Here is a 56,482-nt window from a genome sequence, read left to right as displayed (position 1 = left end):
CAACCGGGGGTGCAGCGCCACCGGCACGGACGACGCCGGCACCCAGCCGGCGTCGGGGCCTGTCAACGTCGACGGAGGAGCTCCATGAAGTCGTCACCGCCGATGACCGCGCCCTCGACGATCGAGGGCGCGCTGCTGACCTCGCTCCGCGGCCGCATGGTCGCCGACCCCGTCGTCGCGACTCCGGACGCCACCGCGGACGCCTCCGTTCGCCTCGACGCCGAGGTCGAGGCCTTCGGTGCGACGTCACCGGCCGTCACGGCTGCGCACTGGCGGCGCGTCCGGACCCGGTGCGCGGCGTTCGGCCCGGAAGTCGTCCGGCTGCTCGACGAGGCGGCGGCGTCCGACGGCGGCAAGCACCTCCGGCCACGTCTCGTGGCCGCCGCCTACTTCGGATTCGGCGGCGCTGACCACCGCGTGCTCGGCGAGGTCGCCGGCGCCCAGCAGCTGCTCCACCTCGGCCTCTGCATGCACGACGACCTGATCGACGGCGACCGGCTGCGCCATGGCCGGCCGAACCTGCTCGCCGCGTACGAGGCCGGTGACCGAGCAGCGGGGCTGACGGATGCCGCGGCCGACCGGCACGCGATGGCGGCCGCCCTGCTCGCCGGCGACCTCGCCCTGAACGCCGCGCTCCTCGCACTGCTCGACGCGCCCGCCCCCGCGCCGGTGCAGCAGCGGCTCGCCGCGGAGGCCGCGGGGGCGCTGGAGCGCACGATCGCGGGCGAGCTGCTCGACGTGCGCTCGGAGCTGGTCCGCCCCGACCTGGCCGACCCGCTGAGGGTCGCCGAGCTGAAGACCGCCGTCTACAGCGTGTCGCTGCCCCTTCGGCTCGGCGCGATCGCCGCCGGCGTGGCATCCGTCGACGTCCTCGACAGCCTCGACCGGGCCGGCCTCGCCTTCGGCATCGCCTATCAGCTCGCCGATGACGACCTCGGCCTCTTCGGCACCGAGGCCGTCACCGGCAAGTCGGTGCGGTCCGACCTGCAGCAGGGCACGCGCACGGAGCTCATCCGACTGGCCTACGGGCGGCTCGACGCCCCTGGCCGCGCGATGCTCGACGCCGTGCTCGGCGCACCGTCGGTGACCGACCAGGACGCCGACCTCGTGCGCGACCTCGTGCTCCGCAGCGGCGCCCGCGATGCCGCGGCGGTCGCCATCGACGAGCACGTCGCCCGCGGCATCCGCATCGCCGAGACCGACCTGCCCGGCCCCCTCGCGACCCACCTGGCCCGACTCGCCCGATCGATGCGAAGCCGCACCCGATGATCCGAACACCCTGGAGGAATGACGTGACCATGCTCGACACCGCACCCCCGCTCGACACCGACGCGAACGCACCCACCCCCTCGCCCGGTTGGACGCACGGTCGCGTGGGCGTGTGGCTGGTCGGCGCCCGCGGCTCGGTGGCCACCGCCGTCGCGGTCGGACTGCACGCCCTCGCCACCGGCCTCGCGGCTCCCACGGGCTGCGCCACGGCCGGCGCCGAGTTCGCGGGCGTGCCGCTGCCGGGCTTCGACGACCTCGTGCTCGGCGGGCACGACGTCAGCACCACGCCGCTCGCGCATCGCGCGCAGGCGCTCGCCGACTCGGGCATGATCCCGCAGCGCTACGTCACCGCCGCGCTCGCAGGGCTCGAGCAGGCCGACGCCGAGATCCGGCCGGGCTACCAGCCGGCGACCCATGCCGGCACCCAGGCCGCCGCCGTGGCGAGGCTCGCCGGCGACATCATCTCGTTCCGCGACCGGCACGGGCTCGACCACGTCGTCGTCGTCGACATCTCGTCGACCGAGCCCATCGCCGTCGACCGGCCCCAGTTCCATGACGCGGCGCTCCTCACGGACGCCCTCGGCGACCCGGCCGAGGCCGTGCTGCCCGCGAGCTCGATCGCCGCGCTCGCCGCGATCGAGTCCGGCAGTGCCTACGCGGGCTTCACGCCCTCTGCCGGACTCTCGCTGCCTGCGCTGCAGGAGCTCGCCGCGCAGCGAGGCATCCCGTTCGCCGGGCAGGACGGCAAGACCGGTGAGACCCTCATCCGCACGGCGCTCGCCCCCATGTTCGGCGCCCGCGGCCTGCACGTGCACTCCTGGGCCGGAGCGAACCTGCTCGGCGGCGGCGACGGCGCCACGCTCGCCGACCCCGACGCCGTGCAGAGCAAGCTCGCCTCGAAGACCCGTGGCCTCCGCACCCTCGTCGGCGAGCACGTCGTCGCGCCGCTCCATATCGACAACGTCCCCGACCTCGGCGACATCAAGACGGCGTGGGACCACATCCACGCCGAGGGGTTCCTCGGCTCGCGCATCACCATGCAGACGATCTGGAGCGCCTACGACTCGATGCTGGCCGCGCCGCTCGTGCTCGACCTCGCGCGGCTCCTCGCGCTGGCGGATGCCGCGGGCGCCGGTGGCATCGTGCCCGAGCTCGGCTTCTTCTTCAAGGACCCCTGGGGCAGCGACGTGCACGACTTCGGGCAGCAGACCGACGACCTGATCGCATGGGCGCAGGCGACGGGCGCACGCCTCGCCGCGGCACGGCGACCCGCACGGGTCGCACGTTGACCGCGGTCGGCGACGTCCTCGAGCTCGTGCGCGCACCGGCCGCGCTCACGGTGATCGGCGATGCGATCGCGGGCGGGTATGCCGGTGGGGGGCGTCTCGCCGGCCGCAGGTGGCTGCTGCCGCTCGCCTCCGTCTTCCTCTACAGCGGCGGCATGGCCCTGAACGACTACGCCGACCGCCGGCTCGACGCCGTCGAGCGGCCCGAGCGGCCCATCCCGTCGGGCCGCGTCCTCCCTCGGCGTGCCCTCGGCATTGCCGCCGCCTGCATGGCCGTCGGCGTCGGGCTCGCCGCGAGCGGCGGCGGCCGCAGGGGGCTCGCCGTCGCCGCGCCCCTCGTCGGCGCGGTGGTGGCCTACAACACGGTGTTCAAGGAGACGGCGGCGGGACCGCTGAGCATGGCGGCGTGCCGCGGGCTCGACGTGATGATGGGTGCACGCGGCGCCGCGACGGCCCTGCCCGCCGCGACGGTGGTCGCCCTGCACACGGCCGGCGTGACCGCGCAGTCCCGCGGCGAGGTGCACGGCGGTTCCTCCGGTGTCGCACTCGCGGGGCTCGCGGTGACGGGCGCGACCACGATCGCGGCCGTGGGCGGCGGCCGCGGCAACGACGTCCGTGGCGGCGGCTCCCGGACCCGCGTGGCCGCGACCGCGGGCGCGGTGGCGGGCGGCATCGCCTACGCGGGCGCCCTGCTGCCGAGACAGCTCGCGGCGCTCGCCGATCCGTCGGCCGCCAACGTGCGCACGGCGACTCGCGCCGGCATCGGCGCGATGATCCCGTTGCAGGCGACGCTCGTCGCCCGCACCGGCGCGGTCGTTCCGGCGGCCGCCATCGGCGCGCTCGACCTCGTCCGCCGTGCGCTCGCCGCGCGGCGTCGGGCGGGTGACGTCACATGACGATCGCCCTCGGCGACACCGCGCACGCCACCGGACCGCTGCCCGACGCCGGCTTCGTGCTCGGCTACGGCACCAACGGCTTCACGGACCACCCGCTCGAGGCCGCACTGCGGGTGCTCGAGTCGAACGGATACGGCGCCCTGGCGCTCACCCTGGGGCATCCGCACCTCGACCCCTTCGCCGAGGACGCCGACCTCCGCGCGGCGCACCTCCGCGACCGCCTCGACGAGCTGGGCTGGCGGGTCGTGGTGGAGACCGGCACCAGGTACCTGCTCGATCCGTACGCCAAGCACCGCCCCACGCTCGTCGACGAGTACGCGGCCGCGCGCCTCCGGTTCCTCCGCCGTGCCGTCGACCTCGCGGCGATCCTGCGCGCCGACTGCGTCTCGTTGTGGTCGGGCGTGCTTCCGGAGGGCGTCGACGCCGACGAGGGCTGGCGTCGGCTCGTGCCGCGCATGCGCGAGGTCGTCGCGTACGCGGCGGCGTCCGGGGTCACCCTCGGCTTCGAGCCCGAACCCGGCATGCTCGTCGAGACCGTCGCCGATGCCCTGCGCCTGCGCGAGCAGCTCGGATCACCCGACGTGCTCGGCATCACCGTCGACCTCGGGCACTGCGTCGTCGTCGAGCCCGACGGAGTCGTCGGCGCGCTTCGCGCCGCGGGCGACCTGCTCGTGAACGTCCAGGTCGACGACATGCTGCCCGAGGCGCACGAGCACCTCGAGCTCGGTCGCGGCCGCCTCGACCTCGCCGCGTCGCTCGCGACGCTGGAGGAGATCGGCTACCGGGGCGTCGCTGCCGTCGAGTTGCCACGGCACGCGCACGACGCCCCGGGCGTCGCCGCGCGGAGCATGCAGGCCATCCACGACGCATGGAGGGAACGATGACGATCGACTGGACCACCACCGCCGTCCGCGAGGTGATCGCAGAGCCGCAGCGCATCGTCGTGCTGTTTCCCGCGGCCGGCCGCGCGGTCGGGCGCGCACCGATCGAGCCTGCGACCGATCCGCTCGGCCTCCGGCACGGCACGGTCGACGACCGGGCGCGCGCCGATCTCGTGGTCGCGATGCTGAGGGTGCTGCCGCCAGGCGAGGCCGCCGCGCAGCTCGCCGACCTCTACCGCTACGGCGACGATGCCGAGCGCCGGGGCGTGCTGTGCGGCCTGAACGTCGCGCCCCGTGTCGGGCCCGAGGCGGTGACGGTCGGCGTCGAGCTCGTCGCCGACGCACTCCGCACGAACGACCCCCGCCTCGTCGCCGCCGCGCTCGGCGCGTTCGCCGCGGCGCACCTCGACCAGCACGGCTGGCGTCACGGGGTGCTCAAGGCGCTGTTCATGGACATCCCGCTCGACGTCGTGGCCGACCTCGACCGCCGCGTCGACCCCGAGCTCGCCCGCATGGCCGCCGCGCTCATCGCCGAACGGCGGGCCGCCGGGCGCACGGTGAGCGACGACATGACGGCCCTCGCCACCACCACGACCACCGACCCAGGAGCCTGAGCATGCGAATCTTCGATCCCCACATCCACATGAGCGCGCGCACCACCGACGACTACGTCGCCATGTACGAGTCGGGCGTGCGCGCGGTCGTCGAGCCGTCGTTCTGGCTCGGCCAGCCGCGCACGAGCGTCGGCAGCTTCGTCGACTACTTCGACGCGCTGATCGGCTGGGAGCGGTTCCGCGCCGCGCAGTACGGCATCCGCCACCACTGCACCATCGGCCTCAACCCGAAGGAGGCGAACGATCCGCGCTGCCGCGAGGTGCTCGCGGTGCTTCCGCGCTACCTCGCGAAAGACGGCGTGGTCGCCGTCGGCGAACTCGGCTACGACTCGATGACGCCCGAGGAGGAGGAGGTCTTCGCGACCCAGCTCGCGCTCGCCCGCGACGTCGGCCTCCCGGCCGTCGTGCACACGCCGCACCGCGACAAGGCCGCCGGCACGACGCGCACGCTCGACGTGGTGCGCGAGTCGGGCATCGGCCCCGAGCGGGTCGTGGTCGACCACCTCAACGAGACCACGGTCGCCGAGGTCGCGGCATCCGGGTGCTGGATGGGCTTCTCCATCTATCCGCACACCAAGATGGACGAGCATCGCATGGTCGCGATCCTGCGCGAATACGGCACCGAGCGGATGCTGGTGAACTCCGCCGCGGACTGGGGCCAGTCCGATCCCCTGAAGACCCGGAAGACCGCCGGGGCCATGCTCGACGCCGGCTTCACCGAGCACGACGTCGACGTCGTGCTCTGGCAGAACCCCGTCGCCTTCTACGGGCAGAGCGGGCGACTGCACCTCGACCCGGTCCCGGGGTTCGTCGACCACGAGCCGCTCGTCCCGGCGACATTCGAGGGCAACTCCGTGCTGCGGGGGGCACGAGCCTGATGGAGCTCTCGTACTGCACCAACGTGCACCCCGCCGAGGACCTCGACGGGGTGCTCGCCCAGCTCGATGCCTTCGCCGGCCCGGTGCGCGCGGCCGCGGGACTGGACCGGCTCGGCGTGGGCCTCTGGCTTCCGGCCGAGCTCGCCGCCCGCCTCGCCGCGAGCCCCTCGGATCGTGACCGGCTCCGGGCGCGGCTCGCGTCGAACGGGCTCGAGCTCCGCACCGTCAACGCGTTCCCGTACCGGGCGTTCCACGCCGACGTCGTGAAGCTCGACGTGTATCGCCCCGACTGGACCGACGAACGCCGCGTGGCGCACACGCTCGACTGCGCCGCCGTGCTCGCCGACCTCCTGCCCGAGGGCGGCGCCGGCAGCATCTCGACGTTGCCGCTCGCGTGGCGTGCGCCGTGGACGGCCGACGATGACCGTCGCGCGAGCGCATCGCTCGCCCACGTCTCGCGCCGGCTCCGCGCGCTTCGCGAGGAGACCGGCCGCACCGTTCGGCTCGCGATCGAGCCCGAGCCCGGCTGCGTGCTCGACACGGTGCACGACGTGGTGGCCTGGCTCGGCCCGCGCACGCGCTCGGGCGAGATCGACCCCGAGTTCGTGGGCGTGTGCCTCGACACCTGCCACCTCGCGGTCTCCTTCGCCGATCCGGATGCCGCGGTGCGCGAGATCGCCGATGCCGGGCTTCGCGTGGTGAAGGTGCAGGCCTCGGCCGCACTGCACGTCGAGCGGCCGTCGGACGCCGCGAGCCGCGAGGCGATCGCCGCCTTCGTCGAGCCGCGCTACCTGCACCAGACGCGGGAGCTGCAGCCCGACGGCACCGTGCTCGCGACCGACGACCTCGGCGAGGCGCTCGAGGCGCTGCCCACCGAGGGACCGTGGCGCGTGCACTTCCACGTGCCGCTGCACCTCCAGCCGAGGGCGCCGCTCACCGCCACGACCGAGGTGCTCGCCACCGCGCTCGCCGCCGTGCGCTCCATCCCGCATGGCGATGAGGCCCACGTCGACGTCGAGACCTACACCTGGTCCGTCCTGCCCGATGCAGTCGACGACCTCGTGGCCGGCATCGCCGGCGAGGTGCGCTGGGCCGCCGACCTGCTCGAACCCTCGGAGGTGACCGCATGACCTCGGTCCTGCTGCTCGACGTCGTCGGACTGACCCCACGCGCGCTGGCGCACATGCCCCGGCTCAGCGCTCTCGCGGCATCCGGCGCCCGCACCCGGCTCGGCACGGTGCTGCCCGCCGTGACGTGCAGCGTGCAGTCCACCATGCTCACCGGCCTCGCGCCGGCGCAGCACGGCATCGTGGGCAACGGCTGGTACTTCCGCGACCAGGGCGAGGTGCACCTGTGGCGCCAGCACAACGCGCTCGTGCAGGGCGAGAAGGTGTGGGAGACCGCCAGGCGCCAGCAGCCCGGCTTCACGGCGGCGAACGTCGGCTGGTGGTACGCGATGGGGGCCAGCACCGACGTGACCGTGACGCCGCGTCCGGTCTACCACGCCGACGGGCGCAAGTCGCCCGACGCCTACGTGCGGCCGCCCGCCCTGCACGACGAGCTGACCGGCGCGCTCGGCGAGTTCCCGCTCTTCCAGTACTGGGGTCCGACCGCGTCGATCGCGTCGACCCGTTGGATGGTGGAGGCGACCCGCATGGTGATGCGCGATCGGCGGTCCGACCTCGTCATGGCGTACCTCCCGCACCTCGACTACGACCTGCAGCGCTTCGGTCCCGAGTCGCCGCAGGCAGACCGGGCGGCGGCCGAGCTCGACACCGCCATGGCGCCCCTGCTCGACGACGCGCAGGCGGCGGGTGCCACCGTGATCGCGGTCGCGGAGTACGGCATCGAGTCGGCGAACCGACCCGTCGACCTCAACCGGGTCCTCCGCCGCGAGGGACTCCTCGAGGTCTACGTGCAGCAGGGACGCGAGCAGCTCGACCCGTGGACGTCGCGGGCGTTCGCCGTCGCCGACCACCAGGTCGCGCACGTCTACGTGGCCGACCCCGCCGACGTCGAACGCGTGCGGGACCTGCTCCAGGGCCTGCCGGGCGTCGACGAGGTGCTCGACCGCGACGCGCAGCAGCGGTACGGCCTCGACCACGAACGGTCGGGCGAGCTCGTCGTCGTCGCGGAGCCCGGGGCCTGGTTCACCTACTACTACTGGCTCGACGACGACCGGGCGCCCGAGTTCGCGCGCGGCGTCGACATCCACCGCAAGCCCGGGTACGACCCGGCCGAGCTGTTCTTCGACCCGGCCGACCGCCTGGCGAAGGCGAAGGCGGCGCTCGGGCTGGTGCGCAAGAAGCTCGGCCTGCGGTACGCGATGAACGTCGTGCCGCTCGATCCCTCCTGGGTGCGCGGCACGCACGGCCGGCTGCCGTCGTCGGAGGCCGACTCGCCACTGCTGCTGTGCTCGGATGCCGCGCTGCCGTTCTGGGACGGCGTCGGCGACGCGGTACCCGCGGCCGCCGTGCGCGACCTGGTGCTGCAGGCGGCCGGCGTCGGCGCGCCGGTGGGCGCGGCATGAGCACCGTCCTCCCCGACTCCGAGGCGCGGACGGTCGAGGAGGTCGTGCTGCTCGACCCATCGGGTGCGCCGATCGGGTCGATGGAGAAGGCGAGGGTGCACGGCGTCGACACCCCGCTGCACCTCGCCTTCTCCTGCTACGGCTTCGACAGCGAGGGGCGGATGCTGCTGACGCGCCGTGCGCTCGCGAAGCGCACGTGGCCCGGGGTGTGGACGAACACGTGCTGCGGCCACCCCTCGCCCGGCGAGGACCTGGAGGCGGCCGCCGAGCGGCGGCTGCGGTTCGAGCTCGGGGTCGCGCCGATCTCGGTGCGAGTCGTGCTACCCGACTTCCGCTACCGCGCGGTCGCACCCGACGGCCTCGTCGAGCACGAGGTCTGCCCGGTGGTCTTCGCCGAGCTGCCGACCGACCTCGACCCGGCGCCGGAGGAGGTCATGGACTGGCGCTGGGTGGACCCCGGCGACTTCCTCCGGGTGGTGGACGCGATGCCGTCGGCGCTCAGTCCGTGGAGCGTGCTGCAGGGCCTCGAGCTGCGGGCGGCCGGGGCGTTCGGGGGTGTGCCGTGACGAGCGTGGGCCCGGCGACGTGACGACCGAAAGGGGGGCGCCCTTGCGACCACGATCGGGGAACTTCGAACGTCGATTGTGGAAGAATGGACAGATGACCGACATAAGTCGCACCGGCCAGGACGGGCACATCACCGCCCTCGGATCCTCCGTCGCCAGTGACCTGTTCCAGATCCTGCGCGACGGGCGTCCCCGCACCCGCACCGAGCTCTCGGCCATGACGGGCCTCGCCCGGTCGACGGTGGCACTCCGCATCGACGCCCTGATGAAGCTCGGGCTCGTCGGCCCGGTCGGTGACGCGGTGTCGACCGGTGGGCGACCGTCGTCCCAGTTCGCCATCGCGGCGAGCGGGCGCGTCGTGCTCGGCGTCGATGTCGGCGCCTCCCACGTGCGTATCGCCGTCAGCGATCTCACCGGCCGCATCCAGGCCGAGAGCAGCGAGCCCATCCGCGTCGCCGAGGGTCCCGAGGCGGTGCTCACGTGGGTCTCGGGGGCGGCGCAGGAGCTGCTCGACCGGCTCGGCCGTTCGCCCGCCGACCTGCTCGCCATCGGCATCGGGCTCCCGGGTCCCGTCGAGCACAGCTCCGGCCGGCCGATCAACCCGCCGATCATGCCCGGTTGGGACCGCTTCGACGTGCCGGGCTGGTTCCACGGCACCTTCGACGCCCCCGTGCTCGTCGACAACGACGTGAACATCATGGCGCTGGGCGAGCGCGAGCTCTCCTGGCCCGAGGTCGACCACCTCATCTTCGTCAAGGTCGCGACCGGCATCGGGTCGGGCGTCATCTCGGGCGGCATCCTCCAGCGTGGCGCACAGGGCACCGCCGGTGACATCGGGCACGTGCACGTGGCACGCGGCGCCGACGTGCCCTGCCAGTGCGGCAACCGCGGATGCCTCGAGGCCCTCGCCTCGGGTCCGGCCCTCGCGCGCGACCTGCGCGACACCGGCATGTCGCCCGAGTCCAGCCAAGACGTGGTCGAGCTCGTGAAGGGCGGCAACATCACCGCCATCCAGGCCGTGCGCCAGGCCGGTCGCGACATCGGCGAGGTGCTCACCACCTGCGTCAGCCTGATCAACCCGTCGGTCATCGTCATCGGCGGCTCGCTCGCCCAGGCGGGCGAGCACCTCATCGCGGGCGTCCGCGAGATCGTCTACACGCGGTCGATGCCGCTCGCCACCGAGCACCTGCAGATCACGCAGTCCAAGGCCGGGGCGGATGCCGCGGTGCTCGGCGCCTGCATGCTCGCGATCCACCACGCGCTGTCGCCCTCGAACATCGAGGAGATGGTGGTCGGCGCGCCGACCGCGGCGAAGGTCTGAAGCGCGGCTGGTACGACGCGAAGACATACGACGGATGCCCCCGGGGCGACCCCGGGGCATCCGTCGTATGTCGGGCCGTGCTCGGCGTTAGTCGGCCTTGGTGCTGAACGCGGCGTCGAAGGCTGCGTCGGGAGCGTCGAATGCCAGCCGTCGCACGAACTCGATGGCCTCGGGTGCGCCGAGCAGGCGGTCCATGCCGGCATCCTCCCACTCGATGGAGATCGGGCCCTGGTAGCCGATGGTGTTGAGCATGCGGAACGCGTCCTCCCAGGGCACGTCGCCGTGCCCCGTGGAGATGAAGTCCCAGCCGCGGCGCGGGTCGGCCCACGCGAGGTGCGAGCCGAGCCGGCCGTTGCGACCGTTCACCATGCGCTTGCGCGTGTCCTTGCAGTCGACGTGGTAGATCCGGTCGCGGAAGTCCCAGAGGAAGCCGACGGGGTCCAGATCCTGCCAGACCATGTGGCTCGGGTCCCAGTTCAGGCCGAACGCCGGTCGGTGGTCGATGGCCTCGAGGGTGCGGATCGTCGTCCAGTAGTCATAGGCGATCTCGGAGGGGTGCACCTCGTGGGCGAAGCGCACGCCCACCTCGTCGAACACGTCGAGGATCGGATTCCAGCGGTCGGCGAAGTCCTGGTAGCCGGCGTCGATCGCCTCCTGGGCGACGGGCGGGAACATCGCGATGTACTTCCAGATCGCCGAGCCGGTGAAGCCCACCACGGTGTCGACGCCGAGGCGCGCGGCGAGGCGCGCGGTGTTCTGCATCTCTTCGGCGGCGCGTCGACGCACGCCCTCGGGATCGCCGTCGCCCCACACGCGTTCCCGCAGGATGCCCTGGTGGCGAGCGTCGATGGGGTCGTCGCACACGGCCTGGCCGGTGAGATGGTTGGAGATCGCCCACACCTTGAGCCCGTGTCGTTCGAGCAGGGCGAGCCGGTCGGCGACGTAGTCGTCGTCGTCCCAGCGCCACGGGTCGAGGTGGTCGCCCCAGCATGCAAGCTCGAGCCCGTCGTAGCCCCATGAGGCGGCGAGGCGTGCGACCTCCTCGAGCGGCAGGTCGGCCCACTGGCCGGTGAACAGGGTGATCGGTCGAGTCACTGGATCCTCCTTGATGCGTTCGTGACGTGGTTGCTCGGGTCGGGTTCAGGCAGTCGGCGTCCAGACGCCGCTCGCCTCGGAGCTCCGCTCGACGGCGCCGAGGACGCGCTGCACCTGGAGCCCGTCGGCGAACGACGGGGTCGGCTGCACGCCCGCGGCGATCGCCTCGACGAAGTCTTTCGCCTGATGGGCGAACCCGTGCTCGTAGCCGAGCATATGACCGGCGGGCCACCAGGCGTCGAGATACGGATGCTCCGGCTCGGTGACCAGGATCTTCGTGAACCCTTGGCGGTCCGACGGTGCGGTGCGGTCGTAGTACTGCAGCGCGTTCATGTCCTCGAGGTCGAAGGCGACGGCGCCCAGCGATCCCGAGACCTCGATGCGGAGGGCGTTCTTGCGCCCCGTGCTCATGCGGGAGGCGACGAACGAGCCGAGTGCGCCGCCCTCGAAGCGTCCGGTGAACAGGGCGACGTCGTCGACGGTCACGGCACCGAAGCCGGCGCCCGCTGTGCCGGAGAGTCCGCTGCCCTCGGCGAGGAGCGGCCGCTCGGCGACCACGGTGTCGATGGTGCCGGCGACGCCGGTGAGGCGCTGGCCGGTGATGAACTGGGCGAGGTCGATGGCGTGGGCGCCGATGTCACCGAGGGCGCCCGAACCCGCGTGCTCCTTCTGCAGGCGCCACGCGAGGGGCGCGGACTCGTCGACGAGCCAGTCCTGCAGGTACTCGGCGCGCACGCTGCGCACGTCGCCGATGGCGCCGCGCGCGACCAGGTCCCGGGCGAACGTCGCAGCCGGAACCCGGCGGTAGGTGAACCCGACCATGGCGAAGACGCCTCGAGCGGCGGCGCGTTCGGCGGCGGCGGCCATCATCTCGGCCTCGGCCACGGAGTTGGCGAGCGGCTTCTCGCAGAGCACGTGCTTGCCGGCCTCGAGGGCGGCGATGGCGATCTCGGCGTGGGAGTCGCCCGGGGTCACGATGTCGATGACGTCGATGTCATCGCGCGCGATCGCCGCGCGCCAGTCGGTGGAGGTGTCGGCCCATCCCCACCTGTCGGCGGCGGATACGACCGCGCGCCCGTTGCGGCCCACGAGCAGCGCCATGTCGGGCGTCGCCGGCAGGTCGAAGAACCGTGGCGCCACGCGCCACCCCTGCGAATGCGCGGCTCCCATGAATCCGTAGCCGATCATGGCTACCCGCATCGAGGTCATCGTTCTCTCTCTCATCGGCCTCGACGGGCCGGTCCGGGGCGGACGCCCGCGTCGCWGTGGCGACGCGGGCGTCCGCGGGTGGTGCGATGGCTCCCGATCGGTCGACCGGGCACCGCCGCGCTAGGAGGTGAAGGCGGTCGGCAGGTACGTGTCGACGTTGTCGGCCGTGACGACGGGCGCGTAGAGCACGACGCGGTTGGGCACGTCCTGCTCGACGAGGTCGCCGAGCGCCTTGTTCTGGGCGATGAGTCGCGCGAGCGCGACGCCGTCGGCACCCTGGGTCGACGGGTAGATGACCGTCGCCTCGAGCACGCTGTTGCCGGCCTTGATGGCCTCCATGGCGTTCTTCGAGCCGGCGCCGCCGACCATGAAGAACTCGTCGCGACCCGCGGCGTCGATCGCCGCGAGGACGCCGACACCCTGGTCGTCGTCGTGGTTCCAGATGGCGTCGATCTTCGGCGCGGCGGCCAGCAGCTGCGAAGCGGCGGCCTCACCGCCCTGGACCGTGAAGTCCGCGGCGACGCGGTTGCTCACCTCGAGCCCGCAGTCCTCGAGCGCATCGGCGAAGCCCTTCGAGCGGTCCTGCGTGAGCGGGAGCGAGTCGATGCCGGCGATCTCCGCGACGACGGCGTCGGGGTTGTCGCCGAGCTTCTCGCAGATGTAGGTGCCGGCGCTGACGCCCATGCCGTAGTTGTCGCCGAGCACCGTGGTGCGGGCGGCGAACGGGCTGGAGAACTCGCGGTCGACGTTGATGACCGGGATCCCGGCCTCCATCGCCTTGATCGCGACCTCGGTCAGCGCGGCGCCGTCGGTCGGCAGCAGCACGATGGCGTCGACGCCGTCGTTGATGAAGGTCTCGACCTGGCTGATCTGCAGGTTGGCGTCGTTCGTGCCCTCGGCGACGACGAGCTCGACGTCGTCGTACTTCTCGGCCTCGGCGATGGCGCCCGAGTTGATGGCGCCGAGCCAGCCGTGGTCGGCTGCGGGGCCGGAGAAGCCGATGGTGACGGTGTCACCGGACTCGCTGTTGTTCGCATTGTTGGTGGGGCCGCTGTTGCCCTCCTCGGCGCCGGCCGTGCAGCCGGTCACGAGACCGGCGACCACGAGGGCGCCGGCTGCGGCGAACATGCGCCGTCGGGTGCGCGCTGTGCGCATGTGTCCTCCAAATGTGAGTGATTCGCAGACGTGCCGGCGAGGATTCTCGACCCTGGCACGGCTGCCCCGGAGGGTAGCTCAGCCGCGTCGTCCGCGCTGACAACGTCAACGTAGCATAAGTGGCCTCTTGCTTGGCAACTTAAGTTTGTTCGTCGTCATAAATCGCCGACGCCCGCCCCGGCAGTCCTCATTCCGGCGGACGCCCGATCGTCGCTGTTTTCCTCGTTGTGAGGCTGGCCGAGAGCCGGGCGCATCTGTTATGTTCATCACATGATCAAAGGTGATAATCCAGCGTCATTACTTTCGATGCGCGGGATCACGAAGGCGTTCGCCGGAGTTCCCGCCCTCCGTGGCGTCGATCTCGACGTGGTCGCCGGCGAGGTGCACTGCGTCCTCGGGCAGAACGGCGCCGGCAAGTCGACGCTGATCAAGGTCCTCGCGGGCGCGCACCAACCCGACGAGGGCGAGATCATCTGGCAGGGGGAGCGGCGCGACATCCCGAACCCGGTCGCCGCCATCGACATGGGCGTCGCCACGATGTACCAGGAGCTCGACGTCGTCGACGGCCTCACCATCGCGGAGAACATCTTCCTGGGCCACGAGCTCGCCACCGGCGGGGTGCTGCACCGTGCGCGCGCGGCGAAGACGACTCGCGACCTGCTCAAGCGGCTCGGCCACGGCGACCTCTCGCCGCATCGCGAGGTCGGCACGCTCTCCGCCGCCCACAAGCAGATCGTGAGCATGGCGCGTGCGCTGTCTCACGACGCGAAGCTCATCATCATGGACGAGCCGAGCGCGGTGCTCGACGCCGAGGAGGTCAAGAACCTCTTCCGGGTCGTGCACGAGCTGACGGCCCAGGGCATCGCGATCATCTACATCTCGCACCGCCTCGAGGAGATCCGGCAGATCGGCGATCGCATCACCGTCATCAAGGACGGCTCGAGCATGGCCACCGGCCTCCAGGTCGCCGACACGCCGACCCCCGAGCTCATCCGTCTCATGACCGGCCGCAACGTCGAGTTCGTCTTCCCGCCGCAGCGCGACCTCCCGGTCGACGCGCCCGTCGTCCTCGACGTCACCGGCCTCGAACTGCGCGGCACCTTCTCCGACGTCACCTTCCAGGTCCGTGCCGGCGAGGTGGTCGGCCTCGCCGGCCTCGTCGGTTCCGGCCGCTCGGAGATCCTCGAGACCATCTACGGTGCCCGCCGCCCGACGGACGGCACGGTCTCGGTGAGCGGCGTTCGGCTTCGTGCGGGCTCCGTGAACTCGGCGGTCGGCGCCGGAGTGGGTCTCTCGCCCGAGGAACGCAAGAGCCAGGGCCTCCTCCTCGAGGAGCCCATCTTCCAGAACGTGACGCTCTCCTCCTTCGCTCGCTTCGCGCGCGGCGGCGTGCTCAACGAGCGCCGCGAACGCGCGGTCACCCGTGAGCAGATCGACGCGCTCGAGCTCCGTCCCGCCGACCCCGACCGCATCACCGGCACCCTCTCGGGCGGCAACCAGCAGAAGATCATGCTCGCGCGCTGGCTCGTGCACGGCACGTCGGTGCTCCTGCTCGACGAGCCGACGCGTGGTGTCGACGTCGGCGCCCGCGCCGAGATCTACGCCCTCATCCGTCGGCTCGCCGACGCCGGCACCGCGATCGTCGTGGTGTCCAGCGAGATCGAGGAGGTCCTCGGGCTCTCCGATCGCGTGCTCGTCATCGGCGACGGCCGCGTCCTCCACATCACCCCAGCCACCGAGATCGACGAGCACGGCGTGCTCGACCTCGTCATGAAAGGAACTGCCGCGTGAGCGAGCAAGCCCCCGTAACCGCACCTCCCACGACCGTCGTCGAACCGAGCCAGAAGCCGTCGGGTGGCGTGGCGAGCCGCCTGCTGAGGGGCGCCGCCGGGCGCAACCTCGGCCTCATCATCGCGCTGCTCCTCCTCATCGCCGTGGGCTGGATCACCGCGGGCCAGACGTTCATGAACGTCGAGAACATGTTGACGATCCTCCGCCTCGCCTCGATCATCGGCGTCATCAGCATCGGCATGACCTTCGTCATCACCGCCGGCGGCATCGACCTCTCGGTCGGTTCCGTCATGGGGCTCGCCAGCGTGGTGGCGTCGTTGTCGTGGATCCAGACCGGGGCGACCCAGTCGAGCTGGCTCCTCATGGTCGTCGTCGCCGTTGCGGTGGGCGGTGTCGCCGGGCTCATCAACGGCATCGTGATCGCCTACGGCAAGGTCGTCCCCTTCATGGCGACACTGGCCATGCTCGTCGCCGCACGGGGCCTCGCCGAACTGTTGTCGAACAGGCAGACGCAGATCGTCACCGTCACCGGATTCCTCGAGTTCTTCCGTGGGGGTTTCCTCGGCGTCCCGTGGCTCATCTGGATCTTCGTCATCGCCGCCGTGGTCGGGTGGTTCCTCCTGGGCCGCACCACGTTCGGACGCCGCACGGTGGCCATCGGCGGCAACTTCGAGGCCACCCGTCTGGCGGGCATCCGCGTGAAGCGCCACCTCGTGTCGCTGTACGTGCTTGTCGGACTCAGCGCCGGCATCGCCGCGGTCATGATGCTGGGCCGCACCACGGCCGGCACCTCCACCCACGGCCAGCTCTACGAGCTCGACGCGATCGCCGCGGTCGTCGTCGGTGGCACGTTGCTCGCGGGTGGGCGAGGCACGATCGTCGGCACGGTGCTCGGCGTGCTGATCTTCACGACGCTCACGAACGTGTTCACGCAGAACAACCTCTCGACCTCGGTGCAGGCGGTCGTGAAGGGCGTCATCATCATCGTGGCCGTGCTCCTGCAGCAGCGCTTCGCGTCCCGTCCGGGTCGTTCGAGCTAGCCGCACCGACCCGCCCGCACGACGGCGCCCCGACGATCTCGCATCGTCGGGGCGCCGTCGCGTGCGCCGGACGGGCCCGGACCACGCCCCCAATCCACGGGCCATTCGCGCCTCGCGCACAGGAGCCGTCGGGGGCCCGGTGTTAGCCTGAGGCGTCTACCTTTCCGGAAGAGGGGTGGCGCTGCGTTCCGGGTCGCGCGTTACGGGTGCGACCCGGAACGCGCCGTTTTCAGCCGGGTCTCACCGGCCGGATGCCGCCCCGCGACGTGCTCCTCCTAGGGCTCGATTCCCGCCTCGCACCCTCAGGCATGATGGAGCTCGGCTGGGTCGGTCCCGGGGCCGCTGCGTGGGCTCGGCCGCGTCGGCTCGGCTGCGTCGGGTCCTCGAGACATGCGGAAAGCCCCGGTCCGCCGTGTCGGCGAACCGGGGCTTCCGGATCGTGGCGCCCTACGGGAGCCGCTGCTGGATGTCGGCGATCACCGCCTCGGCCCCACGGATCACGAGGGCCGCCGCGTCGGCGTCGGTGCGGATCCGCGTCGGAGCCTTGTCGACGATGAACTGCAGCTTGCTGATCGCCGTCGTCGTGTCCCCGGCGGCCAGCGCCGCGTCGGCCTCCGCCAGCGTGTCGCCGAAGGACGCCTTCACGCCCTGCGTGATGCGCTTGTCGGCCTTGAGTGCCGCGAGCAGGTCACGGATGTCTTCCGTCGACGTCGTGAACGCCAGCTGGTCGAGCTCCACTCCACCGGTGCTGGTCACGTAGACCCGATCCGTGCCCTCGGGCACGCTCACGAGCGGCGACGAGACCTCCTGCCAGGCGCCGCTCGTGTTCGCGACGTCGATGGTCAGGAACGGCTCGGCGTCGGCCGCACCCCAGCGCAGCGACAGCGTGCCCGTGCCGATGGCGCGAGCCTCGACGCCGGTGATGCCGATGAGGTTCACCGGGTCGTAGGCCAGCCAGTCGCCCGCGTCGAACGAGATGACCTTGCGCACGCCGTGCGCCGTCGTGTCGTCGACGATCTGCGTGCCGCCGCTGGTGGCGTCGGCGTGCTCCGCCTGCAGCTCGCGCGGGTTGAGCAGCGTCACCGCGTCGCCCAGCAGGGCCGGGGCGGTCGCAGTGCCGGCGTCGGTGTACGACGCGCCGATCACACCGTAGATGTTCTCGGTCTCGCCGTGCCCCGCCTCGGACTGCGTCTCGATGGTGGCGGTGCATCCGGTGCCCGTGAACAGCGGGTGGGCGTGGGTGTTGTCGTGGCCGAGGCCGTAGCTCCACAGCACCCGGCTGCAGTCGATCGTCTCCTCGGGGTCGGTGACCTTCACCTCGAAGGCGACCTGGTCCCCCCAGTCGGTGAACGAGCCGTTCTCGGGGGTGACGATCTCCACGATCGGAGCCGTGTTGCCGACGGTGATCACGACCGAGGTCAGGCTCACGCGTCCGCCGCTGTCGGTCACCCGCACGCGAGCCGTGTACTGACCGTCTTCGGTGTAGGTGTGGCTGATCTCGGCGGGTCCCTCGGTGAACGTGCCCGTGCCCTCGAGGTCCCACGCGAAGCTGAGCGCGAGGTCGTCGGGGTGGGTGCTGCCGGCCGCTGAGAAGTCGACCTCGAGCGGGCCGTGGCCCGACGTGACCGACGCGGTGAGGTCGGCGCGGGGACCCTTCGTGCCCACGGTGTAGTCGACGCGGTAGAGGCCGGCATCGGGGTTCGGCCGGAAGAAGCCGTCGCCGTAGTCGAGGACGTAGAGCGAGCCGTCGGGGCCGAACTCGAGGTCCATCACGTTGTCCCACACGGGCATGCCCGCCGCGGTGAGGGCGGAGTTCGGCAGGAACTCCTGGATCTTCGTCACCTCGCCGTCGGGGTCCTCCTGGTCGAACACGAAGATCCGGTCGCGCGAGAACTCGGCCATGATCGGCTTGCCGCTCCAGTAGGAGGGGAACTTCGTCGCCGAGGTGTTCTCCTCGTCGTAGCGGTAGGTCGGGCCGCCCATGGGCGCCTGACCGCCGCTGCCGAACTCGGTCCATGGCTGGTGGGTGGGCTGGTCGCCGTACCAGATCTGCGGTGCGGTGGCCGACGGCAGCTGCTGGAGGCCCGTGTTGTAGGGCGAGGGGTTCACGAGCGTGCCGGCGCAGTCGTACCAGCCGCGCACCGTGAGCGTCTCGTAGTCCCAGTTGCTGTAGTTCGCGTTCGGACCGTGGCAGTACGGCCAGCCGCCGTTCAGCGGCACCGTCGTGGACTGCCACTCGACATAGCCCATCGGGCCGCGCTGGTCGTTGGCGGTTCCCGCGTCGGGGCCGTAGTCGCCCCACGTCAGCGCCGACGTCACCGGGTCGTAGTCGATCCGGAACGGGTTGCGAACGCCCATCACGAAGATCTCGGGACGTGCGCCGGCCGTGCCCGGTGCGAACAGGTTGCCCGCCGGGATGGCGTACGAGCCGTCGTCCTGCACGTCGATGCGGAGGATCTTGCCGCGCAGGTCGTTCGAGTTGCCGGCGCCGCGACGGGAGTCGAAGCCGGGGTTGAACCCGGCGCGGTCGTTCATCGGGGCGTAGCCGTTCGCGCCGGGTGCGCTCGCCGGGGTGTTGTCGCCCGTGGCGAGGAGCACGTTGCCGTCCTTGTCGAACGCGACGTCACCGGCCACGTGACAGCACTGGCCGCGCTGCACCTCGACCTTGATGATGGCCTGCTCGGTCGACAGGTCGAGCGAGCTCGTCTCGAAGTTCCACTTGAACCGGCTGAGCTGGTTGTAGCCCTTCCACTGGTCCCAGTAGCTCGCGTCGGCGCCGGCCGGGAGGCTGTTCGGCGCTGAACCGGTCGGCGTGGTCGTGGGGTACGGCGCCGTCATGACGCGGGGCGCGTAATAGAGGTAGACCCAGCCGTTCTCCTCGAAGTCGGGGTCGAGGGTGATCGTCTGGAGGCCGTCCTCCGAGTTGTTGTAGACGTCGATCGTGTTGACCACCGTCGTCGTGCCCTGGGCGGGATCGGTGAGGCGCACCTGACCGCCGCGGGTGGTGTGGAGCACGCGGGAGTCGGGCAGCACGGCCATGTCGATCGGCTCGCCGACGTCCTTCGTCAGCGTGACCTTCTCGTAGTTGGCCCAGGTGGTGGCGGCGACCTCGTCGCCGTGATCCTCGCCATCGTGGGCAGAGGCGGCTCCGGCGCTCAGGCTGAGCGAGGTCACCGCCAGCAGCCCGCTGAGCACGAGCGCGCCCAGGCGGATTCTGGATTTGGACATGGATGTCTCCTTGGAAGAGGGGTGCATGGATATGGGAATGCCCCGGGCCGGGTTACGGCCTGGCCCGGGGCAGTGGTCGGCTAACCGCGCAGGGCGGCCATGCCGTCGTAGGCGACCTGTGCGAACTGCAGCGACTGGCCGGGGTTGGCGTTGCCGCCGGGCGCCGTGTCCTGCTCCCACATCGAGTTGTGGTAGCCCTTGGCGCCGATGCGCTGGAAGAACGTCGTGTAGTCGATGTCTCCCTGTCCGAACGGCACCATGTCGTAGCCGTTCGGCGTCGCGGTGTTGATCTTGCCGTCCTTGGTGTGGAACAGCGGGAACCGGGTGGTCTGCGCCGACACGACCCCCGCGGGGTCGAAGATGCTCTCGACGACGGTGCCGTCGGGCGCAGTGAAGCTGCGGTGCTTGTACTGCGCGACGTGGGCCCAGAAGATGTCCATCTCGAGGTACACGTAGCTCGGATCGGTGTTCGCGAGGAAGTGCTCCAGGCGACGGATGCCGCTCGAGCGCGTCGGGCGACCGAGCGCGTCGAGCGGGCCGCTGTCGAGGAGGAAGCTGTACGCGATGTCGTGGTTGTGCGTGTACAGCTTCAGCCCGTGCGACGCCGCGCGCTCGCCGAAGAAGTTCCACCGCTCGGCGGCGAGTTCCCAGTCGGCGACGTAGGCGCTGCCGGTCGGGTCGTTGCCCGTGCCGATGTGCCCGAAGCCGAGGATGTTCGCGACCTCGCACTGCGCGTCGAACTGCGCGATGGTGGCATCGCTGATCGTCGACGGGATCGAGCCGTGGTTGCCCTCGGCCTCGAGTCCGTTGTCGTCGAGCCAGGTGCGCAGCAGCTGGGCGCCGGCGACGTTGTTGACGTTGCCGCCCTCGGCGTTGGCGTGCTGGCCGTAGCCGGCGAACTCGATCTGCTTGTACCCGATCCGGGACAGCTCCTGGAAGACCTCCTTGAACCCCGACGCGAGGTCGGTCGTGTTCGGGTCGCGCGAGATGGCATCGCGGACGGTGTAGAGGATGATGCCGCGCTTGCCGGGAGGCAGCAGCACGCCGTTGCCCCCGGCCTTCACCGCACCAGCGGCTGCGGCTGCGGCGGCGCCGCGGGTGGCTGCGTGGGCGGGGCCACCGCCGAACGCGGCGGCGCCGAGCGCGGCGGCTGCGGCCATGCCCGTCGTCGCTGCGAGCAGCTGCCGCCGCGAGAGGCCGAGCTTGCGGCCGAGCTCGGGGTTGTCGTCGCGATCGATCAGATCGTCCATGATGCTCCTTTGCATGAAGAGGGGTGTGTCGAGACCTGACCCGACGCCACGTCGCGTCGCACCGGGACCGAGTCTCGGAACGGGCGCGCGAGGCCCTGATTCACACCGGTCTTCGCGCACCCAGCCCGCGTGGAGGCCGGGCCCCCCTGCGCGCTTCTCTCGAACGCTATTGCACAAATTGCAAATTGGTCAAGCGAAAGCCGTGAGCGCGACATTAATCTTTAGTCAGTTGTCCGTCATAAGTCTGAATCGTTGAAAAAGGCCTGATCAGGGCAGGCGGATCACTTGGCCACGGTCTCGTCCGCGGCACTCGCGACGGGCGTGTCGGAGGATGGGGCGCTTCCGTCGTCGCGGATCTCGGTCTTCAGGATGCGCATCGACTGACCCAGTGACCGCGCCAGTTGGGGAATCTTGGGGGCGCCGAAGAGCAGCAGGATGATGGCGATGACGATGACGGCGTGCCAGCCGTTGAGGTTCGCGAACATGTTTCCTCCATGAGTGCAGGCTGGACGCCTTCGGCGCCCTTGACCTCGCCAGACTAATCACAACGCATGTCAGAAGTCGACCGTCGAGACCTGAGCTTCGGTCGACTCGCGTGAATTAGTGTCTATTTCGCGAGCGTGCGCGCGAGTGCCAGTGCCTCCTTCGGCGACACCTCGGGCAGGTAGGCCCTGCCGATGGCGACGCCGATCGCGGGCAGCGCGAGCGGGTCGGGATACGCCATCGAGATGGTCTCGTAGTCGGGGTTGAACTTCGCCTTGAAGCGGAACAGCGATGAGAAGCCGTAGGCCGGCTCGAGCGTGCGGGCGAGGAACTCGAGGAGCCGGGACATCCCCGTCGGTTCGGGTGCCGTCTCGCCCGGCGCCAACGGCTTCGATGCGAGCGGGGCGCCCGACAGGCTCAGCACCTCCGCACCGGTGTCCTTCATGTGCAGCGCCGCCGACGCGATCAGGAACTCCATGATCCCGTTCATGCTGTCGTCTGACCGGCGCATGAAGTCGATGGTCCACCCGACGACCTCGCCGTCGCGGTGCACCGGCAGCCAGCTGGTGACGGCCTGCACGCGTCCGTCGGGAGCGATCGCCAGCATCAGGCGCACGTCGGGATCCTTCAGCTCGGCCATCCCGCCGAGGGTGAAGCCCATCTCGGGCAGCTCCTTCTCCGACACCCACTCCTCGGAGATCGCGTTCACCTGCGCGACCGTGGCGAGCGGGAGCGCGTCCCACGTCGTCCACACCGTGGTCATGCCCTCCTTGATGCCGCGGTTCAGGGCCTGCCGCACCTTCTGCCACGGCTTGCCCGTCAGTTCGAGCCCGGTCGTGCGCACGAGGGTCTCCTCGCCCACCGACATGTGCTGCCAGCCCAGCTCCTCGAACACGGGCAGCACCCGAGGATGCACGCTGTAGAAGACGGGTACCCAGCTGTTCGCGTCGCAGAACGCGGCGAATCCGCGGACCACCCGCCCCGCGGCATCCGCTGCGCAGATGGGGTCGGAGGTCGTGATCGCGACGCCGTTGATCACGCGATAGGCCACCACCGACTGCCGGTCGTCGCCGAACCAGTAGAGGTTGCCGGGCCACGTCGCCATGAAGCCGAGTGTTCCGCCGCCGTGCCGGCGGATGAGCGCCCGCGCGCGGAGACGGTCGGCGAACCCCATCTCGGCGTCGGCCTGGCGCATCAGGATCACCGCGGCGACGAGGAACACGGCCCAGAAGACGGGGCCGACCGCCTGGTACAGCACGCTCGTGAGGTCGTGCCCCGGGAGCACGATGGGGTCGACCACGGCGAGGAAGTGGGGCGGCACGAAGCGCTTCACCGTGTCGATGAGCAGGTCTGCCGGTGACGCCGCCGGCCAGTACTCGTCGATGGTGATCAGCCCGACCACGTAGTAGACGACGGCGAGCGACAGGAACGTCGCGCCGACCGTCACCACGAACCGGGCGACGGCCGCCCGTGGCGCGCGGATCCGGAAGTGCCGCCGGGTCACGACGAGCATCACGATGATGCCCACCGGCAGGGCGAGCACCGCGAGGGCCCAGACGACGAGCTCGCCGAGGTCGAACACCGTCCAGGTCCCGTCCTCGACGTCGGCCGTCGTGACCGTGACATCGAGCGCCGTGCGCGCGAAGACGATGATCGCCGCGTTCACCGCGATGGCCAGCCACCACGCGAAGCGCCGGCCGTTGTGCAGCCCCCAGGCGGCCAGGAGGAGGAGCAGCACGGGCACGAACGACAGCACGAACATGCCGGGGCCCTGCGCGCTGAGGATCGCGAGCTGCCGCACGCACGCATCGGCCGCCTCCGCCGTCGTCACGGTGCACTGCGAGATCACGGCGTCCAGGTCGACGGCGCCGTCGTCGAAGAGGTAGGAGCCGAACGCGAACGGGGTCAGGTCGCTGCGGTTCACGAACGCGACGATGGGGCCGATCGCCGTCACCGCCACCACGGCCGCCACGAGCGTCCGGGTCTCGGCGTGTGAGCTGCGCCGTGCCCGCAGCGTCGACGGGTCGCCGGTGAGCAGTGCGCCGAGGAACAGCCCGGCGACGGCCGCGATCAGCCGGTACGCGTTCGACGAGTCCCCGTCGTAGAGCACGAACACGAGGATCGTCGAGAACGTCACGATGCGGATGCGCCGGCGCCACAGCACCCCCATGAACGCGGTGGCCGTGATGAGTGCGCCGACGATGCCCGCCAGCGGATCGAGGGTCAGGTCCTCGGCGGTGCCGGCCGCCCACCACTCCCCGGCGAGGGAGCCGAGCCACTGCAGCACGATGCCGAGCGCGACGCCGATCAGTCCCGTGACGACGAACGCGACGACCGCGCGCCAGGTGCCCATCCTGCGCTCCGCCACCCCGAGCAGCACGATCGACGCGATCACGCCGAAGACCAGCTGGAACGGGTCGAACGGGATGACCAGCGCGGTCGCGACCGTCCACCACCGCCCGGCGTCGATCGTCGTGATCACGCCCGCCGCCCACGCCTGCGCCGTGGCATCCGTCGCGGGTCCCATGGCCGTGCCCGTCACGATCGCCGTGACGACCAGCAGCACCGCGAGCGCGATGCTGAACGGCACGCGACGGATGAACGCGGCGATCGCCTCGCCCGTGGAGCGCAGGCGTCCGGCCGGCTCGACGTCCGTCGAGTCGTCGTCGGTCTGGGTCACGGCACCGCCAATCCGAGTCGTGGGTACAGCACCTCGAAGCCCGAGTCGAGCCCGCCGAGGAGCCCGCTGACGCCGTGGTCGGCGCCGGGGATGCTGACGAAGGTCGTCGCCATGCCTGCCGCCGTCGCGGCATCCGCCAATCGCTGCGCGCCGGGGGCGAAGGTGCCGTCGTTCGCGCCGACCGTGAAGACGGCCGTCGTGTCGGGGTACGGCGCCTTCGAGGCCATGATGTTCGCGGGCTTCACCGCGTCGTACGCGGCCTGGTCGCCGCGGAAGATCGAGGTGAGCACCTCGTCGGGGCGCTCGGCGCCCGCGTACTCCACCGGCGAGACGGCGAGCACGTTGCCGAAGGCCTCGGGGTACTTCGCGCCGAAGTACGCCGCGCAGCCGCCGCCGTTGGAGTAGCCGGCGACCGTCGTGTACTTCGCGCCCTGCAGCACGTCGAGGTGCTGCCTCGCCCACGGCAGCACGTCCTGCATGACGTACGTCTCGACCTTGCCGAGGTCGGTGTCGAGGCAGAGCGGGTCCTCGGCCGGATCGCCCAGCTGGTCGACGACGAGCGCGATCGGCGCCAGCCCGTTGTTCTTCGCCGCGTACTCGTCGAGCACCTGGCCGATGAAGGAGGCGTCGGGATCGCCTGGCTGTCCCATCATCATGATCACGAGGGGCAGGCCCGGGGCGTCGTCGACGAGCGCGGCGGGCGGGAGGTACAGCTGTGCCGGGCGGGCGTCGAAGCCCGAGTTCGTGTTCGGGATGCCGCCGGCAGGGGTGCCGATCCGTCCGGCCTCCGGCATGTCCGCCGGCGGAACCCAGGTGCTCGCGATCGGTTCCACCGGGTCGGCGCTCGGGGTCGCCTCAGGATTGTCGAGGTCGATCACGCCCGCGGTCGAGACGCCCATCAGCGAGCCGAGCGTGCGATTCAGGCCGTACGACGCGTTGATGCCGAACAGCGCCGTGATGGCGAACACCGGGATCGCGAGCAGCGCGACGAGCTTGCGCCACCACCGCGAGTACCAGAGGTTCCAGATCGCGAGGGTGCAGGCGGCGAACGCGCCCGAGACCCACCACCACGTCGCCTCGTTCACCGGGCCGCCGACCACGTCGAGCACGTTCACCGCGGTCCACAGCGCCCCGGCTCCGACGATGGCACCGACGATGAGGAGCACGATCACGGTCAGCACCCACGACCAGCCGGGTCCGCGGCCGAGGAGGTAGAGGAACATCGCCGCGGCCAGCACGTACCACGTGATGAGGAACGGCCCCTCGATCACGTTGATGCGGAGCACGAGATCCCACATCCACGCCCCCTCCGCCGGCGGTCGGTTGCGCCACAGCGTAGCCCCGGCACGGCGGCCCACGCGGGTGCCCCGCTGCATCCGGTCGACGCGGATGCCGCAGGGCCGCGCCCGTAGGATGGAGGCACCGTTCTCGTTCCCGGGCGCTCGCCCGAATCACCGACCATTGGAGCCACCGTGGCCGCACCCAGCCGTCTCGAATCCGTCATCGCCCTCGCCCAGCACCGGGGCTTCGTCTTCCAAGCCGGCGAGATCTACGGCGGTTCGCGATCCGCATGGGACTACGGGCCCCTCGGCGTGGAGCTGAAGGAGAACATCAAACGCCAGTGGTGGCGCTACATGGTCACGCGGCGCGACGACGTCGTCGGCCTCGACTCGAGCGTCATCCTGCCCAAGCAGGTGTGGGTGGCATCCGGTCACGTCGGCGTGTTCACCGACCCCCTCGTCGAGTGCCTGCACTGCCACAAGCGGTTCCGCGAAGACCACCTGCTCGAGGCGTTCGAGGAGAAGAAGGGCCGCGTGCCCGAGAACGGCATGGGCGACATCGTCTGCCCGAACTGCGGCACCCGCGGCCAGTGGACCCCGCCCCGCGACTTCAACATGATGCTGCAGACCTACCTCGGCCCCGTGCAGGACGAGTCCGGCCTGCACTACCTGCGCCCCGAGACCGCGCAGGGCATCTTCACGAACTTCGCCAACGTGCTGCAGGCCGCGCGCATGAAGCCCCCGTTCGGCATCGGCCAGATCGGCAAGTCGTTCCGCAACGAGATCACGCCCGGCAACTTCATCTTCCGCACGCGCGAGTTCGAGCAGATGGAGCTCGAGTACTTCGTCGAGCCCGGCACCGATGACGAGTGGTTCCAGTACTGGGTCGACTACCGGTGGAACTGGTACATCGACCTCGGCGTCGCCCCCGAGAACCTCCGGCTCTTCGAGCACCCCAAGGAGAAGCTCTCGCACTACTCGAAGCGCACGATCGACATCGAGTACCGCTTCGGCTTCACCGGCGGCGAGTGGGGCGAGCTCGAGGGCGTCGCGAACCGCACGGACTTCGACCTGTCGACGCACTCCGAGCACTCCGGCAAGGACCTGTCGTACTTCGACCAGTCGAAGAACGAGCGCTGGACCCCCTATGTGATCGAGCCCGCGGCGGGCCTCACCCGCTCGCTCATGGCGTTCCTCGTCGACGCGTACCACGTCGAGGAGGTGCCGAACGCGAAGGGCGGCACCGACTCCCGCACCGTGCTCAAGCTCGACCCGCGCCTCGCTCCCGTCAAGGCGGCGGTGCTCCCGCTCAGCCGCAACGAGCGCCTCTCGCCCCTCGCCCGCGAGGTCGCCGCGTCGCTGCGCCAGCACTGGAACGTCGACTTCGACGACGCCGGCGCGATCGGCCGCCGCTACCGCCGCCAGGACGAGATCGGCACGCCCTACTGCGTGACGGTCGACTTCGACTCGCTCGACGACAACGCCGTGACCGTGCGCGACCGCGACACCATGGGCCAGGAGCGCGTGCCGATCGCCGAGCTCGAGGGCTACCTCGCGTCGCGCCTGATCGGGGCGTAACCGCGGGCGGGGCGTAGCGGTCCCCGCGTTCCCGCTCCGCCCTGGCGCGCCGCCGCGCGCGGGAATCCCGTTCGCGCGTCCGAATCCCGCACGCCGAGGATTTGCTCAGGCGAACGCGCGCGACTCAGGACGGAAGCCGCGATCGGTGCCTGAATCGCGGCCGGATGCCTGAATCCAGTGAGCGAGTGAGTGGGTGGCCGCGCGCGGCGCACGGCAGCGTCGATCGGCGCGCGGACCGGCGTCAGCCCGCGCGGCGGGCCGCCCACTCGCGGCGGAGGACGCCGTAGATCGCGGTGTCCTGCCACTCGCCGTCGTTGTACTCCTCCTCGAGGATCGTCGCCTCGCGGCGCATCCCGAGGCGTTCGCAGAGGGCAGCGGATGCCGCGTTCCGCGCGTCGAGGAACGCCTGCACCCGGTGCGGGCGCAGCGTCTCGAACACGAAGTCGCGCACGGCCGCGGCCGCCTCGAGCGCATAGCCCCGGCCCTGGAAGTCGGGGTGCAGCACCCATCCGAGCTCGAGCTGGGCGTGCGTCGCGTTCGAGACGCGCACCATGAAGTCGCCGATCACCCGGTCGCGCGCCGGGTCATCGATCGAGGGCGTGCCGGGCAGGGTCGCCGCGAAGACGACGAAGTCGCCATCGGCTGCGAGCATGCGCCCGGCGGCGCGCTTCGCCGTGTGCTCCGCGGCCTCGGTGCGGTCGCGCTCGGGCCAGGGCAGGTAGCGGATCACCTCGGGCAGGCGCTGGTACTCGAAGACGTCGGGGGCGTCGGATGCCTCGAGCGGTCGCAGCACGAGCCGCTCAGTGCGGAGCGGGGCGTCGGTGAGCGGGCGCGCGTCGTACGGGAACCGGAGGGCGGGCGGCCCGTCCTCCGCCGCGGCTGCAGCGCGCCCGGTCGCCGCGGAGTCGGTCACGAGGCGTCGGCGGCCGAGGCGCGGCGGGTGGCCTCGGTGCCCGAAGCCGCGCTCGCGGCATCCGTCGCCTGTGCGTCGCGCACCGACTGGGCGGCCGCGTCGGGGCGCACGCCGAACAGGGCCTCGAGCCCGTCGATCCACGCGGCCTGCTCGCCGGCGCGGGCGAGCTCGCGCGAGCGCACCATCGGCGTGTGCAACAGCACGCCGGCCATGTGGCGAAGCGCCCGCTCGGTCTGGCCGTCGTCGTCGCCACGGGACCGGGCGCGCTCGATCTCGCCGTCGAGGATGTCGTAGACATGCGTGCGCAGGGCGACGACGGCGGGTGCGAGGTCGCGCTCCTCGGCGGTGGCTCCGAAGGCGCGCGCATCGCGGATGACGATCTCGCGTGCGGCATCGGTGGCACCGAGCTCCTCGAGCGGGGCGTGGATCTTGATGGTCTCGAGGTCGAGCAGCTCGACGCCGGGCACGTCGACCACGTCGGGTGCGACGTTGCGGGGCAGGCCCAGGTCGATGACGAGCTGTCGCACGTCGGCCGCCTCGGGCGCCGGCGTGCCCGACAGGTTGACGACGGATGCCGCGAGCGACTCGCGCCCGACCGACAGCAGCGCGCGGTCGACGACGTGGTGCTCCGCGGTGGTGCAGGTGACGATGATGTCCACGCCGGCCGCGGCGCCCGCGTACTCGCCGTGGGGCACCGCCTCGATGCCGTGGTTGTGCGCGAACTTCGTGCCGCGGCCCGAGGGGGAGTAGACCCGCACGTCGGTGACGCCGCGGTCGCGCAGCGCGGCGAGCGACGCGCCGGCGAAGCGGCCCGTGCCGACGAGCAGCACGCGGGTCTGCGCCCAGTCGGTGACGCGGCTCTCGGCGAGGTCGAGGGCGAGGCGCACGAGCGAGCGGCCCTCGCCGCCGATCCCGGTCTCGTTCTTGACCCGCCGCGACGTCTGCGAGGCGCGCTGGAAGAGGCGCTCGAGCTCGGGGGTGGTCGTGCCGTCGGCGCGCGCCTGCTCGAGCGAGCGCCGCACCTGGCCGGCGATCTCGCCCTCGCCGACGACGACCGACTCGAGACCGGATGCCACGGAGAACAGGTGCCCGGCCACGGCATTGCCGTGCACGAAGCCGAAGGTGCTGCGCAGCTCGTCGGGCTCGAGGCCGGCGACGGAGCCCACCGCGCGGATCGCCTCGTGCACTGCGGTCACCGGCGAGGAGCCCTCGGGCGTCTCGAGGTCGAGGTAGGCCTCGAACCGGTTGCAGGTGGCCACGACGACCGCGCCGTGCACGGCGTCATGCCCGTCGAGGATGCGGGGTGCGGCCTGCTCCGCGTTCGCCGAAAGACGCTCGAGCATGTCGAACCCGGCGTTCTTGTGACTCGCGGTGAGGCAGATGAGCACCAGAAGATTCTACCCGCCGTCGAATGGAGGTCCGGCCACCTCGGGAATGATGGGCTCCGAGACCTCAGCGGCGACGGGCGGCGGCGGCCATCTCGCGCGTGATGATGGGGATCGGGGCGGTCAGCGGGGGCAGCTCGAGGCCCTCGGCGGCGAGCGCGTCGCGGTGCTTCGCCTTCCAGCTGCGCACGACCGCGAAGAAGGGGGCATCCGCCATCGCGAAGCGCACGGGTCGGCCCGACGAGAGGATGATGGGCAGCTCGACGCTCGCGCCGCCGCGCCGAACGCGCAACACGATCAGGGGCACGACCGATCCGCCGACGACGGTCGAGTCGGCGCGGATGTTCCGCACCTCGCGCCAGGGGAAGTGCGCCGCACGGCGAGGCCGGCGGCCGCCGGTCCAGAACGCGATGCCGAACTCGTCGACCACGATGGAGTAGCGCGGCCCGAGCCGCACGCGCGCGACGCCGTCGGCGGCGAGCTCGTCGAGGCGCTGCGCGAGCAGTCGGCTCCGAATGCCGCAGCAGAGCTCTCCCCGCACGGTCGCCGTCAGTGCGGCACGCCGCGCCCGGGTGCGCGCGGCACGGCTGAGCTGTGCGATGCCCCAGACGGCGGCGACGAGCGCGCCGAGGGTGGCGAACCCGACCGCCATGGCGGTGGTGGGCATCGCCGGCAGGCGCGGCATGAGCCGTTCGACGGCTGGGGAGCCGACGAGGAGGCCGGCGACCACGAGCGTCGCGGCCAGGGCGACGAGCACGGTGAGCTTGGTGCGGTGCTCTGCGGTGGGGTTCATCGGGCGGCTCCGGCGCAGGCGCACATGCGGCAGCAGTGCGTCATCGGGGCAGGCCGAACGGCAGGTGGGATGGGCGAAACGATCGGGGACACGTCGTCTTCTTCTTCTTCTCCGTGGGGGCGGAGGCGCGCCACCATCGGCGCGTCGTCGTGGGGGGACACGACGGGTCCGACCTTAGCGTGCGCGCGCTCTCACGCGCCAGAGGACTGGGACATCCGACCCAGATCAGCCGCCGGAGTCAGCCCCGCATCGACCGGTACCCGGGGTGCACGTCGGGCTCGAGGCCGTGCTCGTCGGCGACCTTCGCGAGGAGCCCGGCGAGCGTGCGGCGCTCGTCGTCGCTGAGGCCTCGCACGAGTTCGCGTTCGTGGGCCGAGCCGATGCGGCGCATCTCGCCCATGACGGTGCGTCCGCGTTCGGAGAGGTGCAGCTCGGAGACGCGACGGTCGCGGGTGCTGCGGGTGCGCTCCACGAGCTGCTTCGCCTCGAGCGCGTCGACGAGGGCCACGACGCGGCTCGGAGCGACGCCGAGCCGGGTGGCGAGCGCCTGCTGGCTGAGGCCGGGGTCGACGGCGATGAGGCGGAGGAGGCCGAGGTCGCTCGGTTGCAGGCCGAGTTCGGCGACGCGTTCGGCGAAGCGCGCGGAGGCGTAGGCGCCGAGTTGCGAGAGCAGGAACCCGACGCGCTCGGCCGGCGGGCGGAAGCCCGTGGGGGGTGCGTCGGCGTCCATGTCCTCGACTCTAACAGTTGCGGCGTAATCATTCTGTGCTATGAATGATTACATGAACGTAACGAATGAGCGGATGCCGCGGGAGGCGGCCGACCTCGACGGCCGGGTCGCCCTCGTCACTGGCGCCTCCGGCTCCATCGGGGCGGAGGTCGCCCGCCGCCTCGCCGCCCGAGGCGCCGCGGTCGTGGTGCACGGACGCGACGCGGAGCGGCTCGAGGCCGTGGCCTCAACCATCCGCGCCGACGGCGGCGCGGTGGCCGTCCACGTGGGCGACGTCCGCGACGAGCACCACTTCGACGAGGTGGTCGCCGCGGCGGCCCGGGAGTTCGGTCCCGTCTCCATCGCGGTCACGCTCGCCGGCGGCGACGGCGCCCCCGTGGCATCCGACGCCCTCACCGCCGACCGCTGGCGCGAGGTCGTCGACACCGACCTCACCTCGACGTTCCTCACGATCCACGCGGTGCTGCCGGGCATGCTCGCCCTCGGCGACGGGCGCATCGTCACGGTGGCCTCGAGCGCGGGCCGTCGCGCGTCGCGCGCCAACGCCGCCTACGCCGCCGCCAAGGCCGGCGTCGTGATGCTCACGCAGCACCTCGCGCTCGAGTTCGCGCCACGCGGCATCCGCGTCAACTGCGTCGCCCCGTCGATGGTCGAGACCGACAAGCTGCGCAGCCGGATGCCGCGGCCCCAACTCGAGGCCATCGCCGCGCACGTGCCGCTCGGCCGGATCGGCCGGCCCGCGGATGTCGCGGACGCCATCCTGCACCTCGCTTCGGACGAGTCGTCGTGGACGACCGGAATCACCCTCGACCTCACGGGAGGAATGACGCTATGACCGCCATCGACCCGCGGAGCGCCGCCACCGCGCCGCGCCGCATCCAGCCCGGCCCGCCCCTGCCGCCGCTCGCCATCGCCGTGGTCGCACTCTTCATGGCCTCCCTCGTGCTGCCCGCGCTGCTCGCCGGCGGCGTCACCTACCCGTCGCCGTTCGGCGACGGCGACGCGATCGTGTCCTACTTCCTCGACCACCAGGCGGCCGTGCTCGTCACCGCGTTGCTGCAGTTCGGGGCCGCGGTGCCGCTCGCGATCTTCGCCGCCACCGCGTCGACTCGCGCCAGGCAGCTCGGGGTGACGGCGCCGGGCCCGATGATCGGCTTCGCCGGCGGACTCATCGCGTCGGTGGCGATGACGATCTCCGCCTGCATGACCTGGGCGCTCTCGCGCCCCGAGGTGCTCGCGAGCCCAGACCTCGTGCGCCTCGTGCACGACCTCGCGTTCATCTTCGGCGGCCCAGGGGTCGTCGTGCCGTTCGGCCTGCTCATCGCCGGCCTCGCGGTGCCCGGCCTCCTCGCCGGCCTGCTGCCGCGCTGGTTCGCCTGGGCGGGCCTCGTGCTCGCCGGCCTCGCGATGCTCGCGACGCTCACCGTGGCGCTGCCGTGGCTCACGCCGCTGCTGCCCATCGTGCGGTTCCCGTCGCTGGCGTGGTTCGTGGCGTGCGCGTTCCTCCTTCCGCGGACCCGGGCGAGCGTCCGGCCGCGACGGAGGAGCCGATGAGCGCCGGCCCGCTCGTCACGAAGCTCGTGCGCTTCGAGCGCCCCGAGCGCTCCCACCCATATGCGTGGAACCTCGACGACGCCACGCGGGCGGCGATCCTCGGCACCGACGCCGAGGGCTATGCCGCGGCGCTCGCCGACCTCGAGCGGCAGCGCACCGATGCCGTCGCCGCCCTCGCGGCCCGGCCGGTGGTGCAGCGGGCGCTCGATCGGATGCCGTTCGCCGCGGGGGAGCGACTGCTCGCGATCGGCGAGAGCACCACGGCCGACCGGCTCTCGTGGTTCGAGGTGCTCGCCGCGCTGTTCGCCGCCGAGCGCCCCGAACTCGGCGTGCGCTTCGACAACGCGGCGGTGTCGGGAGCGACCACCACCGAAACGCTCGGTCGCCTGCTCGCGCTGCGGCGGCATCCCGCCGACCGCGTGTTCTGCATGCTTGGCGCCAACGACGCCCGGCGGTTCGGTGCCGACGGGCCGCGCCTCGTGAGCGCCGAGGAGACGACGCGCAACCTGCGGGTGCTGCGGACGGATGCCGCGTTCGCCGGCGCCGCCTGGACCTGGGTGGTGCCGACCGCTGTCGACGAGGCGGCGGTGGCGGCGTTCCCCTACTTCGGCGGCGCGGGGCTGGCCTGGACGAACCGGGACGTGCGCGAGACCGCCGCGGCGATCGGGGGCCTCGCGGCATCGGGCGACCTCGTCGTCGACCCGGCGGAGGCGCCCGACGGCATCGCCCTCGGCGACGACGGCGTGCACCCCGACCCGGCCGGCCAGCTCGCGCTCGCCGAGCTCGTGCTGCTGCGGCTCGCCGGGGCCGACCTGCCGTCGTAGCCGCCGGCCCCGGCCACCCGGTGCAGCGCCCGGGCACGCGCGCTGCCCTCACAGCAGCGCCCCCAGCCCGATACGGGACAATGTCACGCGTGATCCTCTCCGAGCAGCATCCCCTGTCCGCCGGCCTCACTGGCGACTCGCGCCTGGTGCGCGCCTACCGAGGGGAGCGCAGCGACACGTCGCCGGTGTGGTTCATGCGCCAGGCGGGGCGATCGCTCCCCGAGTACCGCGACCTGCGCGTGGGCACCCGCATGCTCGACGCCTGCCTCGACCCCGCCATGGCGAGCGAGATCACCCTGCAGCCCGTGCGCCGCCACCGGGTCGACGCGGGCATCTTCTTCAGCGACATCGTGGTGCCGTTGAAGCTCGTCGGCGTCGACGTCGAGATCCAGCCGGGGCGGGGCCCCGTCTTCGGCCGTGGGTATGCGGATGCCGCGGGCGTGGCCGAGCTGACGGCGGTCGACCCCGCGGGCCTCGACGCGGCATCCGGCCCCATCACCGAGGCCGTGCAGCGCACGATCGCCGAGCTGAACGTGACCGACAACGGCTCGGGCACCGCGACCCCGCTCATCGGCTTCGCCGGCGCGCCGTTCACGCTGGCCGCCTACCTGGCCGAGGGCGGTCCCTCGAAGGACCACCTCGCCGCCCGCACCCTCATGCACGCCGACCCGGGCGCGTGGCGCGCGCTCATGGAATGGACGGCCGAGCTCACCGGGCGGTTCCTGCGCACGCAAGTGTTGGCCGGGGCATCCGCCGCGCAGCTGTTCGACTCGTGGGCCGGCGCCCTCTCGCTCGCCGACTACGAGACGCACGTGGCGCCCGCGTCGGCGACGGCGCTCGCCCACGTGCACGACCTCTCCTACGAGGTGACGGATGCCGCGGGGAAGACCTCGACCCGCGCCGTGCCCGTCGTGCACTTCGGCGTGGGCACGGGGGAGCTGCTCGGCGCCATGCACAGCATCGGGGTCGACACCGTCGGCGTGGACTACCGCGTGCCGCTCGACGTGGCGTCCGAGCGCGTGGGCGCCGACGTGCCGCTGCAGGGCAACCTCGACCCCGCCCTGCTCGCCGCGCCGTGGCCGGTGCTCGAGGCCGCCGTGCGCGACGTGCTCGCCCGGGGCACCGTCGCGCCCGCGCACGTCTTCAACCTCGGCCACGGCGTGCCCCCCGAGACCGACCCCACCGTGCTCACCCGGGTGGTCGAGCTCGTGCACGAGGCGGGCGCATGACCGACAGCACGCCCGAAGCTGATGCGCCGGTCGCCCAGCGGCGCACGGCCGACGTCGTCGTCGTGGGTGCGGGCGTGGGCGGCCTCGTCGCCGCGCTGGAGTGCGCCAGGGTCGGCCTGCGGGTCACGGTCCTCGAGCGGCGCGCGATGATCGGCGGCTGCGTCGGCCGCATCGAGCTCGACGGGCTGTCTCTCGACAGCGGAGCCGAGTCGTTCGCGACCCGCGGCGGCACCGTCGCCGAGCTCGTGGCGCAGCTGGGCCTCGCCGACGATGTCGTGACGCCGAACCCCGCCGGCGCCTGGCTCGTGATGCCCGGCGCAACGGGCGGCGTCGACGCCGCGCCGATGCCCCGCACCGGCGTGCTCGGGATTCCCGCGAACCCGCTCGGCGACGACGTGCGCCGCATCATCGGCTGGCGTGGGGCGATCCGCGCCTACCGCGACCGGGTCACCCCGATCCTGAAGATCGGACGCGCGCACAGCCTCGGCAAGCTCGTGCGACAGCGCATGGGCGACGCCGTGGCCGACCGGCTCGTCACGCCGATCTCCGCGGGCGTCTACTCGGCCAACCCCGACGACCTCGACCTCGACGTCGTGGCGCCGGGTTTGAACGAGGCGATGACGCGCGCCGGCTCGCTGTCGGGGGGCGTCGGGCAGCTCCTCGAGGCGCGCAAGGCCGGCACCGCCGTGCTCGGGCTCCGCGGCGGCATGCACCGGCTGGTCGACGCGCTCGCGGCGCAGCTCGACCGGTTCGGCGTCGAGGTGGTCACGGGCGCCGAGGTCACGGGCCTCGAGCGCCGTGTCGTCGACGGTGCAGCGGATGCCGCGGCGGCGCCGGGCTGGCGCGTGCAGGCGCTGATGGCTCCCGTCTCGGGCACCGCATCCCCGGTCGCGGAGGGCGGCACCGCCGACGACGCGGCGCCCGCCGCGCTCCAGGTCGACGCCCCCTACGTCATCCTCGCCTCGCCAGCCGACGCCTCGCGCCGCCTGCTCGAGGCCGCGTCGCTCGGCTGGGCGGATGCCTCGGAGTGGCCGGCCGCGGCATCCGTCGAGCTCGTGACGCTCGTGCTCGATGCCCCCGCGCTCGCCGCAGCGCCCCGCGGCACCGGCGTACTCGTCGCGGTCGGCACGCCCGGCGTGACCGCGAAGGCCCTCACGCACTCGACGGCGAAGTGGCCATGGCTGGCCGAGGCGGCGGGCGCACGGCAGGTCGTGCGGCTCTCGTACGGCCGCGCGGGCGAGCCGAACCCGCTCGACGGGCGCACCGAGGCCGAGGTCGAGGCGCTCGCCCTCGCGGATGCGAGCGCGTTGCTGGGCACGCCGCTCGACGCGTCCATGCTGCGCGCCTCCGGCCGGAGTGCCTGGCGCGACGCGCTGTCACAGGCGACGATCGGCCAGCGCGACCGGATCCGTGCGCTCGAGGAGGTGCTCGCGGCCGAGCCCGGCATCGAGGCGACCGGCTCGTGGGTCGCGGGCACCGGGCTGGCTTCCGTCATCCCGCACGCGCAGGAGGCCGCACGACGCATCCGTCACTTGGCGATCAGGCCGGGCGAGGTTGCATAGCCGGAGCGGAATACTTTTGCCGCAACCCCCTTGCGCCCCATTGCACGGGGTCTACGCTGGAAACGTCGTGGTGGCGATCCACAGGGAGATGGGGTGCACATGAAGGGCAAGATCCTCTTCGTCGTCGGAGTCGGCGTCGGATACGTGCTCGGCACGCGTGCCGGCCGTGAGCGCTACGAGCAGATCCGCGCGGCGGCCGAGAAGGTGTGGAACCAGCCGTCGGTGCAGCAGGGCGTGGGCACGGTGAAGGACTTCGCGTCCGCCCGGGTCGGCGACCTGGGCGACACGGTGCTCGACGGGGTGAAGAACCTCATCGGCAGTGCCACCAAGGGCTCGGGCGCGACGAAGTCCGACGTGAACCGTGCCGCGCGCGACGCGAAGGCGAACATCTCCAAGGCCGCCGACGCCGCGAAGTCGGCCGTCGACACTGCCGCCGGGAAGCTCGACGACGCGGTCGACGATGCCGCCGACGTGGCGTCGCAATCGGCGTCGAAGCCGGCCCCGCGCACCAAGCCCGTCTCGGGCTCGGCGTCCGCATCCTGACCACGGAGGCGAACATGGTCGCACCGTCGAACGACGAACGCTCGCTGTTCACGCTGGTCGGAGAGCTTCCCGACCGCGTCTCCGACCTCATCAAGGCCGAGATCGACCAGATCAAGGCCGAGATCAGCTACAAGATCAAGCACTTCGGCATCGGCTCGGGGCTCGTCGCGGGCGCCGCGGTGGTGGCCGTGTTCCTGCTCTTCACGCTCATCACCGCGGCCATCTTCGCGCTGGCGCTGGTGATGCCGGCGTGGGCGGCGGCGCTGACCGTCTCGGGCATCCTGATCGTCATCATCGCGATCCTCGTCTGGATCGCGATGATCAACTTCAAGCGCGGCAGCGAGCCGCTCGAATCGATCGAGAGCCTCCGCAAGGACCTCGACGTGGTGAAGGGAACGGGCGAGTATGACCGCGACTGACGCCGGACGGCAGCTCAGCAAGCGCGACGCCAAGACGCATCAGCGCAACCTGACCAGGCTCGAGGCCAAGGCGAACTCCGAACGGGCACGCCGCCAGTTCGCGGGCACCCTCGACGCCCTCGAAGACAAGCTCAACGTCCCGAAGCAGGTGCAGCGCAAGACGGCCGAGGCCAGGGTGCGCTGGCGCCGCTTCGCGAACGAGCAGCCGGGGGCAGCCGTCGCCGCAGCAGCCGGGGTCGCGGTGGGCGTCGGGCTCGTCGTGTGGCTCGTGGTGCGCGCCGCCGTCGACGGCAAGTAGCCGCACCGGCGGGAGGCGGCGATGACTCCGCTCGACTCCGGGGCGCTGTCGCCGACCGCCGTCGACCGCGTCGCCGATGCCGTGCGCGCCGAGATCCTCACCGGCGCGCTCCCCGTCGACGCGCCGCTGCGCGAGGAGGCGGCATCCGAGCGGTACGGGGTCTCCCGACACACGGTGCGCGCCGCGTTCCAGCGGCTCGTCGCCGAGCGGCTCGCGGTCGCCGTGCCCTACCGCGGGGTCCGCGTCACGAGCTTCGACCGCGCGACGATCATCGCCCTGCAGCAGCTGCGCGCGGCGCTCGAGGTCGAGGCCGTGCGCATCGCGGGGGAGCGGTTCGGCGAGGCGTGGCCGGATGCCGCGATCGCACCCGCGCGCGAGGCGCTCGAACAGCTCGCGGCGTCCGTCGACTGGCTCGAGGCCGAGCGGGTGCACGCCGAGTTCCATCACGCCCTCGTGGCGGCATCAGGCAGCAGCCGCATCGTCGAGGCGCACGCCGCCCTGGGCGGCGAACTGCTCCTGTTCCTGCTGCACGTGCGGCCGCATTACACGCTCGAGTCGCTCGTCGCCGAGCACGGGGCGCTGCTGGACGACGTGCAGTCGCGCGGGCCCGACGCGATCCGCGAGCACCTCGCGCACTCGACCCGCCTGCTCGTGGGGGAGTGAGCGGGCGCGTGGGCGGGCACGGGCCGCGCAACGAAGGGAGTCGACGATGACGACGGATGACCAGCAGGACCCGGGGACCGCCTTCGCAGAGCATGTGGTCGACACGACCATCGCCACCTTCGAGCTGCTGAGCATCTACGTGGGCGACCGGCTCGGCTGGTATCGCGCGCTCGCCGATGCGGGTCCGCTCGATGCGCCGACGCTCGCCGAGCGCACCGGCACCCACGAACGCTACGCCCGGGAGTGGCTCGAACAGCAGGCGGTATACGGCATCCTCACCGTCGAAGACGTGGACGCCGCGGCATCCGCTCGCCGTTTCACGTTGCCGGCCCGACACGCCGAGGCGCTCACGAACCCCGACTCGCTCGACTACGTCGCGCCGCTCGGACGGTTCGCGGCGGCGATCGGCGCGCAGCTCGCACCACTGCTCGAGGCGTACCGCGCCGGAGGCGGCGTGGCGTGGGCCGACCTGGGCGAGGACGCGCGCGATGCCCAGGGCGACCTCAATCGCCCGTGGTTCCTGCAGCGGCTCGGTGACGCGCTCGCGGGCGTGGCGCCGCTGCACGAGGTGCTCTCCCGGCCCGGCGCGCGCGTCGCCGACGTCGGCAGCGGACACGGCTGGTCGTCGATCGCCCTCGCCCGGGCCTACCCGAGCGCTCGCATCGAGGGCTTCGACGTCGATGCGGCATCGGTCGTCGCAGCGCGGCGCCACGCCGAGGAAGCCGGCGTCGCGGAGCGCGTGCGCTTCCACCACGTCGCCGCGGAGGGGCTCGCCCAGGACGCCGCGTTCGATGCCGCGTTCGTCTTCGAGGCGCTGCACGACATGCCGTTCCCCGTCGACGTGCTGGCCGCGATCCGGCGGGCGGTGAAGCCCGACGGGGAGGTCGTGATCATGGATGAGGCGGTCGCACCCGCGTTCGCGCCCGATGGTGACGGCGCGGAGCGGATGATGTACGGCTACAGCATCTTCGTGTGCCTGCCCGACAGCCTCTCCGCACCGGGCTCGGTCGGCACGGGAACCGTGATGCGGCAGGCGACGCTCGAGCAGTACGCGCGGAAGGCCGGCTTCTCGGGCATCGAGGAGCTGCCCATCGACGGCTTCGCCTCGTTCCGCTTCACACGCCTCGTCCGCTGACGACGTCAGCGGGCCCGGCGGTCCCGACCGCCATGACGCTTTTGGCCGATGACGCGGAAAGGGGGAGACTGGAGGCATGTCTTCCCCCGCTGCCGAAGCGGCAGCCGACGCGCTCCACACTGAATCCGACGCCGAGCAGTCTCCCGAGGGCTACACGGTGTTCGCCGTGTTCCGAAAGGACCCGGCGCGACCCGACGACCTCGACGGGCACGACGTGCCCCGTTTCGTGCGCGAACTCGACGACATGATCGGCCTCGTCGAGGACGAATCCGTCACCGTGCGCGGGATCTACGACGTGTCGGGCCTGCGCGCCGACGCCGACGTGATGCTCTGGCTGCACGGCCCGACCGCCGAGGGGCTGCAGTGGGCGCTTCGCGAGCTGCGGCGGGCCCGACTGTTCCGCGCACTGCTGCCGACGTGGAACGCGATGGGCGTGCACCGCGACGCCGAGTTCAACAAGTCGCACGTGCCCGGGTTCCTGCGCGGTATCGAGCCCAAGGCCTGGCTCACCGTCTACCCCTTCGTGCGCAGCTACGACTGGTACCTGCTCGCTCCCGAGGAGCGCGGGCGCATGCTCGCCGAGCATGGCCGCAAGGGCGCCGCCTTCCGCGGGGTCATCGCCAACACCGTCTCGTCGTTCGCGCTCGGCGACTACGAGTGGCTGCTGCCCCTCGAGTCCGACGAGCTCACCGACCTCGTCGACCTCATGCGCGACCTGCGCGCCACCGACGCCCGACGCCACGTGCGCGAAGAGGTCCCCTTCTACACGGGCCGCCGCATCTCGACCGCCGAGCTCGTCGAGGTGGTGCAGTAGTGGCCGCCGTGAACCTCGGCTCGTCGGGCGCGACGGATGCCCCGGGCGCTCCGGGCCTGACCGGTGCTCCTGGTGCGACGGATGCCCCGGCCACCGCGCATCGCGGACACAAGCCCGCGCCCGCGGCATCCGCCCCCTGCGCCGCCGGCGCCATCGTCCCCGGCGCGACGCCCGCGGCCCAGCAGGGCCCGGCGCACGTCGAGGAGCCGGTCGCGTACGACGCGATCCTGCTGGCCGGGTTCGGCGGCCCCGAGGGCCAGGACGACGTGATCCCCTTCCTCCGCAACGTGACGAGCGGCCGCGGCATCCCCGACGAGCGCCTCGAGGAGGTCGCCCACCACTACCGCCACTTCGGCGGGGTCAGCCCGATCAACGAGCAGAACCGCCGGCTGAAGGCCGCCCTCGAGGCCGAGCTCGCGAGCCGCGGCATCGACCTGCCCGTGCTGTGGGGCAATCGCAACTGGGACCCCTACCTCAACGACGCGCTCGACGAGGCGAAGGCCGCCGGCCACACGAAGCTGCTCGCCATCGCGACGAGCGCCTACAGCTCCTACTCGAGCTGCCGGCAGTACCGCGAGGACTTCGCCGACGCGCTCGCCGACACGGGCCTGGGCGAGGGCGACCACGCCATCCAGATCGACAAGGTGCGCCAGTTCTTCGACCACCCGGGCTTCGTGCAGCCGTTCATCGAGGGCGTGCGCGACGGGATCGCCCAGCTCGAGGCATCCGTGCCCGGGCTCGACCGCACCACCCAGGTCGAGGTGCTGTTCGCGACCCACTCCATCCCCTCGACGGATGCCGCGAAGTCGGGCCCGGCCGAGCGCGGGTTCGGCGAGGGTGGCGCGTACGCCGCCCAGCATCGCGCGGTCGCCGAGGTCGTCATGCGGGAGGCCGGCGCGGCCGACGTGCCGTGGCAGCTGGTGTACCAGTCGCGCTCGGGGCCGCCCTCGATGCCGTGGCTCGAGCCCGACGTCAACGACGCGATCGGGGAACTGCCCGCTGCCGGACGCAAGGCCGTCGTCATCGTGCCGCTCGGCTTCGTCAGCGACCACATGGAAGTGATGTGGGACCTCGACAACGAAGCGCTCGAGACCGCCGAGGAGCACGGCCTCGCCGCCGTGCGCGTGCCGACGCCGGGCACCCATCCCGCGTACGTCGCCGGCCTGGTCGACCTCGTGCTCGAGCGCGTGAATGGCACGCCCGCATCCGAGCGACCCGCCGTGACGTCGCTGGGCCCGTGGTACGACGTGTGCCGCCCGGGATGCTGCGAGAACGTGCGCCTCGGGTTCCGCCCGGCACTGGCGGGGATCGCGCCATGAGCGGGTCGACGGCCTCCACTGCCCGTTCCGGCGCCGGCGCGGCCGGCTCAGGCGGCGTCATCCGCGTCGGCACCCGCGCGAGCGCGCTCGCCATGGCGCAGACCACGCAGATCGCCGAGCGCCTCGCCAAGGCCGCGAAGGCCGAGATCGAGCTCGTGCCCGTGACGACCGAGGGCGACACGTCGCGCGCCTCGCTGGCATCCCTGGGCGGCACCGGCGTCTTCGCCGCCGCCCTGCGCGAGGCGCTCCTGCGCGGCGAGTGCGACCTCGTCGTGCACTCGCTGAAGGACCTGCCGACCTCCGAGCACGAGGGGCTGCGCCTGGGCGCCGTGCCGAAGCGCGCCGACGCCCGCGACGCGCTCTGCGCCCGTGACGGCCTGACGCTCGCGACCCTCCCCGAGGGCGCCCGCGTCGGCACCGGCTCGCCCCGCCGCATCGCCCAGCTGCGCGCCGCCCGCCCCGACGTCATCGCCGTCGACCTCCGGGGCAACGTCGACACGCGGCTCGGCAAGGTCGCCTCGGGCGAGCTCGACGCGGTGCTGCTGGCCGCCGCCGGCCTCGGCCGCCTCGGGCGAGCGGATGCCGCGACCGACCTGCTTCCGCTCGACGAGTGGCCCACGGCCGCCGGGCAGGGCGCGCTCGCGATCGAGGTGCGTCGCGAGCGCGGCGACCGTGCGCTGGAGCGCGCGCTCGAGGCCGTCGACCACGGCGTCACCCGCTCCACGGTGCTCGCCGAGCGACTCGTGCTCGCCGGACTCGAGGCGGGCTGCGCGGCACCGGTCGGCGTCACGGCCTTCATCGACGACGAACTTCTGTTCCTCACGGCGAGCGTGTACAGTGCCGACGGGACGCAGCGGTTGACGAGCTCGCACGCCGCGACCCCCGAGAGCCGCTCGGCTGCCGACCTGGCGGATGCGGCTCGTGACGTCGCCGACCGCGTCGTCACGGAACTCCTCGGCAACGGTGCCGCCGATCTTGCACCTCGTGAGGAGTCGCAGTGAGCGAATTCGAATCGTTGACCGGTGCGATCGGCCTGCCCTTCCACGGCAAGCCGCTCGCCGGATGGCGCGTGCTCGTGCCCCGCGGCGGACCCTGGGGCGACGGCGTGGCCGCCGCATTGCGGGCCCGTGGCGCGTCGCCCATCGTCGCGCCGATGATCAACTTCGCGCCCACCGACGACCAGCCGGCCCTCGAGGCGGCCCTCGCCAAGCTCGCGTCGGGCGGATTCGACTGGCTCACGGTCACGAGCGCGACCACGGTCGACGTGCTCTCGTCGTACAACGCGGTGATCCCCGAGACGACGAAGGTCGCAGCGGTCGGCGAGACCACCGCTGCCGCCCTCGTCGCCGCCGGGTACCACGCCGACATCGTCCCGTCGGAGGACAACTCCGCGCGAGGCCTGCTCGAGGAGTGGGAGGCCGCGACCGAGGGGCAGAAGGGCCTGCGCGTCCTCGCGCTGCGTTCCGCGATCGCCAAGCAGGTGTTGTCGATCGGCCTCGCCCGCGCGGGCCACCACGTCGAGGCTGTCGTCGCCTACCGCACGGTGGGCGTGCCGGTCGCGCCCAAGGTCGCCGACGACGTGCGATCGGGGCGGGTCAACGCCGTGCTCGTGACCTCGGGCAGCGTCGCGGAACAGGTGCAGGAGCAGCTCGGTCCCATCCCCGACACCACGCTCGTCGCGGCCATCGGCCCGCAGACCAAGACGGATGCCGCGCAGATCGGCCTCCGCGTCGACGTCGTCGCGCGCGAGCGCACCGCCGAGTCGCTCATCGACGCGGTCGTCGAGGCGGCCACCGCCCACGCCTGACGCCTGACCCGGCGGCCCCATCCGACGGGACCCCGGCAGACGCGCGCCCGCGCGGCGGCATCCGCAATTCAGGTGATCGGCGGCTGCTCAGGCGCGAATCGCCGGCGCGCGCCTGAAACCCGCCCGATCGCCTGAATCGTGCGCCCCCGCGCAGTGGGGAGGTGAGCGGCGCCTGACGCCTGACCCGGCGGGCGCCCAGCCGGCGCGACGTAGGCTGGACGGGTGAGTTCCACGCCCGTTCCCCGCGTCCGCCCACGTCGTCTGCGAGAGGCCCCGGCCATGCGCCGCCTCGTCTCCGAGACGCGCCTGCACCCCGCCGACCTCGTGCTGCCGCTGTTCGTGCGCGAGGGCATCACCGCCCCGCTGCCGATCGCGTCGATGCCGGGCGTCGTGCAGCACTCGCTCGAGTCCCTGCCGCAGGCGGTGTCGGATGCCGCGGCCGCGGGCCTCGGCGGCGTGATGCTGTTCGGCGTGCCCGAGGTGCGCGACGCGCGCGGGTCGGGGGCCACCGACCCCGACGGGATCCTGAACGTGGCCACGCGCGTCGCCGTCGAGGCATCCGCCGGCCGTCTCGTGGTGCAGACCGACCTCTGCCTCGACGAGTTCACCGACCACGGGCACTGCGGCGTGCTCGACGACCGCGGACGTGTCGACAACGACGCGACGCTCGAGCGCTACACCGCGATGGCGCTCGAGCAGGCCCGCGCCGGCTCGCAGCTGCTGGGCCTGAGCGGCATGATGGACGGCCAGGTCGCCGCCGTGCGCGAGGCGCTCGACGAGGCCGGGCACGCCGATGCGGCCATCCTCGCCTACTCGGCGAAGTACGCGAGCGCGTTCTACGGGCCGTTCCGCGACGCAGTCGAGTCGACCCTCGAGGGCGACCGCCGCTCGTACCAGCTCGACCCGGGCAACCGGCGCGAGGGCCTCCGTGAGGCGATGATCGACATCGACGAGGGCGCCGACATCGTCATGGTCAAGCCCGCCGGCAGCTACCTCGACGTGCTCGCCGACGTCGCCGCGGCCTCCGAGGTGCCCGTGTGGGCCTACCAGGTGTCGGGCGAGTACGCGATGATCGAGGCCGCCGCCGCGCACGGCTGGATCGACCGCAAGCGCGCCGTCATCGAGTCGGTGCGCGCCATCCGTCGTGCCGGCGCCGACGCCGTGCTCACGTACTGGGCTCTCGAGCTCGCCGACTGGATCCGTGACGGAGACCTCGCATGAACGCACCTGCCGACACGACCATTGCCGACACGACCAACGTCGAGCTCTTCGCCCGGGCGCAGGCCGCCATTCCCGGCGGCGTGAACTCGCCGGTGCGCGCGTTCCGCTCGGTGGGCGGCACGCCGCGGTTCCTCGTGAGCGCCCGCGGCGCGTACGTCACCGACGTCGAGGGTCGCGAGTACGTCGACCTCGTCGCCGGCTGGGGTCCCGCGATCCTCGGGCACGCCGATCCACGGGTGATCGAGGCGGTGACGGATGCCGCGAGCCGCGGTCTCTCGTTCGGCTCGTCGACGCCCGCCGAGACCGAGCTCGCCGAGCTCGTCGAGGCCCGGGTCGCGCCGGTCGAGCAGCTGCGCCTCGTGTCGACCGGCACCGAGGCGACCATGAGCGCCATCCGCCTCGCCCGCGGATTCACCGGACGCGACGTGCTCGTGAAGTTCTCGGGCCACTATCACGGCCACTCCGACGGCCTGCTCGCCGAGGCCGGATCCGGGCTCGCGACCTTCGCGCTGCCCGGCTCGGCCGGCGTGCCCGCCGACATCGCCGCGCTCACCCTCGTGCTGCCCTACAACGACCTCGACGCGGTTCGCGCGGCGTTCGCCGAGCACGGCGATCGCATCGCCGCGGTCATCGTCGAGGCGGCCGCCGCGAACATGGGCGTCGTGCCGCCGCTGCCCGGCTTCAACCGCGCGCTCGTGGACCTCGCGCACGCCAACGGCTCGCTCGTCATCAGCGACGAGGTGCTCACCGGCTTCCGGGTGTCGGAGGCCGGCTGGTGGGGCGTCGAGCGAGGCGGCGAGGGCGAGTACACGCCCGACCTCCTCACGTTCGGCAAGGTCATCGGCGGCGGCATGCCCGTCGCCGCGCTCGGCGGTCGCGCCGACGTGATGCAGTACCTCGCGCCCGTCGGGCCGGTGTACCAGGCTGGCACCCTCTCGGGAAACCCCGTCGCGGTCGCCGCCGGCGTCGCCACGCTCCGGGCAGCGGACGCCGCGGTGTACTCGCGTCTCGACGCCGCCGCCGAGACGATCAGCGCAGCCGTGTCCGACGCGCTGGTCGCCGAGGGCGTGGCGCACGGGGTCCAGCGGGCCGGCAACCTGTTCAGCTTCGTGTTCGGCGAGGACGTGGCATCCGGCGTGCACGACTATGCCGGCGTGCAGCGGCAGGAGACGTGGCGGTACCCGGCGTTCTTCCACGCGATGCTCGATGCGGGCGTCTCGCTGCCGCCCTCGGTGTTCGAGGCATGGTTCGTGACCGCCGCCCACGACGACGACGCCATCGGCCGCATCATCGACGCGCTGCCCGCGGCCGCCCGCGCCGCGGCATCCGCTCGCCCGGCCTGAGGTCGCTGCTCGCTGCTGGAGCCCGCCGCCGGCGGGACGGATGGCGCGACACGCCTGACGCGGCGAAACCGTTATTCCATTGTGGGGTGGCGACGCGACGGCTGTCGCCGGCCTCGGGCAGGATGGAACCATGGCCAACCTTCGCGTGCATCCCGATCGGATCGAGGTTCACCTCACCCCGGCCGAGAAGGCGCTCGCGCTGCGTGCCGACGACATCGTGGTGCAGCGCGACGACATCCGCTCGGCGACCGTCACCGACGACCCGTGGGTGTGGATCCGTGGCATCCGCAAGCGGGGCAGCGAGGTGCCGCTCGTCGTGGCGGTCGGCGTGTGGAAGTACCACGGCGGCACCGACTTCGTCATCGTGAAGGGCAAGCGACAGGCCGTGGTGCTCGAGCTGGCCGACGGCGAGTTCACCCGCCTCATCCTGAGCACCAACCACTCGGCCACGCTCATCGACCGGCTGAAGCTCAACGAGCCGCCGTCGGCTGCCGACGGGCAACCCGCCGAGTAGGGCGCTTCGACGCCGAGGTGCGTCGACGGCGAATCGGTGCGCGAGGCCTCCGATGCACGGCGGTTCTGCGTTGCGGTTCGACCGTTTCCGGGTCAATGCCCCGAACGGGGGGAAGACTGCGCTCACCGCGAGGCGTAGAACTGTCTTCACCCGAGAAACATGAGGCGATCTCGAAACTGAGATCGTCGCGCGTTTTCACCCAGACCTCCCCTGGTCTGCGAACAAGCCCGATAGCACGCCGATGCGCATCCCCTTGCGTCCCGGCGTGGCGTATTACGACTCTCGTCCCCAAGGGTCTTCCCGTGTCCCACCCTGCCTGGCTCTCGACGTCGTCGGCCCTTCCGCGGCCACCGTCATCGGATTGCCCGTCTCCGCCCCTCAGGGCGGCGGGCAGGTCGCGGCGTGCGCCATCCCACGGACACGCGACAGGCTCATCCATCCGGCCATCAGGCCGCCCAGACGTCGGGGCGGGGGAGCGGATATCAGCCCAGTTGTCCGCCTCCCCCGTCACGACACCACCAGGCGCGCGTGCGGGGCACGGCAGCGCAGTCGCACCGAGCAGGTGGGTCGCACCGCGACCAAGGAGTCGGCGTGAGGGTGCGGTTCCCCGCTCCGACTGACGCGCGCCCCGCCGTCACCGTGGTGATCCCGTGCTACCGGCAGGGGCAGTACCTGGATGCCGCCGTCGGCGCAGTGCTCGCGCAGGACGACGTCGACCCGCGCGTCGTCATCGTCGACGACGCCTCGCCGGACGGTTCGCTTGCCGCGGGTCGACGGCTGGCCGTCGACGAGCGCGTGCAGGTCATCGCGCACGACGGGCGCGCCGGCCGCATCGCGTCGTGCAACGACGGCCTCGCGGTCGTGACGACGGAGTTCGTCTCCGTCGTGTCCGCCGACGACCTCGTCGCCCCCGGAGCCCTCGGACGAGCGGCACGGCTCATGCTCGCTGAGCCCACCGTCGGGATGGTGTACGGCAGGCCGCTCGAACTCGACGACGGATCAGATGCCGCCGGTGTCGGCGCCGGCACTCGTCGGGTCACCTGGACGGTGTGGCACGGCCACGAATGGATCCGGCTCGCCTGCTGGCGCGGTCGGAGCTTCATCCTCTCGCCCGAGGTCGTCGCGCGCATGGAGGCGGTGCGTCAGGTCGGGCCGTACGACGCACGCCTGCCCCACTCCGACGAGCTCGAGTTCCCGCTCCGCATGGCGGCCCGCTGGGACGTCGCGCGGGTGAACGGACCGCCGCAGGCGATGCACCGTGTGCACGCCGACGACACGAAGGACAGCGCATTCGACGGGATGGCGGAGCAGCTTCGCGAGCGCGCGGCGGCGTTCCGCACGATCGGGGCGCCCGGCACGCGCGAGGCGGTCCCGGGGTACGACCTCCTGCTCAGCCGGGCCGAACGGGCGGTCGCGCGGGAGGCATTGCTGCTGGCGCAACGCGAGCTCGACGGCGGCGGTGACGCGGACGTCGCATCCGACCTCTATCGCGTGGCCGGCGAGGTGCGCCGCTCGTCGCTGCGGCGACGTCGGGGTCGTGCCGTCGTGCGCGGCCTCCGTCGTGCGTACGCAGGAGGTTCGCCGCGACTGGCGCAGCGGTGCATCGAGGCCTGCCGCCGCCAGCTGGATCGGCTTCGATGGTCGTTCTGGAGACACGTGGGGATCTCATGACCGACGGGCAGGAGGTGGTCGGATGACCGTGCCGTTCACGGATCTCGCCGCGCAGCAGCACGAGGTGGACGACGAGGTGCTGCCCAGGCTGCGTGCCGCCCTGGCGTCGGGAGTGTTCGTCGGCGGACCAGAGGTCGATGCGTTCGAGCGCGAGTACGCGGCCTACACCGGCGCCCGGCACTGCGTCGGCATGGGCAGCGGAACTGACGCCCTCGAGGCGGCCCTTCGCGCCGTCGGCGTCGGCCAGGGCGTCGAGGTCATCCTCCCCGCCAATACGTTCATCGCCACGGCTGAGGCCGTCATCCGCGCCGGCGGCATCCCGGTCCTCGTCGACGTCGACGCGACTTCGCTGCTCATCGATCCCGACGCGGTCGAGGCGGCGTCGAGCACGGCGACGCGCGTCATCGTCGCCGTGCACCTCCATGGCCAGGCGGCGCCGGTCGAAGACCTGGTGCCCATCGCGCGCCGCATCGGCGCGGTGCTGGTGGAGGACGCCGCCCAGTCGCACGGCGCGAGGCGGCACGGCGAGGTGTCGGGCAGCCTCGGGCGCATCGCGGCGACCAGCTTCGCCCCCGGCACCAACCTCGGCGCCGCGGGCGACGGCGGCGCGGTCACGACCGACGACCCCTCGCTCGCGCGGGCAGTGCGCATGATCGGCTCGCATGGCAGCGAGGGCGGCGACGAGCATGAGCTGCTGGGCTTCACCTCCCGGCTCGACGCGGTGCAGGCCATCGTGCTCTCGGCGAAGCTCAAGCGCCTGGAGGACTGGAACGCCCGGCGACGCGCCGTGGCGTCGGTCTATTCGGCGCTCCTCCACGACATCGACGAGGTGGTCCTCCCGCAGGTCGCGAAGGGCAACGAGCACGTCTGGCACCACTACGTGGTCAGGGTCGCGAACCGCGAGCACGTGGCCGCGCAACTCGCCGCCGCCGGTGTCGCCACCGGCATCCACTATCCGGTCCCGCTGCACCGTTCTCGTGCCCTGGCCGACCAGCGGATCCGCCGGACCGACTGCCCGGTGGCGGATGCCGCGGCGGACGAGCTCCTCAGCCTGCCGATCTTCCCGCACATGACGGCCAGGCAGGTCGTGCGGGTGACCCGTGCGATGCGCGAGGCGTTCGGCCTCAGGCCGGAGGGCGACCCGTTCGTGCGTGAGCGCGCGATCGACGTGACGGGGGCGTGGCCCGCCGCGTGAACCCGGTCGCCCGAGATGGCGCTTGGTGACACACGGCCGGCGCGTCTTGGGGGCAAGAGGCAGGGACGCGCCGGCCGTGGTCGTCTACGGGGCTGCGGCCCGGAGCGCGACGACGAGGCGGCGGAGCGTGCGCAGCAGCGGCGCTTCCGGCATCGCGGTCGTACGGCGTTCGGAGGACGCGACCATGAGGGAGCCTCGGGACAGCCCAGGGGAGGGCGAGCGTTCAACGCGGAACGGGGCCGATCGATGCCGGCTCGTCAGTGGCCCAGTCGCGACGCCGGAGCGTCGCGCCTCTCGCACGCTGACACGTGCGATTCACTCGCGCCCGCCGAGCCGAGCGACCCTGAAGTCGCGATCGGCGGGAGTGCTCTGAAAGCTACGCCTGCCCGCGAACAGCGCATAGGACCCCATTCGGGGGAGGGTGGGCGGAGAGCCCGCCCCCGGCGGCTCAGGACAGGGCGAAGAGCACGAACCCGATGAGCGGCAGGGTGCCCTGGATCAGCGCGGGTCGCAGGTAGCCGCGGCCGGTCGTCGTCAGCACGAGGGCCGCGAGCACCATGCAGGCGGTGGTGAACAGCACGAGCGCCTTGCCGACGTCCACGGCGCCCGCCCAGTACATCACCAGCCCGAGTGCCGCCCCGATCCCGAGGAACAGGTTGTAGAAGCCCTGGTTGTAGGCCATCGGCCGGGTGGTGTCGGCCGACGCCTGGTCGGCGACACCGAACCGCTTCCACGTCGACGGGCGGGTCCACCACACGCTCTCCATGAGGAAGATGTAGCCGTGCAGGAGCGCGGCGAGGGCGACGAAGATGCTCGCGATGACGGCCATGGCGCGATCGTATCGGTCGGGCGCGCCGGGGGCGGTCAGGGCGCGGCGGCCGGCTGCGGCTCGACGGACATCGTGACCGGCACGCCGAGGAAGCATTCCAGGTCGGCGACGGATGCCGCGAGCGCGCGTTCCTCGGGAGCCGAGAACGCGCGCCACGGCACGACCCTGGCGGTCGCGCGCTTCGCCTGCACGACCGGCGCCCATCGTCCGGCCATGACGCCGTCGACCATGAGCGCGTGCAGGGGGAACTCCGCGTGCACCGCGTCGCGGTCGGCGGGGAGCAGGTAGGTGCGGGGTGCGGCGTAGCCCATGATGTACTCGTCGTACGCCTGCAGCAGGTCGGCCACGGGTCCGTCGGCGGTCGTCGGCGATGCGCCGTCGACAGATGCTGCGTTGACGGATGCTGCGCTGACGGATGCTGCGCTGACGGATGCCGCGTCGACGACGTGCCGCGTGCCCTCGACGTCGATCCACTCGAGGCGGCCGGAGCCGGCCCGGTCCGCGGCATCCGCGAACGCCTGCCGGGTGTCACCGAGCGTGAAGCCCGACCAGGTCGCGAAGTCGCGGTCGGTGACCGGGCCCCGCGAGGCGATGAAGCGCGCCGCCAGGTCGGCGAGCGCCTCGTCGCGCGGTCGCGGGGGCGAGGCCGGCACCCGTTCGTCGAAGGCGGCGTACGTGCGCTGCTTGCCGGCGTTCGCCCCGCTGATCGCGACGCGTTCCAGCTCGGCCGTCATCATGACGTAGACGAAGCTGAGGCCCGTGCTCTCGATCCCGCCGGCGTCGAGTGCCGCGGCGAGCTCGGCGCGGGTGCGATGCCCGCCCGCCAGTGACGCGGCGACGAGGTCCAGGGCACGGGCCGCGACGTCGCCCTCGATCCCGGTGCGACGGTAGTGCGTGCCGTTGGCGCGGTGCACCCGTTCGGCCGAGAGCTCCATGATCCAGCGGGCGTCGTCGGGGTGGAGGAAGTGCCACGTCGGTCGCAGCACGTGCGTGCGGAGGATCTCGCCCGCGTCGAGCGCGGCGGCGACGGATTCGGCATCCGGTCGCCGCTCGACGGGCACCCGCGCGGCGAGCCCCCACTGCGCCGGCACGAACTCCTGCGCCTGCACCGCCGCGAACCGCCGCACCACCTCGGGAGCCGACGCGTCGAACGGCGCGCGCAGTCCCTGCACGCGCAGGCGCAGTTCCCGCAGGCCGGCCAGGTCCACCGCTACTGCACGTCCCGTCGCCAGGTGGTGGCGCCGCCGATGACCGTCGCCAGCACGCCGATCGCGAGCAGCACGAGCCCGCCCTGCCACCAGTCCAGCGTCTGCGTTCCACCCGCCGACGCCATGCTGTAGAACGAGGCGCCGACGAGCGCGTCGCTCGCCGCCCCAGGCAGGAACTGCCCGATCGACGCCGTGACGTCGTTGAGCGACGCCGCCAGGCGCAGGATCGGCTCGACGAACTGGGTGAACGCGATCACGATGACGATGGCCGCGACCTGGTTCGGCACGAGCGAGCCGAGCCCGACGCCGATGGTCGCCCAGAGCGCCATCGCGAGGATGCCCCGGCCGACGAGCGCCCACGTGTCGCTGTCGCCCAGGCCGCTGTCGAGGCCGAACAGGGCGAGCGCTCCGGCGCCTGCGGCGACCGACGTGGCGAACGCGATCACGCCGAATCCGGCGCCCAGCACGAGCTCCGACGCGAACTTCGCGCCCAGCACGGTGGAGCGGTTCGGCTGGGCGAGGAACGTGGGCGTCAGCGTCTTGTGCCGGAACTCCCCGGTGACCGCGAGCGCGCCGAGCAGCACGGGGAACACGTAGCCCACCGACGAGGCGAAGCTGTAGAGCAGCGGAGCGAGCTGGGCCCCGGGCGGCAGCTGCGTGCTGCCGCCGGCCCGCGACGCGACATCCGGATTCTCGATCGCCCAGCCGAAGAACGCGCCGAGCCCGCCGGCGAGGAACGCGACGTAGGCGACGAGCAGGATGGCGAGCAGCCACCACATGCGCGTCGTGAAGACCTTCTGGAACTCCGAGCCGATCGCGCGCATCAGTGCACCTCCTCGCCGACGAGCGTGAGGAACGACTCCTCGAGTCCGGATTTCAGTCGATGCAGGGCGCTGAGCTCGACACCGCCGACGAAGGCCGCGTGTCCGACGAGGCCGGGATCGGGCTCGTCGACGATGAAGCCGCTGCGGCCCTCGGTGAACGCCAGTCCGGCCTGCTCGAGCGCCGCGGCGAGGCTCGGCCGGTCGGGGGAGTCGACGATCGTGCGCGGTGCGGCATCGAGCTCCAGGCTCGACAGCGTGCCGGTCTTCACGAGCCGGCCGCGCGAGATGATCACCACGTCGTCGACGCTCTGCTGCACCTCGCTGAGGAGGTGGGAGCTCACGAGCACCGTGCGTCCTTCGCGCGCGAGCCCCTGCAGGAACCCTCGGATCCATTTGATGCCCTCGGGGTCGAGCCCGTTGATGGGCTCGTCGAGCACGAACACGCCGGGGTCGCCGAGCAGCGTGTAGGCGAGCGAGAGCCGCTGGCGCATGCCGAGCGAGTAGCCGCCGACGCGCCGGTCGGCGAACTCGTCGAGGCCGACCTGTTCGAGCACCACCGGCACGCGGTCGCCCGGGATGCCCGCCGCGGTGGCGTACACGCGCAGGTGGTTGCGGGCCGTGCGGCCCGGGTGGAAGTTCGCGTCGAGCGCGGCGCCCACGGTGGCGAGGGGACGCGGGAGGTCGCGGTACGCGGTGCCGCCGAAGGTCGCAGTGCCGGCCGTGGCGCGCACGAGCCCGAGGAGCACCCGCAGGGTCGTCGTCTTGCCCGCGCCATTGGGGCCGAGGAACCCCGTGACGCGGCCGGGCTCCACCGTGAAGCTGAGGTCGTCGACCGCGGTCACGTGGCCGAACTGCTTGCTGAGCCCCGAGATCTCGATGGGGATGCCGCTCGTCATGCGCTCTCCTCACGTGCGGGGGCGTCAGCAGCCGCGGTGGGCCGAACCCCCGCACGGCCCCGGGCGGTGGGAACCGCCACAGGGCCACCCTAGCGACGGACCGGTGCGCGGGGCATCCGTCGGGCGGGGGATTCGCGGAGTGGGCGCTAGTTGAGCGGTCGGATGCCGGCGGGCAGCACGCCGCCGTCGTAGAGGTAGCTCGCCAGGTCCTGCAGCTCGGCGAGCACGACGCGCTGGCTGTACGGGCCGTAGGAGAGGCGCGCGACGCCGAGCTCCTGGAGGCGCGTGGGCGTGGGCACGTCGGGGAGCCCGATGAGGCTGACCCGCTGCTCGCCGAGCCCGGCGACGAGCTCGACGACGACGTCCTCGCCGAAGTTGCCGGGCACGAAGACGCAGGTGGCGCCGGCCTCGAGGTAGGCGCGCCCGCGCTCGATCGCGTCGGCGACGTTCGCGTCGCGCTCGCGGTCGCGACCGCGGAGGAACGCGTCCGTGCGCGCATTGAGCACGAACGGCACGCCCTCGGCCTCGCCGGCGGCCACGGCTGCTTCGACGGCGGCGACCGACTCGGCGAGGGGCTTCAGCTGGTCCTCGAGGTTCGCCCCCGCCACGCCCAGGCCGATTGCGCGCCGGATCGTCTCGCCCGGGTCGCCGTAGCCGGCCTCGAGGTCGGCGGTGACGGGAACGTCGACGGCGGCCGCGATGCGCCCCACCATGTCGAGCATGAGGTCGACGGGGATCTGCTCGCCGTCGGGGTAGCCGAACGTGGCGGCGATGGAGTGGCTGGCCGTCGCGATCGCGCGGGTGGCGTGCAGCGCGGCCACGGCCTTGGCGCTCACGACGTCCCACACGTTCACCACCTGCAGCAGTTCGGGGTCGGTGTGCAGGCGGCGGAGTTCGGCAGCGGTCTCGGCGAGGGTCATCCGCTCAGCCTACGGACCGGGGCGGCGGCGCGACACCCGCCCGGTCAGCGCAGCGACTCGGCGCAGGCCGTCAGCGCAGCGCCCAGGCGAGCCCCTCGAGCAACCGGTCCACGTCGGCGTCGTCGGTGTAGGGCGCGAGGCCCATCCTCAGGCCGCCCGCATCGCCGAGGCCGAGGTGCCGCGACGCCTCCAGCGCATAGAAGTTGCCCGACGGCGCGAGCACCTTCCCCTCGGCGAGCGACCGGGTCAGGTCGGCCGCCGCGCGGCCCTCGAACGTGGCGAGCAGGGTGGGCGTGCGCCGCGCCGCACGTGACCGGATCGACGCACCCGGCAGGGCGGCCAGCCCCTCCTCGAGCCGGGCGAGCAGGCGCGCCTCGTGCTCGTGCAGCGCGGCATACGACGCGGTGAGGCGCTCCCGGCGCGACTCCGCCGCCTCGGCCGCGTCGGGGTCGAGCCCCGCCAGCACGTCGACGGCGGCCGTGACCCCCGCCAGCAGCTCGTAGGGGAGCGTGCCGAACTCGAACCGCTCGGGCACCACGTTGGTCGCCGGCAGCAGCTTGTCGGGCAGGATCCGCTCGAGCAGTTCAGGCCGGGCCGCGAGCACGCCGCAATGCGGGCCGAGGAACTTGTAGGGCGAGCACACGTAGAAGTCGGCGCCCAGTGCACCGACCGCCGGCAGCTCGTGCGCGGTGAGGTGCACGCCGTCGACGAACACGAGCGCGCCGGCGTCGTGCGCCGCGGCGGCGATCCCGGCGACGTCGGGCTTCGTGCCCAGCAGGTTCGACGCGCCCGTCACCGCGACGACGCGGGTGCGATCCGAGAGCGTCGCGGCCGCGGCATCCGTCGAGAGCTCTGCGGTGTCGGGGTCGAAGTCGACCCAGCGCACCGTCGCGCCCGCGTGCTCGGCCGCCTGCACCCACGGCCGCACGTTCGCGTCGTGGTCGAGGCGGGTGACCACCACCTCATCGCCGGGACCCCACTCGCGTGAGAGATGCCGCGAGAAGTCGTAGGTCAGCTGCGTCGCGCTGCGGCCGTGCACGATGCCGCGGGGGTGCGCGTCGAGCAGGTCGGCCATCGCCAGCCGGAACCGGTGCACCGCGGCCTCGGCGCGCTCCTCCGACTCGCCGATGGTGCCCCGGTTCGAGAGCGGACCGGTGAGCACGGATGCCACGGCGTCGCCCACCGCGCGGGGCGTCTGCGTGCCGCCCGGACCATCGAAGTGCGCCCAACCGCTCTCGAGCGAGGGGAACAGCGAACGGATGCGCGCGACGTCGTAGGCCATGCGGGCAGCCTAATCACGGCGGGGCGGCGGCACGAGCGGCCGTCGGCGTGGTCCCGCGGACTAGCATGCAGTCATGGGCGGGGTGGGCGCCGAGGCATCCGGTGCGGCAGGCGAGGCGCCACGGCGCGGGTTCTCGTTCAGCGCGCTGCTCGACGGCTTCTTCTTCGTCTTCGCCGGGCTCGCGGCCATCTGGCTCGCCTACCTGCTGTTCACCGAGTCGTTCTCGTTCGGCTGGTGGGGCATCCTCGGCTTCGTGCTGTTCTGGGCGCTGCTCGCCTACCTCGTGCTGCCACGGCTGCACCGCATCCTCACCACCATCTACGTGCCCGACTACTTCATCGGTCGCGCCCGCACGAGCGACGGACTCCTCGGCGACCCCGTGAACCTCGCGGTGCTCGGCGACGAGGCACAGCTGCACGCCGCGATGCTCGCCGCCGGGTGGACCCGCGCCGACGAGGTGACCCTCGGCTCCAGCTGGCGCATCGTCACGTCCACCGTGACCCGGCGCAGCTACGACGAGGCGCCGGTGAGCCCGCTCTTCCTGTTCGGGCGGCAGCAGGACTCCGCGTACCAGCAGGAGGTGGCCGGCAACCCGGCGAAGCGGCACCACGTGCGCTTCTGGCGCTGCCCCGACGGCTGGCTGCTTCCCGGTGGATCCCGCGTCGATTGGCTCGCCGCGGGCACGTTCGACCGCGCCGTCGGCTTCTCGCTCTTTACCCTGCAGGTCACGCACAAGATCGACGCCGACACCGACGTCGAACGCGACCACATCGTCACCACGGTGCGCGACGCGCACCCCGCCGTGCGCGTCGAGGTGCTGCGCGACTTCGCGACCGGCTACCACTCCCGCAACGGCGGCGGCGACTCGATCATCACCGACGGCGACCTGCCAGTGATCGACGTGCGCGGTGTCCCGGTGGCGGATGCCGCGGCGGCGGTGTCGGTTCGGGATGCCGCGACGGACGCGTCGGTTCCGGATGCCGCGGCCGGGGCATCCGCGCTCGCAGCAGGCGGTGACGCATGACCGCCGTCGAGAAGCGCCCGGCGTTCGAGCCGCCGGCCGCGCTCGTCGCGCCAGTCGCGGGTCCGCCCGTCATGCGCCGGCCCATCTCGACCACCGTCGGCGCGGCACTCGTGCTGCTGCGGGTGCTGGCGGGTGCCGTCTGGCTGGGCGCGCTCTCCCTCCAGTGGGACCAGGTCTTCACCGAGGCGGTCGACGAGGTCGGCGACCCGATCACCGGCGACGCGTTCGCGGCGACATCGCAGGCCGTCTACACGTTCACCGTCATCCTGATCGGCGTCGTGCTGCTCATCGACCTCGTGCTCGGCGTGCTGACGTGGCTCGGCCTCAACTGGCCGCGCATCGTGGTCATGGTGATCTCGACCATCAGCATCAGCTCGTCGTTCGTGACCTGGTGGGTCGGCGACCAGGAGATCACGCTGCAGACCACGTTCGTGACGCTCGCGCTCGACATCCTGGTCATGCTCGCCCTGTCGAGCCGCTCGGCCCGGGCCTACGCCCGCCGCCCGCGCGCGCCCGGCCGCGCGCGCTGACCGCCGC

At 72.3% G+C, this 56,482-nt stretch carries 52 protein-coding genes; 34 read left to right on the top strand and 18 right to left on the bottom strand.

From position 1 onward, the window contains the following. Positions 1-84 precede the first annotated feature (84 nt). The 10 genes from AC1DZA_RS17615 to AC1DZA_RS17570 all read left to right on the top strand — a co-directional run bounded on the left by AC1DZA_RS17615 (position 85) and on the right by AC1DZA_RS17570 (position 10,241). Positions 85-1,269: a polyprenyl synthetase family protein gene (locus AC1DZA_RS17615; protein WP_476773732.1), complete on the top strand. Its 1,185-nt coding sequence runs from the start codon at positions 85-87 to the stop codon at positions 1,267-1,269. Between the two features lie 29 nt (positions 1,270-1,298). After that, on the top strand, positions 1,299-2,558 hold the full coding sequence (locus AC1DZA_RS17610) for an inositol-3-phosphate synthase (protein ID WP_476773737.1): 1,260 nt from the start codon (positions 1,299-1,301) through the stop codon (positions 2,556-2,558). Next, entirely contained in the window at positions 2,555-3,451 is an 897-nt protein-coding gene (locus AC1DZA_RS17605) for an SCO3242 family prenyltransferase (protein WP_476773731.1), read from the top strand. The genes AC1DZA_RS17610 and AC1DZA_RS17605 overlap by 4 nt, the downstream gene beginning before the upstream one ends. After that, positions 3,448-4,335: a sugar phosphate isomerase/epimerase family protein gene (locus AC1DZA_RS17600; RefSeq protein WP_476773730.1), complete on the top strand. Its 888-nt coding sequence runs from the start codon at positions 3,448-3,450 to the stop codon at positions 4,333-4,335. The genes AC1DZA_RS17605 and AC1DZA_RS17600 overlap by 4 nt, the downstream gene beginning before the upstream one ends. Beyond that, positions 4,332-4,946 carry an EboA domain-containing protein gene (locus tag AC1DZA_RS17595; RefSeq protein ID WP_476763113.1) on the top strand — a complete coding sequence of 205 codons (615 nt, stop codon included), beginning with the start codon at positions 4,332-4,334 and terminating at the stop codon, positions 4,944-4,946. The genes AC1DZA_RS17600 and AC1DZA_RS17595 overlap by 4 nt, the downstream gene beginning before the upstream one ends. Before the next feature lie 2 nt (positions 4,947-4,948). Then, complete coding sequence (locus AC1DZA_RS17590; protein WP_476773729.1) at positions 4,949-5,824, top strand: TatD family hydrolase; 876 nt, start codon at positions 4,949-4,951, stop codon at positions 5,822-5,824. After that, the gene (eboE, locus tag AC1DZA_RS17585) at positions 5,824-6,954 is read left to right on the top strand and encodes a metabolite traffic protein EboE (protein WP_476773728.1); all 1,131 of its coding nucleotides are present in this window, start codon (positions 5,824-5,826) and stop codon (positions 6,952-6,954) included. The genes AC1DZA_RS17590 and eboE overlap by 1 nt, the downstream gene beginning before the upstream one ends. Further along, entirely contained in the window at positions 6,951-8,354 is a 1,404-nt protein-coding gene (locus AC1DZA_RS17580; protein ID WP_476773727.1) for an alkaline phosphatase family protein, read from the top strand. The genes eboE and AC1DZA_RS17580 overlap by 4 nt, the downstream gene beginning before the upstream one ends. After that, complete coding sequence (gene idi / locus AC1DZA_RS17575; RefSeq protein ID WP_476773726.1) at positions 8,351-8,920, top strand: isopentenyl-diphosphate Delta-isomerase; 570 nt, start codon at positions 8,351-8,353, stop codon at positions 8,918-8,920. Before AC1DZA_RS17580 ends, idi begins: the two co-directional genes overlap by 4 nt. Before the next feature lie 94 nt (positions 8,921-9,014). Continuing rightward, on the top strand, positions 9,015-10,241 hold the full coding sequence (locus AC1DZA_RS17570) for an ROK family transcriptional regulator (RefSeq protein WP_476761190.1): 1,227 nt from the start codon (positions 9,015-9,017) through the stop codon (positions 10,239-10,241). Positions 10,242-10,328: 87 nt separating this feature from the next. Here the strand turns inward: AC1DZA_RS17570 and AC1DZA_RS17565 are convergent, their stop codons facing one another. The 3 genes from AC1DZA_RS17565 to AC1DZA_RS17555 all read right to left on the bottom strand — a co-directional run bounded on the left by AC1DZA_RS17565 (position 10,329) and on the right by AC1DZA_RS17555 (position 13,700). Further along, positions 10,329-11,336, bottom strand: a complete 1,008-nt coding sequence (locus AC1DZA_RS17565) for a sugar phosphate isomerase/epimerase family protein (RefSeq protein WP_476773725.1) — start codon at positions 11,334-11,336, stop codon at positions 10,329-10,331. 45 nt (positions 11,337-11,381) lie between these two features. Further along, entirely contained in the window at positions 11,382-12,545 is a 1,164-nt protein-coding gene (locus AC1DZA_RS17560; protein ID WP_476773724.1) for a Gfo/Idh/MocA family protein, read from the bottom strand. Positions 12,546-12,665: 120 nt separating this feature from the next. Further along, the gene (locus AC1DZA_RS17555) at positions 12,666-13,700 is read right to left on the bottom strand and encodes a substrate-binding domain-containing protein (RefSeq protein ID WP_309975414.1); all 1,035 of its coding nucleotides are present in this window, start codon (positions 13,698-13,700) and stop codon (positions 12,666-12,668) included. A 306-nt stretch (positions 13,701-14,006) separates the two neighbouring features. On the opposite strand from AC1DZA_RS17555, the gene AC1DZA_RS17550 reads away from it, so the two are divergent. Continuing rightward, positions 14,007-15,491 carry a sugar ABC transporter ATP-binding protein gene (locus tag AC1DZA_RS17550; protein WP_476761194.1) on the top strand — a complete coding sequence of 495 codons (1,485 nt, stop codon included), beginning with the start codon at positions 14,007-14,009 and terminating at the stop codon, positions 15,489-15,491. Beyond that, entirely contained in the window at positions 15,488-16,531 is a 1,044-nt protein-coding gene (locus AC1DZA_RS17545) for an ABC transporter permease (protein ID WP_476761195.1), read from the top strand. Before AC1DZA_RS17550 ends, AC1DZA_RS17545 begins: the two co-directional genes overlap by 4 nt. Before the next feature lie 447 nt (positions 16,532-16,978). On the opposite strand, the gene AC1DZA_RS17540 is transcribed toward AC1DZA_RS17545, so the two are convergent. The 5 genes from AC1DZA_RS17540 to AC1DZA_RS17520 form a co-directional block, all read right to left on the bottom strand. Next, the gene (locus AC1DZA_RS17540) at positions 16,979-19,759 is read right to left on the bottom strand and encodes a PQQ-dependent sugar dehydrogenase (RefSeq protein WP_476773723.1); all 2,781 of its coding nucleotides are present in this window, start codon (positions 19,757-19,759) and stop codon (positions 16,979-16,981) included. 80 nt (positions 19,760-19,839) lie between these two features. Beyond that, positions 19,840-21,009 carry a sugar phosphate isomerase/epimerase family protein gene (locus AC1DZA_RS17535; RefSeq protein WP_476761197.1) on the bottom strand — a complete coding sequence of 390 codons (1,170 nt, stop codon included), beginning with the start codon at positions 21,007-21,009 and terminating at the stop codon, positions 19,840-19,842. Positions 21,010-21,290: 281 nt separating this feature from the next. After that, positions 21,291-21,494, bottom strand: coding sequence for a twin-arginine translocase TatA/TatE family subunit (gene tatA / locus AC1DZA_RS17530; RefSeq protein ID WP_476761198.1), 204 nt, complete (start codon positions 21,492-21,494; stop codon positions 21,291-21,293). 122 nt (positions 21,495-21,616) lie between these two features. Further along, positions 21,617-24,172 (bottom strand): phosphatidylglycerol lysyltransferase domain-containing protein, encoded by a 2,556-nt coding sequence (locus AC1DZA_RS17525; RefSeq protein ID WP_476773722.1) that lies wholly within the window; start codon positions 24,170-24,172, stop codon positions 21,617-21,619. After that, on the bottom strand, positions 24,169-25,470 hold the full coding sequence (locus AC1DZA_RS17520) for an alpha/beta hydrolase (protein ID WP_476773721.1): 1,302 nt from the start codon (positions 25,468-25,470) through the stop codon (positions 24,169-24,171). The genes AC1DZA_RS17525 and AC1DZA_RS17520 overlap by 4 nt, the downstream gene beginning before the upstream one ends. A gap of 174 nt (positions 25,471-25,644) precedes the next feature. Between AC1DZA_RS17520 and AC1DZA_RS17515 the strand changes: the two genes are divergently transcribed. After that, a complete protein-coding gene (locus tag AC1DZA_RS17515) occupies positions 25,645-27,030 on the top strand; it encodes a glycine--tRNA ligase (RefSeq protein WP_476773720.1) in 1,386 nt (461 codons plus the stop codon). A gap of 241 nt (positions 27,031-27,271) precedes the next feature. Here AC1DZA_RS17515 and AC1DZA_RS17510 read toward each other — a convergent pair whose 3' ends face one another. From AC1DZA_RS17510 to AC1DZA_RS17495, 4 genes are all read right to left on the bottom strand, one after another. Continuing rightward, a complete protein-coding gene (locus AC1DZA_RS17510) occupies positions 27,272-27,943 on the bottom strand; it encodes a GNAT family N-acetyltransferase (protein WP_476773719.1) in 672 nt (223 codons plus the stop codon). Beyond that, positions 27,940-29,331 (bottom strand): glutamyl-tRNA reductase, encoded by a 1,392-nt coding sequence (locus AC1DZA_RS17505; RefSeq protein ID WP_476773718.1) that lies wholly within the window; start codon positions 29,329-29,331, stop codon positions 27,940-27,942. The genes AC1DZA_RS17510 and AC1DZA_RS17505 overlap by 4 nt, the downstream gene beginning before the upstream one ends. A gap of 64 nt (positions 29,332-29,395) precedes the next feature. Continuing rightward, the gene (locus AC1DZA_RS17500; protein ID WP_476773717.1) at positions 29,396-30,121 is read right to left on the bottom strand and encodes a hypothetical protein; all 726 of its coding nucleotides are present in this window, start codon (positions 30,119-30,121) and stop codon (positions 29,396-29,398) included. Between the two features lie 238 nt (positions 30,122-30,359). Next, positions 30,360-30,851, bottom strand: coding sequence for a MarR family winged helix-turn-helix transcriptional regulator (locus AC1DZA_RS17495; RefSeq protein ID WP_476773716.1), 492 nt, complete (start codon positions 30,849-30,851; stop codon positions 30,360-30,362). A gap of 52 nt (positions 30,852-30,903) precedes the next feature. Between AC1DZA_RS17495 and AC1DZA_RS17490 the strand changes: the two genes are divergently transcribed. From AC1DZA_RS17490 to AC1DZA_RS17400, 19 genes are all read left to right on the top strand, one after another. Further along, on the top strand, positions 30,904-31,686 hold the full coding sequence (locus AC1DZA_RS17490; RefSeq protein ID WP_476773715.1) for an SDR family NAD(P)-dependent oxidoreductase: 783 nt from the start codon (positions 30,904-30,906) through the stop codon (positions 31,684-31,686). Continuing rightward, positions 31,683-32,405 carry a hypothetical protein gene (locus tag AC1DZA_RS17485; protein ID WP_476773714.1) on the top strand — a complete coding sequence of 241 codons (723 nt, stop codon included), beginning with the start codon at positions 31,683-31,685 and terminating at the stop codon, positions 32,403-32,405. Before AC1DZA_RS17490 ends, AC1DZA_RS17485 begins: the two co-directional genes overlap by 4 nt. Further along, positions 32,402-33,229, top strand: a complete 828-nt coding sequence (locus AC1DZA_RS17480; RefSeq protein ID WP_476773713.1) for a GDSL-type esterase/lipase family protein — start codon at positions 32,402-32,404, stop codon at positions 33,227-33,229. Before AC1DZA_RS17485 ends, AC1DZA_RS17480 begins: the two co-directional genes overlap by 4 nt. Before the next feature lie 80 nt (positions 33,230-33,309). Beyond that, the gene (gene hemE / locus AC1DZA_RS17475) at positions 33,310-34,458 is read left to right on the top strand and encodes a uroporphyrinogen decarboxylase (protein WP_476773712.1); all 1,149 of its coding nucleotides are present in this window, start codon (positions 33,310-33,312) and stop codon (positions 34,456-34,458) included. Further along, complete coding sequence (locus AC1DZA_RS17470; RefSeq protein WP_476773711.1) at positions 34,455-36,020, top strand: protoporphyrinogen/coproporphyrinogen oxidase; 1,566 nt, start codon at positions 34,455-34,457, stop codon at positions 36,018-36,020. Before hemE ends, AC1DZA_RS17470 begins: the two co-directional genes overlap by 4 nt. 99 nt (positions 36,021-36,119) lie before the next feature. Beyond that, the gene (locus AC1DZA_RS17465) at positions 36,120-36,563 is read left to right on the top strand and encodes a hypothetical protein (protein ID WP_476773710.1); all 444 of its coding nucleotides are present in this window, start codon (positions 36,120-36,122) and stop codon (positions 36,561-36,563) included. A gap of 14 nt (positions 36,564-36,577) precedes the next feature. Next, positions 36,578-36,982, top strand: coding sequence for a phage holin family protein (locus tag AC1DZA_RS17460; protein ID WP_309975368.1), 405 nt, complete (start codon positions 36,578-36,580; stop codon positions 36,980-36,982). Then, positions 36,969-37,280 (top strand): DUF3618 domain-containing protein, encoded by a 312-nt coding sequence (locus tag AC1DZA_RS17455; RefSeq protein ID WP_476761166.1) that lies wholly within the window; start codon positions 36,969-36,971, stop codon positions 37,278-37,280. Before AC1DZA_RS17460 ends, AC1DZA_RS17455 begins: the two co-directional genes overlap by 14 nt. Positions 37,281-37,301: 21 nt before the next feature. Next, the gene (locus AC1DZA_RS17450) at positions 37,302-37,943 is read left to right on the top strand and encodes a GntR family transcriptional regulator (RefSeq protein ID WP_476773709.1); all 642 of its coding nucleotides are present in this window, start codon (positions 37,302-37,304) and stop codon (positions 37,941-37,943) included. A 46-nt stretch (positions 37,944-37,989) separates the two neighbouring features. Next, a complete protein-coding gene (locus tag AC1DZA_RS17445) occupies positions 37,990-39,078 on the top strand; it encodes a class I SAM-dependent methyltransferase (RefSeq protein ID WP_476773708.1) in 1,089 nt (362 codons plus the stop codon). Positions 39,079-39,154: 76 nt separating this feature from the next. Continuing rightward, entirely contained in the window at positions 39,155-39,892 is a 738-nt protein-coding gene (hemQ, locus tag AC1DZA_RS17440) for a hydrogen peroxide-dependent heme synthase (protein WP_309975359.1), read from the top strand. Positions 39,893-40,044: 152 nt separating this feature from the next. Further along, positions 40,045-41,211, top strand: a complete 1,167-nt coding sequence (locus AC1DZA_RS17435) for a ferrochelatase (protein WP_476773736.1) — start codon at positions 40,045-40,047, stop codon at positions 41,209-41,211. Next, positions 41,208-42,212 carry a hydroxymethylbilane synthase gene (gene hemC / locus AC1DZA_RS17430; protein ID WP_476761169.1) on the top strand — a complete coding sequence of 335 codons (1,005 nt, stop codon included), beginning with the start codon at positions 41,208-41,210 and terminating at the stop codon, positions 42,210-42,212. The genes AC1DZA_RS17435 and hemC overlap by 4 nt, the downstream gene beginning before the upstream one ends. Further along, complete coding sequence (locus AC1DZA_RS17425; protein WP_476773707.1) at positions 42,209-43,018, top strand: uroporphyrinogen-III synthase; 810 nt, start codon at positions 42,209-42,211, stop codon at positions 43,016-43,018. The genes hemC and AC1DZA_RS17425 overlap by 4 nt, the downstream gene beginning before the upstream one ends. 222 nt (positions 43,019-43,240) lie before the next feature. Continuing rightward, on the top strand, positions 43,241-44,239 hold the full coding sequence (gene hemB / locus AC1DZA_RS17420) for a porphobilinogen synthase (protein ID WP_476773706.1): 999 nt from the start codon (positions 43,241-43,243) through the stop codon (positions 44,237-44,239). Continuing rightward, positions 44,236-45,582 carry a glutamate-1-semialdehyde 2,1-aminomutase gene (gene hemL / locus AC1DZA_RS17415; protein ID WP_476773705.1) on the top strand — a complete coding sequence of 449 codons (1,347 nt, stop codon included), beginning with the start codon at positions 44,236-44,238 and terminating at the stop codon, positions 45,580-45,582. The genes hemB and hemL overlap by 4 nt, the downstream gene beginning before the upstream one ends. A gap of 130 nt (positions 45,583-45,712) precedes the next feature. Next, positions 45,713-46,096: a hypothetical protein gene (locus AC1DZA_RS17410; RefSeq protein ID WP_476773704.1), complete on the top strand. Its 384-nt coding sequence runs from the start codon at positions 45,713-45,715 to the stop codon at positions 46,094-46,096. Between the two features lie 591 nt (positions 46,097-46,687). Further along, a complete protein-coding gene (locus AC1DZA_RS17405) occupies positions 46,688-47,767 on the top strand; it encodes a glycosyltransferase family 2 protein (protein WP_476773703.1) in 1,080 nt (359 codons plus the stop codon). A gap of 22 nt (positions 47,768-47,789) precedes the next feature. Then, complete coding sequence (locus AC1DZA_RS17400; RefSeq protein ID WP_476773702.1) at positions 47,790-48,962, top strand: DegT/DnrJ/EryC1/StrS family aminotransferase; 1,173 nt, start codon at positions 47,790-47,792, stop codon at positions 48,960-48,962. 448 nt (positions 48,963-49,410) lie between these two features. Here AC1DZA_RS17400 and AC1DZA_RS17395 read toward each other — a convergent pair whose 3' ends face one another. From AC1DZA_RS17395 to AC1DZA_RS17370, 6 genes are all read right to left on the bottom strand, one after another. Then, a complete protein-coding gene (locus AC1DZA_RS17395; protein WP_476762664.1) occupies positions 49,411-49,791 on the bottom strand; it encodes a DUF1304 domain-containing protein in 381 nt (126 codons plus the stop codon). 35 nt (positions 49,792-49,826) lie between these two features. Then, entirely contained in the window at positions 49,827-50,999 is a 1,173-nt protein-coding gene (locus tag AC1DZA_RS17390; RefSeq protein ID WP_476773701.1) for a winged helix DNA-binding domain-containing protein, read from the bottom strand. A 2-nt stretch (positions 51,000-51,001) separates the two neighbouring features. Then, entirely contained in the window at positions 51,002-51,823 is an 822-nt protein-coding gene (locus tag AC1DZA_RS17385; RefSeq protein ID WP_476762662.1) for an ABC transporter permease, read from the bottom strand. Beyond that, positions 51,823-52,719, bottom strand: coding sequence for an ATP-binding cassette domain-containing protein (locus tag AC1DZA_RS17380; protein ID WP_476773700.1), 897 nt, complete (start codon positions 52,717-52,719; stop codon positions 51,823-51,825). Before AC1DZA_RS17380 ends, AC1DZA_RS17385 begins: the two co-directional genes overlap by 1 nt. 146 nt (positions 52,720-52,865) lie before the next feature. Next, positions 52,866-53,639 carry an isocitrate lyase/PEP mutase family protein gene (locus AC1DZA_RS17375; protein ID WP_476773699.1) on the bottom strand — a complete coding sequence of 258 codons (774 nt, stop codon included), beginning with the start codon at positions 53,637-53,639 and terminating at the stop codon, positions 52,866-52,868. 70 nt (positions 53,640-53,709) lie between these two features. Beyond that, complete coding sequence (locus AC1DZA_RS17370; RefSeq protein ID WP_476773698.1) at positions 53,710-54,921, bottom strand: cysteine desulfurase-like protein; 1,212 nt, start codon at positions 54,919-54,921, stop codon at positions 53,710-53,712. A 73-nt stretch (positions 54,922-54,994) separates the two neighbouring features. Here AC1DZA_RS17370 and AC1DZA_RS17365 point away from each other — a divergent pair, with 73 nt between their 5' ends. Beyond that, entirely contained in the window at positions 54,995-55,945 is a 951-nt protein-coding gene (locus AC1DZA_RS17365; protein ID WP_476762658.1) for an LssY C-terminal domain-containing protein, read from the top strand. Continuing rightward, positions 55,942-56,475, top strand: a complete 534-nt coding sequence (locus tag AC1DZA_RS17360; RefSeq protein WP_476773697.1) for a hypothetical protein — start codon at positions 55,942-55,944, stop codon at positions 56,473-56,475. Before AC1DZA_RS17365 ends, AC1DZA_RS17360 begins: the two co-directional genes overlap by 4 nt. Positions 56,476-56,482 lie beyond the last annotated feature (7 nt).

Source organism: Agromyces sp. P2_B3 (assembly GCF_056404815.1).
Note: the sequence above shows the minus strand (reverse complement) of the source record. Positions and strands in the feature narration are given on the sequence as shown.

Bases quoted from the DNA above. Each gene is read 5' to 3' on its own strand.
- AC1DZA_RS17615 (WP_476773732.1), top strand. From the start codon at position 85: ATGAAGTCGTCACCGCCGATGACCGCGCCCTCGACGATCGAGGGCGCG.
- AC1DZA_RS17610 (WP_476773737.1), top strand. From the start codon at position 1,299: ATGCTCGACACCGCACCCCCGCTCGACACCGACGCGAACGCACCCACC.
- AC1DZA_RS17600 (WP_476773730.1), top strand. From the start codon at position 3,448: ATGACGATCGCCCTCGGCGACACCGCGCACGCCACCGGACCGCTGCCC.
- AC1DZA_RS17595 (WP_476763113.1), top strand. From the start codon at position 4,332: ATGACGATCGACTGGACCACCACCGCCGTCCGCGAGGTGATCGCAGAG.
- AC1DZA_RS17590 (WP_476773729.1), top strand. From the start codon at position 4,949: ATGCGAATCTTCGATCCCCACATCCACATGAGCGCGCGCACCACCGAC.
- eboE (WP_476773728.1), top strand. From the start codon at position 5,824: ATGGAGCTCTCGTACTGCACCAACGTGCACCCCGCCGAGGACCTCGAC.
- AC1DZA_RS17580 (WP_476773727.1), top strand. From the start codon at position 6,951: ATGACCTCGGTCCTGCTGCTCGACGTCGTCGGACTGACCCCACGCGCG.
- idi (WP_476773726.1), top strand. From the start codon at position 8,351: ATGAGCACCGTCCTCCCCGACTCCGAGGCGCGGACGGTCGAGGAGGTC.
- AC1DZA_RS17570 (WP_476761190.1), top strand. From the start codon at position 9,015: ATGACCGACATAAGTCGCACCGGCCAGGACGGGCACATCACCGCCCTC.
- AC1DZA_RS17560 (WP_476773724.1), bottom strand. From the start codon at position 12,545: ATGACCTCGATGCGGGTAGCCATGATCGGCTACGGATTCATGGGAGCC.
- AC1DZA_RS17555 (WP_309975414.1), bottom strand. From the start codon at position 13,700: ATGCGCACAGCGCGCACCCGACGGCGCATGTTCGCCGCAGCCGGCGCC.
- AC1DZA_RS17550 (WP_476761194.1), top strand. From the start codon at position 14,007: ATGCGCGGGATCACGAAGGCGTTCGCCGGAGTTCCCGCCCTCCGTGGC.
- AC1DZA_RS17540 (WP_476773723.1), bottom strand. From the start codon at position 19,759: ATGTCCAAATCCAGAATCCGCCTGGGCGCGCTCGTGCTCAGCGGGCTG.
- AC1DZA_RS17535 (WP_476761197.1), bottom strand. From the start codon at position 21,009: ATGGACGATCTGATCGATCGCGACGACAACCCCGAGCTCGGCCGCAAG.
- tatA (WP_476761198.1), bottom strand. From the start codon at position 21,494: ATGTTCGCGAACCTCAACGGCTGGCACGCCGTCATCGTCATCGCCATC.
- AC1DZA_RS17520 (WP_476773721.1), bottom strand. From the start codon at position 25,470: ATGTGGGATCTCGTGCTCCGCATCAACGTGATCGAGGGGCCGTTCCTC.
- AC1DZA_RS17500 (WP_476773717.1), bottom strand. From the start codon at position 30,121: ATGAACCCCACCGCAGAGCACCGCACCAAGCTCACCGTGCTCGTCGCC.
- AC1DZA_RS17495 (WP_476773716.1), bottom strand. From the start codon at position 30,851: ATGGACGCCGACGCACCCCCCACGGGCTTCCGCCCGCCGGCCGAGCGC.
- AC1DZA_RS17490 (WP_476773715.1), top strand. From the start codon at position 30,904: ATGAACGTAACGAATGAGCGGATGCCGCGGGAGGCGGCCGACCTCGAC.
- AC1DZA_RS17485 (WP_476773714.1), top strand. From the start codon at position 31,683: ATGACCGCCATCGACCCGCGGAGCGCCGCCACCGCGCCGCGCCGCATC.
- AC1DZA_RS17480 (WP_476773713.1), top strand. From the start codon at position 32,402: ATGAGCGCCGGCCCGCTCGTCACGAAGCTCGTGCGCTTCGAGCGCCCC.
- hemE (WP_476773712.1), top strand. From the start codon at position 33,310: ATGTCACGCGTGATCCTCTCCGAGCAGCATCCCCTGTCCGCCGGCCTC.
- AC1DZA_RS17470 (WP_476773711.1), top strand. From the start codon at position 34,455: ATGACCGACAGCACGCCCGAAGCTGATGCGCCGGTCGCCCAGCGGCGC.
- AC1DZA_RS17465 (WP_476773710.1), top strand. From the start codon at position 36,120: ATGAAGGGCAAGATCCTCTTCGTCGTCGGAGTCGGCGTCGGATACGTG.
- AC1DZA_RS17460 (WP_309975368.1), top strand. From the start codon at position 36,578: ATGGTCGCACCGTCGAACGACGAACGCTCGCTGTTCACGCTGGTCGGA.
- AC1DZA_RS17455 (WP_476761166.1), top strand. From the start codon at position 36,969: ATGACCGCGACTGACGCCGGACGGCAGCTCAGCAAGCGCGACGCCAAG.
- AC1DZA_RS17450 (WP_476773709.1), top strand. From the start codon at position 37,302: ATGACTCCGCTCGACTCCGGGGCGCTGTCGCCGACCGCCGTCGACCGC.
- AC1DZA_RS17445 (WP_476773708.1), top strand. From the start codon at position 37,990: ATGACGACGGATGACCAGCAGGACCCGGGGACCGCCTTCGCAGAGCAT.
- hemQ (WP_309975359.1), top strand. From the start codon at position 39,155: ATGTCTTCCCCCGCTGCCGAAGCGGCAGCCGACGCGCTCCACACTGAA.
- hemC (WP_476761169.1), top strand. From the start codon at position 41,208: ATGAGCGGGTCGACGGCCTCCACTGCCCGTTCCGGCGCCGGCGCGGCC.
- hemL (WP_476773705.1), top strand. From the start codon at position 44,236: ATGAACGCACCTGCCGACACGACCATTGCCGACACGACCAACGTCGAG.
- AC1DZA_RS17410 (WP_476773704.1), top strand. From the start codon at position 45,713: ATGGCCAACCTTCGCGTGCATCCCGATCGGATCGAGGTTCACCTCACC.
- AC1DZA_RS17400 (WP_476773702.1), top strand. From the start codon at position 47,790: ATGACCGTGCCGTTCACGGATCTCGCCGCGCAGCAGCACGAGGTGGAC.
- AC1DZA_RS17395 (WP_476762664.1), bottom strand. From the start codon at position 49,791: ATGGCCGTCATCGCGAGCATCTTCGTCGCCCTCGCCGCGCTCCTGCAC.
- AC1DZA_RS17385 (WP_476762662.1), bottom strand. From the start codon at position 51,823: ATGCGCGCGATCGGCTCGGAGTTCCAGAAGGTCTTCACGACGCGCATG.
- AC1DZA_RS17380 (WP_476773700.1), bottom strand. From the start codon at position 52,719: ATGACGAGCGGCATCCCCATCGAGATCTCGGGGCTCAGCAAGCAGTTC.
- AC1DZA_RS17375 (WP_476773699.1), bottom strand. From the start codon at position 53,639: ATGACCCTCGCCGAGACCGCTGCCGAACTCCGCCGCCTGCACACCGAC.
- AC1DZA_RS17370 (WP_476773698.1), bottom strand. From the start codon at position 54,921: ATGGCCTACGACGTCGCGCGCATCCGTTCGCTGTTCCCCTCGCTCGAG.
- AC1DZA_RS17365 (WP_476762658.1), top strand. From the start codon at position 54,995: ATGGGCGGGGTGGGCGCCGAGGCATCCGGTGCGGCAGGCGAGGCGCCA.
- AC1DZA_RS17360 (WP_476773697.1), top strand. From the start codon at position 55,942: ATGACCGCCGTCGAGAAGCGCCCGGCGTTCGAGCCGCCGGCCGCGCTC.